At 71.0% G+C, this 48,796-nt stretch carries 43 protein-coding genes, 3 pseudogenes and 1 riboswitch; of the genes and pseudogenes, 19 read left to right on the plus strand and 27 right to left on the minus strand.

Annotation, left to right across the window (positions count from 1 at the left end):
- The 5 genes and pseudogenes from H613_RS31090 to H613_RS32235 all read right to left on the minus strand — a co-directional run.
- The coding region (locus tag H613_RS31090) for an ISAs1 family transposase (protein ID WP_051393471.1) at window positions 1–1,178 on the minus strand (1,178 nt) is incomplete at its 3' end.
- Between the two features lie 36 nt (window positions 1,179–1,214).
- The gene (locus H613_RS0119635) at window positions 1,215–2,123 is read right to left on the minus strand and encodes a TniQ family protein (RefSeq protein ID WP_026925130.1); all 909 of its coding nucleotides are present in this window, start codon (window positions 2,121–2,123) and stop codon (window positions 1,215–1,217) included.
- Window positions 2,120–3,130 (minus strand): TniB family NTP-binding protein, encoded by a 1,011-nt coding sequence (locus tag H613_RS0119640; protein ID WP_026925131.1) that lies wholly within the window; start codon window positions 3,128–3,130, stop codon window positions 2,120–2,122. Before H613_RS0119640 ends, H613_RS0119635 begins: the two co-directional genes overlap by 4 nt.
- Window positions 3,124–5,019 (minus strand): TnsB C-terminal domain-containing protein, encoded by a 1,896-nt coding sequence (locus H613_RS0119645; protein WP_026925132.1) that lies wholly within the window; start codon window positions 5,017–5,019, stop codon window positions 3,124–3,126. Before H613_RS0119645 ends, H613_RS0119640 begins: the two co-directional genes overlap by 7 nt.
- 106 nt (window positions 5,020–5,125) lie before the next feature.
- Window positions 5,126–5,854 (minus strand): annotated as a pseudogene (locus tag H613_RS32235) (TnsA-like heteromeric transposase endonuclease subunit).
- A gap of 274 nt (window positions 5,855–6,128) precedes the next feature.
- On the opposite strand from H613_RS32235, the gene H613_RS27845 reads away from it, so the two are divergent.
- Window positions 6,129–7,190, plus strand: a complete 1,062-nt coding sequence (locus H613_RS27845; RefSeq protein WP_156926148.1) for a coiled-coil domain-containing protein — start codon at window positions 6,129–6,131, stop codon at window positions 7,188–7,190.
- 44 nt (window positions 7,191–7,234) lie between these two features.
- Here the strand turns inward: H613_RS27845 and H613_RS0119660 are convergent, their stop codons facing one another.
- Window positions 7,235–8,863 carry a CotH kinase family protein gene (locus H613_RS0119660; protein ID WP_026925133.1) on the minus strand — a complete coding sequence of 543 codons (1,629 nt, stop codon included), beginning with the start codon at window positions 8,861–8,863 and terminating at the stop codon, window positions 7,235–7,237.
- A gap of 139 nt (window positions 8,864–9,002) precedes the next feature.
- Here H613_RS0119660 and H613_RS27850 point away from each other — a divergent pair, with 139 nt between their 5' ends.
- Window positions 9,003–9,599 (plus strand): DUF4956 domain-containing protein, encoded by a 597-nt coding sequence (locus tag H613_RS27850; RefSeq protein WP_035738681.1) that lies wholly within the window; start codon window positions 9,003–9,005, stop codon window positions 9,597–9,599.
- 8 nt (window positions 9,600–9,607) lie between these two features.
- The gene (locus tag H613_RS27855) at window positions 9,608–10,366 is read left to right on the plus strand and encodes a polyphosphate polymerase domain-containing protein (protein ID WP_211234895.1); all 759 of its coding nucleotides are present in this window, start codon (window positions 9,608–9,610) and stop codon (window positions 10,364–10,366) included.
- On the opposite strand, the gene H613_RS0119675 is transcribed toward H613_RS27855, so the two are convergent.
- Window positions 10,353–11,084, minus strand: a complete 732-nt coding sequence (locus tag H613_RS0119675; RefSeq protein ID WP_035738685.1) for a response regulator transcription factor — start codon at window positions 11,082–11,084, stop codon at window positions 10,353–10,355. The genes H613_RS27855 and H613_RS0119675 overlap by 14 nt on opposite strands.
- Window positions 11,085–11,202: 118 nt before the next feature.
- On the minus strand, window positions 11,203–11,808 hold the full coding sequence (locus H613_RS0119680; RefSeq protein WP_026925135.1) for a helix-turn-helix domain-containing protein: 606 nt from the start codon (window positions 11,806–11,808) through the stop codon (window positions 11,203–11,205).
- 86 nt (window positions 11,809–11,894) lie between these two features.
- Between H613_RS0119680 and H613_RS0119685 the strand changes: the two genes are divergently transcribed.
- Complete coding sequence (locus H613_RS0119685) at window positions 11,895–12,878, plus strand: NAD(P)/FAD-dependent oxidoreductase (RefSeq protein ID WP_035738687.1); 984 nt, start codon at window positions 11,895–11,897, stop codon at window positions 12,876–12,878.
- Between the two features lie 99 nt (window positions 12,879–12,977).
- Here H613_RS0119685 and H613_RS32825 read toward each other — a convergent pair.
- A pseudogene (locus tag H613_RS32825) lies at window positions 12,978–13,190 on the minus strand (putative quinol monooxygenase); the annotation flags it as partial.
- Between the two features lie 70 nt (window positions 13,191–13,260).
- On the opposite strand from H613_RS32825, the gene H613_RS0119690 reads away from it, so the two are divergent.
- Window positions 13,261–14,004: an SAM-dependent methyltransferase gene (locus H613_RS0119690; protein WP_026925137.1), complete on the plus strand. Its 744-nt coding sequence runs from the start codon at window positions 13,261–13,263 to the stop codon at window positions 14,002–14,004.
- A 46-nt stretch (window positions 14,005–14,050) separates the two neighbouring features.
- On the opposite strand, the gene H613_RS0119695 is transcribed toward H613_RS0119690, so the two are convergent.
- Window positions 14,051–14,437: a DnaJ family domain-containing protein gene (locus H613_RS0119695; protein ID WP_026925138.1), complete on the minus strand. Its 387-nt coding sequence runs from the start codon at window positions 14,435–14,437 to the stop codon at window positions 14,051–14,053.
- 120 nt (window positions 14,438–14,557) lie between these two features.
- Here H613_RS0119695 and H613_RS0119700 point away from each other — a divergent pair, with 120 nt between their 5' ends.
- Together H613_RS0119700 and H613_RS0119705 are read left to right on the plus strand one after the other, a co-directional pair.
- Complete coding sequence (locus H613_RS0119700) at window positions 14,558–15,100, plus strand: hypothetical protein (protein ID WP_035738689.1); 543 nt, start codon at window positions 14,558–14,560, stop codon at window positions 15,098–15,100.
- 230 nt (window positions 15,101–15,330) lie between these two features.
- Window positions 15,331–16,029, plus strand: coding sequence for a DUF6319 family protein (locus H613_RS0119705; protein ID WP_035738691.1), 699 nt, complete (start codon window positions 15,331–15,333; stop codon window positions 16,027–16,029).
- 15 nt (window positions 16,030–16,044) lie between these two features.
- Here the strand turns inward: H613_RS0119705 and H613_RS0119710 are convergent, their stop codons facing one another.
- Both H613_RS0119710 and H613_RS0119715 read right to left on the minus strand, forming a co-directional pair.
- Entirely contained in the window at window positions 16,045–16,557 is a 513-nt protein-coding gene (locus tag H613_RS0119710; RefSeq protein ID WP_026925141.1) for a hypothetical protein, read from the minus strand.
- A complete protein-coding gene (locus H613_RS0119715; RefSeq protein ID WP_211234896.1) occupies window positions 16,554–18,992 on the minus strand; it encodes a LuxR C-terminal-related transcriptional regulator in 2,439 nt (812 codons plus the stop codon). Before H613_RS0119715 ends, H613_RS0119710 begins: the two co-directional genes overlap by 4 nt.
- A gap of 177 nt (window positions 18,993–19,169) precedes the next feature.
- Here H613_RS0119715 and H613_RS0119720 point away from each other — a divergent pair, with 177 nt between their 5' ends.
- The 10 genes from H613_RS0119720 (at window position 19,170) to H613_RS0119765 (ending at window position 32,234) form a co-directional block, all read left to right on the plus strand.
- Window positions 19,170–20,660, plus strand: a complete 1,491-nt coding sequence (locus H613_RS0119720; RefSeq protein ID WP_026925143.1) for a dynamin family protein — start codon at window positions 19,170–19,172, stop codon at window positions 20,658–20,660.
- 21 nt (window positions 20,661–20,681) lie between these two features.
- Window positions 20,682–21,248, plus strand: a complete 567-nt coding sequence (locus tag H613_RS0119725; RefSeq protein WP_211234897.1) for a nucleotide exchange factor GrpE — start codon at window positions 20,682–20,684, stop codon at window positions 21,246–21,248.
- On the plus strand, window positions 21,245–23,131 hold the full coding sequence (locus H613_RS0119730) for a dynamin family protein (RefSeq protein ID WP_026925145.1): 1,887 nt from the start codon (window positions 21,245–21,247) through the stop codon (window positions 23,129–23,131). The genes H613_RS0119725 and H613_RS0119730 overlap by 4 nt, the downstream gene beginning before the upstream one ends.
- The gene (locus H613_RS0119735) at window positions 23,124–23,669 is read left to right on the plus strand and encodes a hypothetical protein (protein ID WP_026925146.1); all 546 of its coding nucleotides are present in this window, start codon (window positions 23,124–23,126) and stop codon (window positions 23,667–23,669) included. Before H613_RS0119730 ends, H613_RS0119735 begins: the two co-directional genes overlap by 8 nt.
- A gap of 63 nt (window positions 23,670–23,732) precedes the next feature.
- Window positions 23,733–25,274, plus strand: a complete 1,542-nt coding sequence (locus H613_RS0119740) for a molybdopterin-dependent oxidoreductase (protein WP_026925147.1) — start codon at window positions 23,733–23,735, stop codon at window positions 25,272–25,274.
- Window positions 25,275–25,405: 131 nt separating this feature from the next.
- Window positions 25,406–26,671, plus strand: coding sequence for a J domain-containing protein (locus H613_RS31820; protein WP_026925148.1), 1,266 nt, complete (start codon window positions 25,406–25,408; stop codon window positions 26,669–26,671).
- Window positions 26,672–26,731: 60 nt separating this feature from the next.
- Window positions 26,732–28,111, plus strand: coding sequence for an IucA/IucC family protein (locus H613_RS27865; protein WP_084546789.1), 1,380 nt, complete (start codon window positions 26,732–26,734; stop codon window positions 28,109–28,111).
- Window positions 28,108–29,634 (plus strand): IucA/IucC family protein, encoded by a 1,527-nt coding sequence (locus H613_RS27870; RefSeq protein ID WP_051393596.1) that lies wholly within the window; start codon window positions 28,108–28,110, stop codon window positions 29,632–29,634. The genes H613_RS27865 and H613_RS27870 overlap by 4 nt, the downstream gene beginning before the upstream one ends.
- The gene (locus H613_RS0119760) at window positions 29,604–30,773 is read left to right on the plus strand and encodes a type III PLP-dependent enzyme domain-containing protein (RefSeq protein WP_051393597.1); all 1,170 of its coding nucleotides are present in this window, start codon (window positions 29,604–29,606) and stop codon (window positions 30,771–30,773) included. Before H613_RS27870 ends, H613_RS0119760 begins: the two co-directional genes overlap by 31 nt.
- A gap of 189 nt (window positions 30,774–30,962) precedes the next feature.
- Window positions 30,963–32,234 carry a hypothetical protein gene (locus H613_RS0119765; protein WP_026925150.1) on the plus strand — a complete coding sequence of 424 codons (1,272 nt, stop codon included), beginning with the start codon at window positions 30,963–30,965 and terminating at the stop codon, window positions 32,232–32,234.
- On the opposite strand, the gene H613_RS0119770 is transcribed toward H613_RS0119765, so the two are convergent.
- The 4 genes from H613_RS0119770 to H613_RS0119785 form a co-directional block, all read right to left on the minus strand.
- The gene (locus tag H613_RS0119770) at window positions 32,183–32,947 is read right to left on the minus strand and encodes a MerR family transcriptional regulator (RefSeq protein WP_026925151.1); all 765 of its coding nucleotides are present in this window, start codon (window positions 32,945–32,947) and stop codon (window positions 32,183–32,185) included. The two genes, H613_RS0119765 and H613_RS0119770, sit on opposite strands and share 52 nt — an antisense overlap.
- Before the next feature lie 259 nt (window positions 32,948–33,206).
- A complete protein-coding gene (locus H613_RS0119775) occupies window positions 33,207–33,953 on the minus strand; it encodes a succinate dehydrogenase/fumarate reductase iron-sulfur subunit (protein ID WP_026925152.1) in 747 nt (248 codons plus the stop codon).
- Window positions 33,950–35,884, minus strand: coding sequence for a fumarate reductase/succinate dehydrogenase flavoprotein subunit (locus H613_RS0119780; RefSeq protein WP_026925153.1), 1,935 nt, complete (start codon window positions 35,882–35,884; stop codon window positions 33,950–33,952). Before H613_RS0119780 ends, H613_RS0119775 begins: the two co-directional genes overlap by 4 nt.
- Window positions 35,885–35,900: 16 nt before the next feature.
- Complete coding sequence (locus H613_RS0119785) at window positions 35,901–36,569, minus strand: succinate dehydrogenase/fumarate reductase transmembrane subunit (RefSeq protein WP_026925154.1); 669 nt, start codon at window positions 36,567–36,569, stop codon at window positions 35,901–35,903.
- A 152-nt stretch (window positions 36,570–36,721) separates the two neighbouring features.
- Here H613_RS0119785 and H613_RS0119790 point away from each other — a divergent pair, with 152 nt between their 5' ends.
- Window positions 36,722–37,648 (plus strand): LysR family transcriptional regulator, encoded by a 927-nt coding sequence (locus tag H613_RS0119790; protein WP_026925155.1) that lies wholly within the window; start codon window positions 36,722–36,724, stop codon window positions 37,646–37,648.
- 9 nt (window positions 37,649–37,657) lie between these two features.
- On the opposite strand, the gene H613_RS0119795 is transcribed toward H613_RS0119790, so the two are convergent.
- The gene (locus tag H613_RS0119795) at window positions 37,658–38,026 is read right to left on the minus strand and encodes an ankyrin repeat domain-containing protein (protein ID WP_211234899.1); all 369 of its coding nucleotides are present in this window, start codon (window positions 38,024–38,026) and stop codon (window positions 37,658–37,660) included.
- 244 nt (window positions 38,027–38,270) lie between these two features.
- Here H613_RS0119795 and H613_RS0119800 point away from each other — a divergent pair, with 244 nt between their 5' ends.
- Entirely contained in the window at window positions 38,271–38,525 is a 255-nt protein-coding gene (locus H613_RS0119800) for a hypothetical protein (RefSeq protein WP_026925157.1), read from the plus strand.
- Here the strand turns inward: H613_RS0119800 and H613_RS0119805 are convergent.
- From H613_RS0119805 to H613_RS31515, 10 genes and pseudogenes are all read right to left on the minus strand, one after another.
- Window positions 38,511–39,644: a chorismate-binding protein gene (locus H613_RS0119805; protein ID WP_035738697.1), complete on the minus strand. Its 1,134-nt coding sequence runs from the start codon at window positions 39,642–39,644 to the stop codon at window positions 38,511–38,513. The two genes, H613_RS0119800 and H613_RS0119805, sit on opposite strands and share 15 nt — an antisense overlap.
- Window positions 39,645–39,718: 74 nt before the next feature.
- Window positions 39,719–41,425, minus strand: coding sequence for a vWA domain-containing protein (locus H613_RS32460; RefSeq protein WP_026925159.1), 1,707 nt, complete (start codon window positions 41,423–41,425; stop codon window positions 39,719–39,721).
- A gap of 87 nt (window positions 41,426–41,512) precedes the next feature.
- On the minus strand, window positions 41,513–44,338 hold the full coding sequence (gene gcvP, locus H613_RS0119815) for an aminomethyl-transferring glycine dehydrogenase (RefSeq protein ID WP_035738698.1): 2,826 nt from the start codon (window positions 44,336–44,338) through the stop codon (window positions 41,513–41,515).
- A gap of 88 nt (window positions 44,339–44,426) precedes the next feature.
- Window positions 44,427–44,528: riboswitch (glycine riboswitch) on the minus strand.
- 32 nt (window positions 44,529–44,560) lie between these two features.
- Window positions 44,561–45,103, minus strand: a complete 543-nt coding sequence (locus H613_RS27875; RefSeq protein ID WP_051393602.1) for a MerR family transcriptional regulator — start codon at window positions 45,101–45,103, stop codon at window positions 44,561–44,563.
- Window positions 45,104–45,230: 127 nt separating this feature from the next.
- Complete coding sequence (locus H613_RS0119825; protein ID WP_035738700.1) at window positions 45,231–45,692, minus strand: bifunctional nuclease domain-containing protein; 462 nt, start codon at window positions 45,690–45,692, stop codon at window positions 45,231–45,233.
- A 127-nt stretch (window positions 45,693–45,819) separates the two neighbouring features.
- Entirely contained in the window at window positions 45,820–46,257 is a 438-nt protein-coding gene (locus H613_RS0119830; protein WP_026925162.1) for an FHA domain-containing protein, read from the minus strand.
- A gap of 34 nt (window positions 46,258–46,291) precedes the next feature.
- The gene (gene gcvH, locus H613_RS0119835; RefSeq protein ID WP_026925163.1) at window positions 46,292–46,669 is read right to left on the minus strand and encodes a glycine cleavage system protein GcvH; all 378 of its coding nucleotides are present in this window, start codon (window positions 46,667–46,669) and stop codon (window positions 46,292–46,294) included.
- A gap of 135 nt (window positions 46,670–46,804) precedes the next feature.
- Window positions 46,805–47,461: a CDP-alcohol phosphatidyltransferase family protein gene (locus tag H613_RS27880; protein ID WP_084546791.1), complete on the minus strand. Its 657-nt coding sequence runs from the start codon at window positions 47,459–47,461 to the stop codon at window positions 46,805–46,807.
- 436 nt (window positions 47,462–47,897) lie between these two features.
- The gene (locus tag H613_RS0119845) at window positions 47,898–48,545 is read right to left on the minus strand and encodes a hypothetical protein (RefSeq protein WP_051393599.1); all 648 of its coding nucleotides are present in this window, start codon (window positions 48,543–48,545) and stop codon (window positions 47,898–47,900) included.
- Window positions 48,542–48,796, minus strand: a pseudogene (locus H613_RS31515) (carbohydrate ABC transporter permease); the annotation flags it as partial. The gene H613_RS0119845 and the pseudogene H613_RS31515, both read right to left, overlap by 4 nt.

Genomic DNA, 48,796 nt, shown 5'->3' on the forward strand with positions numbered 1-48,796 from the left:
CCAGGGCGTAAGCAAAGTCGTCTCGGTTGAAAAGTCTGTTCGATGAGTGCGAGGCCGAGGATTTCGAGGGGCAGCGTGTAGGGGTGGTTCGCGATCCGGTCGCGCAACGCGGTGATGCACTGGCCGCCAACGGCTTTCAGGACCGCGATGGCGAGGTTGCGCAGACTCGCGAGGTTCTGCGGCGCGAAGCCCGACCGCAGATTCGAGGCGTCCTCGCCGAAGACCATGTCACGCAGCCAATGCCATGCCTCGATACCCCAGTGGCGGCGCACCGCGGCGGCGAACTCGGCCGGGCGCAACGCCCGGAAGTCACGGCTGGTCAGGTAGTACACCGTCTCGTGGCTGGACTCCCCGGTGCGGCGATCCCGCCGCCACCGGCGCACCCTGGCGACCTGGGCAGCGCCGGGGAAGCCGATCCGGACCGCGCCGCCGACGGCGAGAATCTTGATCGTGCGCGTCTCATCTCGGCCGTGCCCCGAGCCGCGGGCCTCCCAGGCGTTGTCGATCCCGGCCCAGGGCAGCGCATTGATCTGCGCGAACAGTTCGGGTCGATTCCCCTTGCAGCACAGCAGATAATCGAAACCGCGGTCGATGACGACCTGGGCGGTCTCCGCACACCAGTGCAGGGCGTCCGCGCTGATCAGCGCGGTCTCAAGACCAAGGATATCGATCAAGTGGCGGGCGGCGGCGTGCTCGTCGTTGTCCAGGGCCAGGACTTGGCCGAGTGCCCGATCGGCGGAGTCGTGCGCGGCGACCAGCAACGGCTTTATTTTGCCGGGCGCGGCCCCGCGCAGGCGTTTGCCGTCGATGCGGATCTGGTCGTCGGGTGCGAATGCGAGCTGACGGGCCGCGGCGGCCAAGGAAGCGACGCCTTCGGGGACCGCTTCACCAAGCAGGCGCCGGAAGGTGTCATAGCCAGGCGGGTAGAACCGGGTCCCGAACGGGCCGTTGACGTTCCTCGCTCCGGCTGCGGCGAGGACCGCTTGCGGGGCGTCCCTCGCCCACCGCTCGATCGACGCGATCGAGTTCCGGCCCGCGAGCATTGCCGCGCAGGCCAGGGCAATCGTCGCGCCGAACGGGTGACGCACGCCGCGCGCCGATCTCGGGTCCGGAATCTGTGCGACATGCCCAGCGAAATCAGTCCACCAAACATCGAGCGTGAGAGTCTTGTCCCGCAACGGTTTCCTCCTGACGACAGATCTAGTCCATCGTCTTCAACGAGGGAACCGTTGCTTCAGTTGCGGCCCTGGCCAGCGGAAACACGAACCCGAACCGACTTTGCTTACGCCCTGCCAGTGCTCGAAGACGGCCATGTCCTTCGGGAGCGGTCTGCGGATCACGCCGACCCGTTGAAGCTCTTGGAAGAATCGTGTCTTCTGGCCAAGCGTTCCGTTGGAGACGACCGACCGCCAGTACGGGGAGATCATCATGGCGGTTAGGGTGACCACTTCGGGGTAGTAGGCGGCTTCCTGGAAACTGCGGTAGCGTTCGGCGTCCTCATCGAGCTCACGGAACCTGCTGATTCTGCGGTCGTAAGGAAGTTCGACTTCGGATGGCTTTGGACGGAAGCTGAGCGTCTCGGTTTGGAGTGTCTGTTCGGCCAGGTCGACCATCTCCTCAACGGGACCCGGGCCGAATCGGTTGGTCAATCGTCGATGACGGATTTGTGCTTTGACGATGTCCGGGAATTCTGCAACGCTCAGCTGATATCCCGGTCGGCTGAAGTCGTCTCGGACCCAGATCCGGTGTCGAAGGCAGATGGGGTGGTCGACCGGGATCCAGATCCGGACCGTTTGATCAGTAGGGATGATCCCTCTGGAGGCTAGGCAGAAGCGGCAGGGCGGTCCCTGTTCCCAGAAGCGCCGACGGTTGACGAGCCTGAGGGTGAGCGCGGACATGTCGAGCTCGGGCAGCGCGAAATGCAGATGCTGTTCGGGAACGCCGGTCAGGCGCGCGAGTGTCTCGGATTTCGAAGTGCTTTGCTGGATTTCTCTGTAGAAGACCTTCGGGTTGAGGAAGTTGGAGCCGGCGAGGCGGTGCAGATAGGAGTACAGAACCTCGTTCGGGAACGGCCTGACAGGGCGGGGGAGCCGCCTGAACCGTGCGATTGTCGGGACGATCATGTGCGGTGTCGGTTGCCCTCGGCGATGACGTCGATATCGATCTGCTCGAGGATGTCGAGCGTGATCGCCTCGGTTTGCTGCATGATCGCGGCCATCGCCGAGAGGCGGATGAGGTGGGAAAGGCTGCCGATCATGCCGCCAGTTCGCTGGTGGAGGTAGTCAGCAAGCTTGACGAGCGTTCCGTTCTGGTGCTGGTGAAGTCGGAGGGCCTGTTCGAGGGTGGCAATGAGGCTCAGCCATTCGTCGGAGCGCGTGAATGGTCCGGTGTGGAGGAGAGTGCAGCGACCGGCGAGTTGCTTCCCGCGAATGCCGGTGAACAGCCCTGAGCGTTCGACGTCGATGCCGGCGTATACGAACGTTGCTGGGAGGTGCTCGGCGAAGTACTTCAAGTGGTCGGACATGTCCTCGCCCGCGGCGGTGGCGAGGTTGAGATTGTGGATCTCGTCGACGATCACGAGTTCGATGCGAGATTGGATGAGGACCTGGCAGACCGCATCGGAGATGTCGGTGGTGTTGTAGGCGCGTTTGATGCCGGGCAATCCCAGGAAACGGGCGAACTCGGCGGCGAGTTTGCGAGGCGACCCTTTCGGCGGTGTCGTGACGTAGACGACCGGGATGCGGTTCGAGTCGTTGTAGCGTCTCCGAACCGCGAGTTCGTGAACGCGCCCGAGTTCCTTGAGCGCTGTGGACTTGCCTGTGGTCTGCGGCCCTGAGACGATCATGCCTCGCCGGGCGCTGATCTCGCGGCGGTTGAGCATGGTGAGCATCCGGCCGCGGTTGACCGCCTCGCGGACCGACGAGGTGGTGACTATGACCAGCTCTGAGTGGTAGCTGATTCGGGCTTCGTCGTAGTCGAACCGCGTATCGTCGTCGAGCCCTTCCCATTTCTCGCGATCGAGCAGTTCGAAGCTCATCTGTGGCGCATCGACGAAACGCCGCCATCCTTCCAACGTCATGGTGGTGTCGCGCCGGTCGTTGTCGACCGGCGTCTGCGTCTCGGTCACCATCGTTTTAGGGACTCCTTGTAGGGGTCGAAGACGGGCAGGGGCACTACTTCAGCCAGGTACTCGTCGTCACCGTCCTCGTCGGGCTCGGTTGGGGCCGGAGGGTCATGGAGTTGCTCGGAGGCGGAAAGCGGTTTGGGTTCGGGCGCCGTGGCGCGGGTTCGGGCCGCAACCTTGTCCGCGTCCGTCGGTTTCCGGGCCGGACCGATTTCGGCGCGGGTGAGCAGGTCCTCGACGGCTTCGGCGATCGCCGCCTCAGCGGGGCGAGAGATGCCTTGCTCGGCAAGGAGCCGTTTCGCGTGCTCCCAGGCGTGATCGCCGAACGCTACGGGGGAGGTGCCAAGGTGGGTCCAGTCGGCGGCGACCCATCCGCCGTCATGGTGGTTGCGGACCCAGACCTTGGAAACGTCGTAAGGGTCGAAGTGGACTTCCCAGAGACCCTTCTTAGCTTCGACGCCGGAGTGCTGACCGCGGTAGGGGTTGAGCGCGGCCGCGTCGTAGCGGCGGTGGTTGATCTTGACGCCGTATGTGTTGATGACCCGCCATTCGGCCGGGAGCAGCTCAATGTAGTCGTCGGCTCCGAGGTGGACCGGGGCGTAGCCGGCGGTCTCGACCAGGTGGGCGTATTGCTCGTTCGGGCTCATCGCGATGCCGGGCGCGTCCGGGTGGCGCAGCCCATCGTGGGGCCGGTTCTGCCAGAAGGCGACCACCCATTCGTCGAGCAGGTCCTGGAGCTCGCCGATCGACCACCTCGCTTCAGCTTCGACGGTCTTGCCGCGGTGCTCGACGCTGCGGCCGGTGAACCCGGCGATGTGCTGCACGAACAGGGAGTTGAGCGAATCGAAGGACCGCTCAACCCCGCCTTTCTCCCAAGGCGAGCCCTTGTGGGTGGGCTGGACATTGATGCCCATTGCCCGGCAGGCATTGTCGAAAGCGCGCGACCGGTAGATCTTGCCGTGGTCGACCACGATGGTCTCCGGGACGACCACCGGACGGGCGGCGGCGTGCTCGAGCCGCTCGTCGATCGCGGTTAGGCGCGCGTGGGGGAGCACTGAACTACGCATCCGCAACGCGTCCGACCAACCCGGGCGCATCGCCTCGGGAGTGAGGGTGCGGGCCAGCAACAGCGCCGCATCAACCGCTTTCGTCGACGGCCGCAGGACGGACGCGGTGATTGACCGGGTCGCCCAGTCCAACACCCAGGTCAGTTCGACCCGCTCGACCAGGCCGCCGTCGAGCAGGACTAGCACGTCCAGCGGGGTCGAGTCGATCAGCATCCACTCGCCCGGTCGCGTAGCGGTCACCGACCCGAAAGGCCCGTCGGGGCGCTTCGCCAGTGACCTGCGAGTCTGAGCGGACCCGAAGGTGTGCTTGCCCTTCGCGGCCCGTTCGATGAGGCGGTAAAACGTCGCCCGCGAGGGCATCAGCTCCTCCGCGTCCAGGCTCTGCTCGGTCAGGATCTTCACGACCCGGCGCCGCAACCGGTCAGCGGTCCCAGTCGAGCGGTTTTTCTCCTCATCGATGGCCTGGTCGATCGCCTCCAGCACCCGCTGGTCGGTGTAGGCACCGCCGCGGCGGGCCTGCCGCTGGTCGACCAGCCCCCAAACGCCCTCGGTCTCATAGCGGCGGCGCATCCGCTGGAACACGTTCAGGCGGACCTCGTGCCCTGCCGCGACAAGCTCAGCGACTTTCGCGATCTCCCGCTGCCGCAACGACAGCCCGGTCGATTCCTCGCCAGGTTCGATGACGGCCAGGATGTGGTCCTCCCACCATCTGGCTTTCGTGGCCGCCGCTTCGGGCAGCAGATCCAGCGGGCCCTGCGGCGGCAACGGTGCTCGCGATGCGCCGACCAGCTCGAACCCCGGAACTGTCAGCAGTTGCGGCAACGGCATCGACATGCGACGTCCAGCAGCGCCGGCGAGGTGAACCCGGCCGTCGGACACGCCGATCACCGTCCAGACTTCCTCGCCGAGCTTGACTTGCGCGTCGACTCTGATGTCACCCGGCCGCGAGACCGACATCGGCGTTCCTCCAGATCACTCGGCTCGACTGGCCCAGCAGGCCCGTCTCCAGGTCGACCTCAATAGCTCCGGACCAAATCAGATGGAACAGCGTCGGCGCGACCCGAATCCAGTCGCCTACCTCGGCGATCGCGTCGACCACCGAAACCGGCGTCTCCAGCGCTCCGCGAAGTCGCTGAGTGAGAACCGGATCACCGAACCTGGGATGGCGATACCCCGCCAGCCAGCTCAAGTTCGCCTTCACCGTCGCATCGAGCTCGCCCACGCGCGCATACGACCAGCCGACCATCTTGCAGGCCTCCGCGGTCGCGGTGAACTTCAGGACGTCGCGCGATTTGATCCGGTCGTCGGGGCGGACGTCGATGACCTGCGCCTAACCGTCTCCGCGCCGGGCGAAGTAGTCGGGGACATGGCTGGTCTCGTCCCAGACCAGCCGGAACGGCTGCGACGCGAGCCCGACCACCTCGGGGTCAAAGTCGAGTCGCATCACGTGATCGCGTTCGAGCCATGACTCGAAGCCGACATGATGACCGGTACTCGCGAACCACCACAGGCCTGGGAAATGACGCTGACCAGGGAAGTAACCGAACCCGCGCACCGGCTCGGCGTCCTCGAACCGCTCGCTCCAGCAGCGCGTCAAGGGCTCCGTGACTCGATTACCGACAGCATCGCGGTAATCGAGCAGGAAACAGACACCAGTAGCCACAGGCCACTCCGAGGATGGTGAGGAGCAGAACGGACCTCAGCATACGTGCCTCACCTAAATTGAGACAACCCCCGGATACCCCAACTAAAACGAGACTGCCCCCGAACGAATGAGACCGGACAGCGGGCGTCGGATCGGCGGTGCTCCGGCGGGCCCCCAGATGCATAACTTGCGGGAACGTCCCTTCTCGTGAGTTATGTATCGAGAGGAGACACGCTTATTTTTCTATTTTTTATTTATCAAAAACGGAAATTAATAATGGTAGGGTGTGGCCATGACGAAAACAGCTACGTTGTGCAAGCGCTGCGGCAAACCGGTTCCTCAGGTCGGCGGGCGCGGGCGGCCGCGCCTGTACTGCGCCGAGGGCGACTGCGCCACGCAGGCCAAGCGGCAGCGGGAACTGCGTCGCGCCACTCCCGGACTCGAAGGCGCGCTCGCCCGCGCCGAGGAACTCTACGAGCAGATCGAGCAGTCCATGACCGCCGCGCTCGCCCCGCTGGCCGAGGCGCTCAGAGCCGAGACCGACCCGGCCGAAGTCGAGGCCCGCCTCGCCGAGGTCCGCGGCGAGGCCGCCGCAGCGGTCGCCGCCGCCCGCGCTGAGCGCGACGAGGCGACCGGGCGGTCCGAATCGCTCGACGAGGCGCTCGCCGGGGCCAAGGCCGAGGTCGAACGGGTCACCGGCGAGGCTCGGGAGGCCCAGGCGCGGGCCAAGGAGGCGGTCGAGGCCCGGCTCGCCGCGCTCAAGGCCGCCGAGGAGGCCGGTGCCGAGGCGGCCTCGGCACGGTCGGCGGCCGCGGCGGCGGATGCGGAGCGTCAGGGGGCGTTGGACGAGGCCGAGGCCGCTCGGGCTGCGGCGGTCGCGGCGCGTGCCGAACGCGACCGGGCGCTCGATGTGCGGGCCGAAGCCGAGGCCGCCGCGGTGCAGGCGCGCGGTGAGGCCGAAGCGGTCCGGGAGCGGTCCGAGGCGGCCGCGGCCGAGGCGGCCGCTGCGGTCAGGGCCGCCGAGGAGGCGCTGCGCCGGTCCGATGAACGGGCCCAGGCGCTGACCGAGGCGCGCGATGCCGAGCGGGGCCGCGTCGAGACGCTGCTGGCGGAGCTGGCGGTCGCGCGCCGCGACGCGCAGCGGTCGGCCGAAGACGTCGAGACGGCGCGTCAGGCGCTGGCGGGCAAGAGCGGTGAGGTCGAAGCGTTGGCCTCCGATAAGCGGGTGCTGGCCGCGCAACTGGCGGCGGCGGGTACTGAGCGGGCCGAGGCGCTGCGCGGGCTCGATGCGTGGCGGGAGCGGGCGCTGGCCGCCGAGGCGCTGCTGGAGCGGAGCCGGGACGAGGCCGTGTAAAAGGGGCGGGCCCCGCACCGGTTGGGTGGTGCGGGGCCCGCGCTTCAGCCTGCCGTGCAGGTCACCGCGGGTGTGGCGGGTGTGCCGGAGGCGACGAAGCCCCAGGCTTCGATGGTCTGTCCGGCCGCGATGTGGGCGTTCCAGCCGACGTCGGTGGCGCTCACAGTGGATCCGGTGGCGGTCACGTCGGCGTTCCATTGGCTGGTGAGGCGCTGGCCGCCCGGCCAGGTCCAGTCGAGCGTCCAGCCGTCGACGTCGGTGTCGGCGGCGGTGATCGAGATGTTGCCCTGCCAGCCCGAGCCCCACTGGTTGACCACGTCGATCGCGGCGGTGCAGCCGGTGTCGGTCGGCGGCTCCCCCGGGTCGTCCGGGTCATCGGGGTCTCCCGGTGCGGGGGTCCAGTTTCCTCCGGTGCGCGGGGTGAGGTCCTGGGTGAACACCGCCTCGATCTGGGCGAGGTCCTGCTGGAGGTTCGCTTGGTCGATCAGGCCCGACTGGGCCAGTGGCGCGGCGAGTTCGTCGAGGGCGGCCTGGGCGAGGCCGGAGTCGTACAGTTCGGTTTTGAGCTGGTAGAACGTCTGCTCGTAGCGTTCGCGGAATTGCGGTACGGCCAGTGCCCTGGCCACGCACGGGCAGCCCCAGGTGGTGCGTTGGGCGGCTTCGAAGTCGCCTTGCATGGTCATCGGGAGCCGGTCCCCCGCTGTCGGGAAGGTGCCGGGGGGCGGGGGTTCGGGGAAGATGCCGTAGGCGAGGTTGTGGTCCCAGGGGACGATGGTCATCAGGTCGGTGGCGGGGGTCCACCGGAAGTAGCCGTTCTGGCCGGGGCCGTCGATGTCGTCCCAGTTGAGGATGAGGTCTTCGACCGCGAGGTATCTGGCGAAGGCGTCGGTGTCCATGCGGGTGTCGAGTTCGGCGGCGAATTGGGCGTCGGTGGCGTTGTTCATCCAGTCGACGAATTCGAGCAGTGGCTGCCAGTTGTCCTCGTCGCCGCCTTTGGGTTCCCAGGCGCCGTCGTAGGCGTCGGGGTCGTCGCCGAGGTAGGAGAAGTCGACGTCCCATTGCTTCTTGTAGAGGGTGCCGCCGTCTTTGGAGCCGTCGGGGGCAGGGAAGTGCTCGTGGTCGAAGGTCTTGTCGGGTTCTTGGACGATCAGGCGCAGTTGCGGTGTCTCGCCGTTGACGCTGAAGGCGGTCGGGAAGCTGTCGGTGGTCTCCAGGCCGGCTTGTTCGAGCAGTCGCAGGGAGAGCGCTTCGTTGAGTGAGGAGCTGGTGTAGTTGGAGCGGACGGCGAAGCGCTGGTAGCCGTCGTAGTCCTGTTCGACGTATTTGTCGAGGCGGATGAGCCAGGAGAGGTCGGTGGGCGGGGTGTCGGGGGTGATGCCGAACAGGCTGGACTGGCCTTTGAGTTTGACGCCGGCCTGGTGGAAGGTGCGGCCGTCGATGGTGACGTCGGCTTCGAGGTATTGCTTGTCGCCGGTGTCGATGTATGCCTGGACCATGGCGGTGTAGGCGTCGGGGTCGACGGTGAACCGCAGGTCGTGGATGACCGATGAGTCCCATAGGGGGCTGGCCTGCGGGGTGTCGTCGTCTTGGGCGGCGGCGGGGGCCGCTGTGAGTCCTATCGCGAGTGTGAGTGCGGCGGTGATGGCCGCGAGTGTCCGCTTGATCGGTTGCATCGGTGGCGCCTCCAGGCTCGGAAGGGTGTTCCGTTGGGTCGAGTGTGGTCGGTACCGTAGCAACGGGCGCTATGGAAAGCCTATGGAAAGGTGCGGGGTTCATAGGGGGCGCATAGGTTCGGGCCCTATAAATCGGTGCATGGATGTATTCGGATTGACGGGTCTGGTCGCCGATCTGGCGCTCATCAGCGCTCTGGTGTTCGGGGTCTACTACCGGCGCCATCGCCGGCGGGACATGGTGGTCCCCTATGTCGGGTTGAACGTGGGCGTGTACGCGGTGGTGACGGCGCTGCTGGGCGCGGATGTGGGGATGGGGGTGGGCATCGGGCTGTTCGGGGTGCTCTCGATCATCCGGTTGCGTTCGGCGGAGATCAGCCACGGCGATGTGTGCTACTACTTCGGGTCGCTGGCGATCGGGCTGGTGTGCGGGATTCCGCTGGCCTCGCCGTGGGCGGGCCCGGCTCTGGGGCTGCTGGTGGTGGCGGTGATGGCGCTGATCGACCAGCCGTTTCTGCATCGGCGGTACCGGCATGAGCGGGTGGTGCTGGAGCGGGTGTTCCATTCGCGTGCGGAGTTGGAGGCGCGGTTGGCCGAGCTGCTGGACGCGGCGTCGATCGTGCGGGTCGAGGTGGTCGAGACCGATCTGGTGCGCGATGCGCAGACCGTCGAGGTCGCCTACCGGCTCGCGGCCGGTTCGGACCGGGCGGGGCCGCGGGCCTCGGTGCTGGCGCGGTGAGGTCCGGCGTGTTCGGTTCGTTGGCGCCGGTGGGGCTCGATGAGCTGCTGCGGGTGGCCGAGCTGCAGACGAGGGTGGATCGCAAGTACCTGGTCGACCGGGAGGATGTGGCGGCGTTGCTGCGCGATGCGGGTGGTGAGTTGGCGGTGCTGGAGATCGACCGGTGCCGCCGGTTCGACTACGAGTCGGTGTACTTCGATGCGCCGCAGTTGCCGAGTTATCTGGCCACGGCTCGGTCGCGGCGGCGTCGGTTCAAGGTCCGCACGCGCACGTATCTGGATTCGGGGCAGTGCATGCTCGAGATCAAGACGCGTGAGGGTGCGGCGACGGTCAAGCGGCGGTTCGCGTACGCATTGGGCGATCGGCACCGGCTCAGCGCCGAGGGCCGCTCGCGGATCGAGGGTTCGGGTGCGGTGCCGGTGCCGGCGGCGGCGCTGGGGCCGGTGCTGGTGACGCGGTATGTGCGCTCGACGGTGCTGCACCGGCCCACGGGTGCGCGTCTGACGTGCGATACGGAGTTGCGGTTCGAGGATTTCGAGGGCCGGGTGGGTGCGCTCAGTCCGGAGGTGGCGGTGGTGGAGGTGAAGAGTCCGGGGGCGTCGGGGCCGTTGGATCGGCGGTTGTGGGCGGCGGGGTATCGGCCGTGTTCGATGAGCAAGTACGGGACGGGGATGGCCTTTCTCAATCCGGGGCTGCCGGCGAACAAGTGGAATCGGACGCTGCGCCTGCATTTCGGGTGGAAGCCGGGGCGGCTCATTTGGGTTTGAGGACGTAGCCGACGCCGCGGACGGTGTGGATCAGGGGTGATTCGCGGTGGCCTATTTTGCGTCTGAGGTAGGAGATGTAGAGCTCGACGATGCTCGCTCGGCCTTGGAAGTCGTAGTTCCAGACCTGGTGGAGGATCTGGTGCTTGCTCAGGACGCGGCGGGGGTTGCGCATGAGGTAGCGCAGGAGCCGGAATTCGGTGTCGGTGAGGTCGATGGCCACGCCCCTGCGGCTGGCTTCGCGGGCGTCTTCGTCGAGTTCGAGGTCGCCGACGACGAGGCGGGGCGGTGGTGTCTCCTGGGGTGGGGCGGCGCTGCGTCTGAGGAGGCCTTTGAGGCGCAGCATGACCTCTTCGAGGTGGAACGGTTTGGTGACGTGGTCGTCGGCTCCGGCGGCGAGGCATCCGATGCGGGGTCCGGTGCCGTGTGCTTGGGCGAGGACGAGGATCGGGGTGCGGGGGAATTCGGAGCGTATTTGTCCGATCAGGACCATGCCGTCGGCGTCGGGCATGGACAGTTCGGTGATGACCAGGTCGGGGCGCTGCTGCCTGAGGCGGGTCAGCGTGGTCGCGCCGTCGTGGGCCGGTATGGTGCGCCAGCCTTCGAGTCGGCATGCGAGGTTGAGTAGTCCCCGGACGTTGGGGTCGGGGTCGGCTGTGAGGATCCTAGTGAGGGTGGAGTCAGAACCGCTCAGCCGTGGTTTTTCAAGGTTGAACTCCACGTGAACATTTTAAACCCGACATTCCCTATATATCCACGCTTGTCTATGTAAATTTTGGTATGGGACGTTGTTGTGTTCGGGGTGTTCGCGCAGGTGGCCGTGCCCGTTCGTGCCGGGCTCAAGGGGCCGGGTCGCGCCGTTGGGCGGAGCGGGCCTTGACGTGGATCTGCTCCCCTTGCGGGCCGAAGATCCCCAGGAACTCGGCCGGCTCGGGCCCGGGGTTGGCGAAGGCGTGGGGGACGCGGGTGTCGAACTCGACGGCCTCGCCGGGCCCGATGACGAAGTCGTGCGGCCCCAGCGCCAGACGCAGACGCCCCGAGAGCATGTAGAGCCACTCGTAGCCTTCGTGGACGCGCTGGGCGAGCGGCCGGTCGGCGTCGGGGTCGACCGGGCGGATCTGCTTGTACGCCTGGAGGCCGCCGAGGTTGCGCGTGAGCGGCACGAACGTCTGGCCGTGCCGCCGAAACGGGCGCATGTGCACCCGCGGGTCGCCGGTGGCGGGCGCGCCGACCAGGTCGTCGAGCTGCACGCCGTGGGCCTTGGCCAGCGGCAGCAGCAATTCGAGCGTGGGCTTGCGCTGCCCGGCTTCGAGCCGCGAGAGCGTGCTGAGAGAGATCCCGGTGCGCTCGGACAGCTGCGTGAGCGTGGTGCCCCGCTCGCGGCGCAGGTCTTTGAGCCGGGGTCCGACGCCGGTGAGGACGTCGGTGAAGTCGTCGTCTGCCATGCCTCGATTATTGCCGAAACGGCAAGATATTTGCCACTGGTTCGCCTTAGGGTTCACGATCGGTGCATCACCGATGAGGAGGAATCATGCAGCAGATCGATACGGTTCGGGACCGGCATTACGAGGTCGTGGTCGTCGGCGGCGGCGCCGCCGGACTGAGCGGCGCGCTGGTGCTCGCGCGAGCCAGGCGCCGCGTCCTGGTCGTCGACGCCGGACACCCGCGCAACGCCCCCGCCGAGGGCGTCCACGCCTACCTGACGCGCGAGGGCATCGCCCCCGCCGACCTGGTCGAGGCCGGCAGGGCCGAAGTCCGCGGCTTCGGCGGCGCGATCGTCGAAGGGGCCGCATCGCGCCTGGAGCGCGGCGACGGCGTCTTCACCGTGACCTTGGAGGACGGGACGGCGGTGAGTGCCGACCGGCTGCTGGTCGCCACCGGCCTGGTCGACCGTCTGCCGCCGGTGCCGGGCCTGGCCGAGCGGTTCGGCCGCGACGTCCTGCACTGCCCGTACTGCCACGGCTGGGAGGTGCGGGACGAGCCGATCGCGGTGCTGGCGACCAGCCCGATGGCCGTTCACCAGGCGCTGCTGTGGCGCCAGTGGAGCCAGACGGTGACGGTGCTGCGCCACACCGCGCCCGTCTTCGGCTCCGACGACGCCGAGCGGCTGGCCGCGCGCGGCATCACCGTGATCGACGGCGAGGTCGCCGCCCTCCAGATCGAGGACGACCGTCTCGTCGGCGTCGCCTTGGCCGACGGCGCCACGGTGGCCTGCCGGGCCCTGGGGGTCGCCCCCGTGTTCACCGCGACCGCCGCCGTCCTGGACGGGCTGGGGCTCGCGAGCGCCGAGCTGCGCCGCGACGGCCACCTCATCGGCACCTACGTCGAGGCCGATGCGACCGGGGCGACATCGGTGCCGGGCGTGTGGGTGGCCGGGAACGTGGCCAGCCCGATGGCGCAGGTCATCGGCGCCGCCGAATCGGGCGTGCGCGCCGGTGGGGCGATCAACGCCGACCTGGTCGAGGCCGAGACGGCGCGGGCGGTGAGGGCCCGCCGCCAGGCGCTGACCTTGTAATCCGCGGGGGTGCTCCAGGTCGGTGTGCGCGGCGGTGAAGACGCGCACTTCGGCGGGGCGGGCGCGCAGCCGGTCGAGCAGCGCGTCGGCCTCGACATGATGGGGTGCGGCCAGATGGGCCCGGACGCTGCCTGCGTCGGTCCACTGTTCGAGGCACACGAACCGGTCGGGGTCTGCCAGGTCGACCGAGCACGCGTACCGCAGGCATCCCGCGTCCCGCGCAAGGGTCGCGGCCTGCAACTGCCGCAAAGCCTCGGCGAACGCGGTACGGGTCTCGGGCCGGCTGTAGAGGAACGCGTGGACGACGATCATGGCGCCACGCTACGCCCGGGGGCCGTTTCTCGGTTGCCGCCACGGTACGGGGCTCCTAGAGTGCGACCCTGTGACTGCTGTTCCACGGCCGGCTCGATACGGCCACCTCGACTTCAACTCCCCCATCGCGCCCCGGCGCGCCGACCGCCTCGTCGCGAACCTGGCCGCATCGCGCCCGGCGACGATCCTCGACATCGGCTGCGGCTGGGGCGAACTGCTCCTGCGACTGGCCCAGGCCCTGCCTGAAGCGTCGGCCACCGGCATCGACGCCGACACCGAACTGCTCGACCGCGGCCGAGCGAACGCCGCCGAGCGCGGCCTGGAGGGCCGGGTCGCGTTCATCGAGCATCAGGGCCGGGCGTGGACCGAACCGGCCGACCTGGTGGTGTGCATCGGCGCCTCGCACGCCTTCGGCGACTCGGCGGCGGCCCTGACGGAACTGCACCGGCTCGTCAAACCCGGCGGGCGCCTGGTCTTCGGCGAGGAGTTCTGGGAGCAGCTGCCCACCCGGGCGCAACTGGAGCGGCTGTGGCCGGACACGAGCGCCGAGGACATGCTCGAACTGCCTGGCCTGGTCGATGCCGCCATCGCGGCCGGGTTCCGGCCGCTGCGCGTCGAAGCGGTCGAGCAGTCCGAATGGGACGACTTCGAGTCCGGTTTCCTGGCCGACTGGGAGACGTGGCTCCTCGCCCACCCCGGCGCGCCGGGAGCCGACGGGATTCGCGAGCAGGCCGATGAGCATCGCGGCTGGTGGCTGCGCGGGCACCGGCGCCTGCTCGGCTTCGCCTACCTGACGCTCGGCCGCCCGCGCTAGCGGTTCCCGCCCTTGCGGCGAGGCACCGGCGGCAGCCGTTTCGCCTTCAAGCGCGGCGCGAGCGCCAGGCGGCGACGGCCTCGTCGACGTCGACGAGGCCGAAGGCGACCGGGGGCCCCTCGATCGGTCCGATGAGGGCCCTGCGGATGCGGGCGTTGAGGTCGGCGAGGGCCTCGCGCACCTCGGCCTCGGTCGGCAGCGCGTCGAGGGCGGTCGGGAGGTCGTCGACCTCTTTGCGCAGCTTGAGCGCCGGGGGGAGGATCTCGGCGCCGATGTTCTCGCGCGTGGCCCGCTGGTGCAGCCACCAGTCCTCGCCCGCGGGCTTGCCGATGCCGGGGATCGGTTTCCCCGCTCCCGGCAGGTTCTTGAACTCGCCGCGCGCTTCGGCCTCGCGGATGGCCCGCTCGACGCCGCGCATCTGCCGGTCGCTCATGACCGCCTCCTCACCTCTGCCGCAATGGTAGCCGCCGCTCGCGATGTCAGCGTCTGGTCGTAGCGGCGAATACGTTCACGCTTCGATGCGTGTGGGGGCCGGGGCGGCGATGGTGAAGGCATGAGACTTTCACGCCGCACCTACCGTGCCGTCATCATCGTCCACGTGGCCGCCTCGGTCGGCTGGCTGGGGTTGAGCCTGGCGCTGCTGGTCTTGGGCCTGACGGTCCTGACCACCGGCGAGGCCGAGGTCCAGTTCGCCTCGGCCACGGCCATGTCGATCCTCGCCTCCACCATCGCCGTCCCGATCGGCGCGACCGCGCTCGCCTCGGGCCTGGTCTTGACCCTCGGCACGCGCTGGAGCCTGCGCTACCGGTGGGTCCTGGTCAAGCTCATCGCCACCTGCGCCACCTTCACGCTCACGCTGGTGCTGCTGCGTCCCTCGCTCGCGCAGCTGGCCGCCGACGTCGACCCGGGCCGGCTGCTCGCCCTCGACGAGGACGTCGTCATGGGCCCGATCGTGTCCTCGGCGGTCTACATCGGCGCGATCGTCCTGTCGTACGTCAAGCCGTGGGGAGCGGTCGGGAGACCCCGCCGGGCCGAGCGGCAGGCGCCGGCGCGGGGTGCGGCGCGGCGGCCGGTGCCCGCTCGCAGCGGCCGATGATCGGCCCGGCGCGTGCGGCCCCGCTCCTGGGGCAGGGACGGCTCGGTGACGAGGGCGACTGTCATGGCCGCGGCGCCGGGCCCGGCTGGGCCGATGGCCGCATGCGACAGCGCCCTCGCCGACGCTCGTCGTGCGGTCCCAGGGCGGTGTCACAGGCGTGCGATAGGTATTGGAGGATGCACGAAGCCCATAGAGCCTGACCGGCTCGCTCGATGCCGAAGGAGCCCGCGATGTCACTGTCGAGTGCCGACATCACCCATCTGGAGTCGGTGTTGGCGCAAGGGAAGAAACCGAAGGTGATGTTCACCGAATCGGCCGGGCAGGTCGCCGGGAAGTCCGGGAAGGTCGTCGCGCTCGACGAGGCCCGGGACGGCGACTTCGTCCTGGTCGCGTTCGGCTCGGACCAGCTGCCGTTCTCCCCCGCCGAGCTGCGCCTGCCCGAGCGCGGAGAGTCCTCCGCGCGCACCAAGGCGCCCCGGCCGCGCCAGGCGCCGGAAGCGCCCGCGCCGCCGCCGGGCCCGGGCCTGCTGCCCGACGCCCCCGAACCTGCCAAGAAGACCGCCAAGGCCACCGAGAGGAAGACCGTGTCCGACACCGCCGCCGAGACCAAGCCCGAGGCCGCACCGGCCCGCAAGAAGACCACCAGGGCCCGGTCCGCGAAGGACAAGCACCCCGAGCTGACGGTCACGTTGACCTATGAGGACGGCGAGTGGGCCGTCGCGGCCGCCAAGGGCGCGCGCACCCTCGTCAAAGGGGTCGCCGTCAGTCACACCGCGGCGCTGTCGATGTGCGCGGCCGCCGAGTCGGCCGAGGTGACCGAGCTGGTCACCGAGGTCGTCGACCGGATCCGCTCCGAGGCCGCCGAGGAGGCCGCGGCGCTGCGCAAGCGCCTCGAAGAGGCCGAGGCGCGCCTGGCCGAACTCGGATAACACCGTATTGCCGGTTCACCCGCGGGCGTGCTTGATGTAGATCATCACCGCTTCGCGGGTGGTCTTCACCCCCAGGGCCTGGCGGGCCGCGGCGATGCGCCGGTTGGCCGTGCGCAGGGACACGAACTCGGCGTCGGCCGCCGCGGCGATCGTCGACCCGGCGGCGAGCCGGTTGAGCAGCGCCCGCTGCTCGAGGTCGAGGTCGAGGCCGTCGGTCGGTTCGGGTTTGCCGGGCATGAGCCCGAGGGGGCCGACGCGGCGCAGGTCCGCGGCGAGCGCGAGCGCGACCCGGCCGGTCGCGACGGCGACGATGCCCGCACCGCGGGCCGCGGCCAACACCGCCTGGGAGGCGGTGTGCTCGTCGGCGACGGTGCCGTGGGCGACCAGGCGCCGCTCGGCGAGGTCCCAGGCCGGCTCCAGCAGCGCGAAGCCGCGGTGGGCCTTCCATCCGGCGGCGGTGCAGCGGCGCACCAGGGCGTCGGCGTCGGAGCCGGTGGCCACGACGTGCAGCGGGAGGGTCTCGCTCATGCCGCACCGCCGGTGGCGTCGAGGAGGACGGCGGCCTCGGTGCGGGTCTTGGCGCCGAGTTTGCGCATGCCCGAGCGGATGTGGGTCTCGACGGTCTCGGCGGTGATGCCGAGGATCTCGGCGATCCGCCGGGAGGGGTGCCCGGCGGCGACTTGGCGCAGCACTTCGATCTCCCGGTCGGTCAATCCGCCGGTGCCCCGCGCTGAGCGGCGGTCGCGGCGCACGTCGTGGCGGCGCAGCGACCGGCGGGCGCGCCCGGCCAGGACGGTCAGGCCGTGGCGTTCGGCGATGTCCTCGGCCGCTTCGAGGGCGGCGATGGCCGCGGCGGCTTCGCGGGTGTGGGCGGCGAGGGCGAGCAGGCAGCGGACCTGTTCGCGAGCGGCCAGGCCGTCCCAGGCGTCGGCGGCGGCGGTGAAGGCCTCGCCGCGAGCGGAGTCCCAGGCGTGGAGGGTGGCCTCGACCGGTGCGGGCCAGGCGCCGGCGCCGCCTTCGGGGTCGGTGCCGGTGTCGTAGGCGATCCAGCGGCCGGTGATGTGGGCGAGGCCGCCGACCAGGCCGCCGTCGCCGCCGGTGGCTTCGGGGCCGGGCTGGCCGTCGAGCCAGGCCGTCTCGTGTTCGAGCCAGGCGACCAGCGAGGTGAGCGCGGCGGGCGGGTCGGCGAGGCGGGCCAGGCGGGCGCGGGCGGTGCCGAGCGCGCCCGTGTCGGCTTCGGCCAGGGCCAGGGCGGCGACGATGAGGGTGTCGGCCACGGCCGGGAGGGCGTGGTCGGCCAGGGACTGGGCGGTGGCGATGAGATGGTCGAGGCCGGTGCCGGACAGGACCAGGCACCAGGCGGCGGCGGCGAGGAACCGGGTCTGCCAGGAGTAGGCGCCGGTCTCGGCGCAGCGGGCGGCGGCGGCGCGGGCCGCGGTTTCGGCCTCCAGGAGTCGGGCGGCGTCGGCCAGGGCGATCACGCGGCTCCAGGCGCACCAGTTCGCGCAGGCCGTATCGCCCGCTGCGAGCGCGGCGGCCTCGGCCCCGGCGAGCGCTTCGGGGTCGTCGCCGGCGAGCGCGGCGGCGAGCCCGACATGGGCGGGGGCGGTGCCCCACTGCTCGCGCAGGTGCTCGGCGAGCTCGGCCCGGCTCCCGGGCGGGGCGCTGAGCAGCCGCAGCTGGTCGCGTTCGGGCCCGGCGGGGGCGCTTTCGAGTGCGGCGGCCGCGGCGGCGGCCTCGCCGCACGACAGGTGGGCCCAGGCGCGGGCGAGGGCCGCCTCGGGGTCGGCCCCGTCTGCTGCCGCGTCGCCCAGGGCGGTCAGGGCGGCGCGGGGCCGTCCGGCTTCGATGGCGGCGCGGGCCGCCAGGACGCGTCGTTTGGGATCGAGGTCGGCGGCGATGAGGAGTGCTTCGGCTCGGGCCGAGGGCCTGGGGTCGGCCTCGGCGGTGGCGACGGCGGCGGCCAGGGCCTGGTCGTCGAGCCCGGCGGCGCGGGCGTGGCGGGCCGATTCGAGGCCGGTCGTGGCCTCGGCCAGGCGGGTGTGCATGGCCGTGCGGGCGGCGGGGTCGAGGATGCCGGCGGCGACTTCGGCCATCCAGGGGCTGGCCGGGCGCAGGTGCTGGCCTTCGGTGACGGCCAGGCCCGCCTCGAGCAGGAGTTCGGCGCCGTCGCCGAGGAGGCTGGGGTGGGCCGGGCGGCCGAGCAGGCCCAGGGCGGCCAGGGCGGTGCGGCCGGGCCGGGGCAGGTCGGCGATCGCGGCGGCCGCGGCGGCGGCGGGGTCGGCGAGCGCGTCGAAGTCGAGTTCGGCTTCGGCGTCCCCGGCGCGCTTGGCCAGTGCGGTCAGGGCGAGCGGGTTGCGCCCGCCGCGGGCGGCGAGGGCCGCGACGCGGTGGGCCGGCAGGGTCGGGGCGGCGGTGCGGATGAGCGCCTCGGCTTCGGCGTCGGTCAGCTCGGGCACGTCGATGACGGTCGCGGCGGCCATGAGGCGGTCGCGGGCCGGTGCGGGCAGGCGGCTGGGGAGGCGCAGGGCGGCGGCGACGGGGAGGCGTTCGGCCAGGGTCGGGAGGACGGCGATGGTGGCCGCGTCGCACCATTGCAGGTCGTCGATGATCAGGACGCCGCCGCGGGTGCGGGAGTAGACCGCTTCGGCCAGCAGCGGCAGGTCGTCGGCGGGCATGCGGGCGCGGGTGGCGCGTTCCAGCGCGAGGGCGGGGGCGCCGGAGAGCATCGCCAGGCCGCCGCCGGCGTGGACGGGGCGGGCGCTGGCCGCGGCGAGCCGCTCCAGCAGATGGGTGCGCCCGCATCCGGGGGGACCGCAGAAGACGACCAGGCCGGTGCCGGTCAGGGCGGCACCGGCGCGGCGCAGGGCGTCGTCTCGGCTGGCAGGGGGCGCCGCTGCCCCCGTTTCGGCTGGTGGGGGCCGATGGCGCAGTCCGGGGACGGGAGACGACGGGGCTGCCAAGGGGGCTCCTTTACGCTCTGGCACGAATGGGGGAGGCGACGGGGCGCCTGCGGTTTGTATCGTCGTTGTCAGTCGACCGATCGCCGACGCCTCTCATGATATTGCGGAAACTTCGATGCCGCAGACCGGCGTCGGCCACGCGGCATGCGAGACGGACGAAAGGGCGGACGCGTCAGTATGGTGGCAGGGCAACTCACCACGAGTGTGGCGAGCATGTGCGAGGAGCTGTCCGGGAAGGTCAGCGACTCCTCACGTGCCGTCGTCGAGGAGGTGGCCTCCCGTCTGGGGCAGCCGTTGCGAGTCGCCGTCGCCGGGCGTTTGAAGGCCGGGAAGTCGACGCTGGTGAACGCGCTCATCGGCCGCCGCGTCGCCCCGACCGCGGCCGGGGAGTGCACGCGGGTGGTGACCCAGTTCCGCTACGGGCCGGCCGACCGGGTCGACGTGATCGACCGGCGCGGCGGCAAGCACGCGGTGCCGTTGGACGCCGCGGGGATGATTCCGACGACGCTGCCGATCCCGGCCGACGACGCGGCCCTGATCGATGTCCAGTTGTCCTCGGACAGTCTGCGGGATCTGATCGTGGTCGACACGCCCGGTCTGCAGTCGATCAACACCGACATCTCGGATGCGGCCCGCGAGATGCTGTTCGCCGCGCCCATGGCCGACGACGTCGACGACGACTCCCGTGAGGCCGTGGCCGGTGCCGAGGCGATCATCTACGTGTTCACCCAGCAGGTGCGGGCCGACGACGTGGACGCGCTCGAGGCGTTCGCCAAGGCCTCCCAGCAGCTGTCGAGCTCCCCGATGAACTCCCTCGCCCTGTACAACAAGGCCGACAAGCTCGCGCCGGGGCCCGGGCAGGACCCGTGGCCGGTGGCCGGGCCGATCGCCGCCGACCAGGCCGCGATCCTGCGGCGCGCCGTGTGCGACGTGGTGCCGGTGGTGGGGCTGCTGGCCGAGACGGCCGAGGCGGGCCTGCTGACCGCCGCCGACTGCGAGGCCCTGCGCACCCTCGCCGGGCTCGACGAGGAGAAGCGGGCGCTCATGCTCGCCTCGGCGGGGCTGTTCACCTCCACCGAGGGCCCGGTCGGCGAGGACCAGCGGCGCCGCCTGCTCGAGCGCCTGGACTTGTACGGCATCCACTTCGCGATCGCGCATTTGCAGGCCAATCCGCACCTGGCCACCGGTGAGCTGGTGCGGCTGCTGTTCGCCGCCTCGGGGTTCCCGCGGCTGCGCACCACGCTGCACCAGATCTTCGGGGTCCGCGCCGATGTCATCAAGGCCGGGTGGGCGCTCTCGCGCCTGGACGCCGCGGCCGCCTCAGGGCCGCCGGGCGACCGCGACCTGCTGCGGGGCGCGGTCGAGTCGATCGTGGCCCGGCCCGAATACCACCGGCTGCCGCTGTTGGAGGCGGCCGCGTCGGTCACCACCGGGCAGGTCGCCCTGCCCGAGGACATGGAGGCCGAGGTCGCCCGGCTCGCTCTGACCGACGACGCCGGTGTCGTCTTGGGCCTGCCCTCGGCGGCCCGGCCGCAGCTGCGGCGCGCCGCGATCGAGGCCGCCGCGCGCTGGCGGGCGTTCGCCAACGGCGGGGCCACGCCGGCCCAGGCGCGGGTGGCGAACGTGGTGCATCGTGGTTTCCATCTACTGGCCCAACGTCTCGGCTGAGAGAGAACTAAGGAGCATATTGTGACGACTCGACTCGGCGGGCCCCTGGTAGGGGCGTTGGTCGGCCTTGCCGCCGCCGGCCTGGGCGCCGTGTTCATCGCCGACGAACTCACGTGGCGGACCTTCGTCCTGGCCTGCGGGCCGGTCGCCGTCGCCGCCGTCGTCGCCGTCGCCACCGGCCGGTCCCTCACCCCGCCCCCCGCCGCTGCGGCGCCGGTGATGCCGGGCGTCGGTCCGCACTCGGGGCCGATCCCGGCCGCGCAGCTGGCCGAGCCGGCCCGGGCCGCCCAGGCCCTGACCGACCGGAGCACGCTGGTGGAGGCGTGCATCTGGATGCGGGACCGCGCCACCTCCCCGGCCCTGGCCTCCCAGCTCGACCAGACGTTCCAGAAGGTCGGCGTCGCCGCCGTGGACGCGACCGGGCAGCGGTTCGACCCGGCCGTCCACGAGGCCGGCGCCACCGTCGCCGCGCCCGGGCCCGCCGAGGACGGCATCATCGCCCGCACCGAGACCGTCGGCTACGCCGACCGCGGGCGGCTGCTGCGCCACCCGGTCGTCACCGTCTACCGCGGGCAGGTGCGGGCATGACCACCGCCACCGAGGCCAAGCCGAAACCGAAGCCGAACCCGGCCGCGCAGATCCACAAGCTGTGCGCCAAGGCCGCCAAGGCCGGGAACGCCTCGCTGCGGTCGGTCGACGCCAAGGCCGCCGCCGAAGTCGACGAGGTCGCCCGCTGGCAGCCCGACAAGCCCGTGGCCGTCGTCGTCGGTGAGACCAAGCGGGGCAAGTCGTCGCTGGTGAACGCGCTGCTCGGGACGCCGGGCCTGTCGCCGGTGGACGCCGCGGTCGCCACCACCGCCTACCTCGAGTTCTCCCACGCCGAGCAGGCCTCGGTGCGCGCCTGGCAGCCCGGAGCGGCCGACCCGATGCTTCTGGGCGTGGGCGACCTGCGGAACTGGGCGACGCGCCTGGGCACGATGCCGCCGGGGATGGTCCCGCCGCGGCGGATGCTCGTGGGGCACCCCGCGCCGCTGCTCAAGCACCTGTCCATCGTCGACACGCCGGGGACGGGCGGGCTCGACCCCGACCACGCCCAGATCGCGCTCGAAGCGGTCTCCCGGGCGACGTGTCTCATCATGGTCACCGACGCCTCGTCCCCGATGGCCAAGACCGAGCTGGACTTCCTCTCCGAGGCCTCCCGGCGCGTCAACTTCGTGGTGTTCGTGTTGACCAAGACCGACACCTATCCGGGGTGGCGGACCGTGCTGGAGGAGAACCGGGCCCTGATCGAGGCGCACGCGCCCCGGTTCCGCCACGCCCCGCACTTCCCGGTCTCGGCCATGCTCGCCCAGCACGCCCTGGCCTCCCAGGGCCCCACCCGCCAGGCTCTGGCCAAGGAGTCGGGCATCGGCAAGCTCCAGCGGGCGCTGGTGCGCGTGGCCACGGCCGGGAAGGCCCTGGTGGCGGCCAACGTCGTGCGGGCCGTGCGCACCGAGTTCGCGCGCCTGGCCACCTCGGCGCAGGCCGACATGAAGGCCTACGACCCCGACCCCGCCTCGGCCAATCGCCTCAAAGAGGAGAAGAAGCAGGTCCTGGCGACCCGCCGCGGGGAGACGAAGAAGGCGAACCTGGCGCTGCGCGTGGAGACCCAGCGGGCCAAGATCGAAGTGCAGGGCCGTCTGCGGGCCCACCTCCAGCAGTTGGAGGAGGCGCTGATCGACGAGGTCGAGAAGGCCAACAAGAACGCGCTCGAATCGCTCCCCCAGCGGGTCGACATCGCCTTGCAGGGCATCGCCGCGCGCTTGTCCGGTGAGCTGCACCAGCGGTTCGTGCTGCTGGCCGAACGGGTGCTGCGGCAGGTGTTCAACGACGACGAGCTGCGCCAGGCGACCAGTTCGATCTCCGCCGGGCTCCGCGCGGCCGCCTCGGGGCGGGCCAGGAGAGACGCCAACAACGACGGGGCGCTGCTCATGGCCTCCTCGGCGGGTGTGGCGATGATGGCCGGGCGGGCGGTCTCGATGGGGGCCGGCGCGGTCGGCCTCGGCGCTTTGACCGGGATCGGCGCGGTCGCCCTGTCGGCCTCGGGCATCGGCGTGGGGCTCGCCGCGGCGGCGTTCCTGCTGTACCGGCGGAAGATCCAGGGCAACCGCCAGGCCGCGAAGCAGTGGATCCAGCGCGTGGTCGCCGAGGCGCGGGCGAATCTCAACGAGGAGATCGGGTTCCGCTTCACCGAGGTCGAGTTCGTGTTCAACTCCACGCTCGACGACGCTTTGGAGCGTCGCGGCGCGGAGTACGACGCGCGGATCTCGGCGGCCGAGTCGGCCGCGAAGGCCGACCAGGCGGCCCGCGCGAAGAAGAAGGACGCCCTCAAGCAACGTCGCGATTCGATGGCGCAGAAGGTGAAGCAGCTTGACGAGGTGCTGGCGAAGGCCCGCACGCTCGTGCCAGGCGAGGAGGATGGCGATGGATGAGTTCGACGAGTTCGCCGACGGCGGCGGCGAGGGCGGGCCCGACGACGGGTTCGACAGTGCCGTCAACGACGATGCCATGGGCGATGACGACCCTATGGGCGATGCGGCCATGGACGGCGACGACGGCCCCTCCTCCCCCTTCGACGACTTCGAGGACGCCCCGGTCGGCGGCGGGGACGACCTCGACGCGTTCGACTTCGACGACGCCTCGGATGGCCTGGAGGACGGGATCGACGACGCGTTCGACGTCGACGACGACTTCGACGACGAACCTGCCGAGGCCGACGCGGACGAGACCGCCTACGCGGCGACGCACGAGGACACGCTCGTCGCCGAGGCCGACAACCCGGCCGCGTTCCCGCCCGAATTGGACCTGGACGTGCCCGAACCGGTCGACGGCTACCCGTGGGTCGACCTCGATTCGCTCGGCGAGACCGAGACCGAACCGTGGGTCAACACCGTCGAATCCTCCGACTTCGCCGCCGCCGACCTCGACGACGTCGCCTCCGAGGCGCTCTCGCGGTTCTGGGAGCGGTGAATGTAAGCAAAGCGTAAGCGCCTGCACCGCCGCGTCGGCACCGGCCGCGTGGAAGATGGAAGGGTGACAGACCACACCGCCTCCACCAGCCCGGACCGTACTGCCGAGGCGCCCGCCGGACCGGCCGCCGCCTGGGCGGCCGCCGGTGTCATCGCGGCCGTGACCGGCTTGATCGCCGGACACCTCGCCGCCGCCCTGTTCTTGCCCCGGGCCGCCCCGCTGTCGGCGATCAGCGACGTCGTCATCGCCTTCTCCCCGCCCGAGGTCACCGAGTGGGGCATCGAGACGTTCGGCACCGCCGACAAGCCGCTGCTGCAGACCGGCATCGCCTTCGCCCTCGCCCTCGCCGGCGCCGTCGCCGGACTCGCCTGGCGCCGCGCCCCGATCGCCGGGGCCCTCATCGCCGCCGTCCTCGCGGCCGCGGGCGCCGCCGCGGCAATCACGCGGCCCGAACTGGGCGCCGCCGCGGCCCTCCCCTCGATCATCGCCGGAGCGTGGGCCGCGGCCTGCCTGCACTGGTGGGCCACCCGCGGCGCGGCGCGCGACGCGAGCGGGCGGCGCCGGTTCCTCGCGGCGGTCGCCGGGATCGGCGCGGCCGCGTTCGCCGCCACGCTGCTGGCCCGCCGGTTCGGCCCCGGCTCGGTCGAAGCCGACCGCGACGCCTTCACCGTCCCCGAACCCGACCTGCCCGCCACCGACCCCGGGCCCGGCGCCGACCTCGACGTCGCGGGCCTGGCGCCCTGGCGCACCCCCAATGGCGACTTCTACCGCATCGACACCGCCATCACCTCCCCGGCCGTCGACGTCGAGTCCTGGGAGCTGCGCGTCCACGGCATGGTCGGGCAGGTCCGCACCTACACCTTCGACGACCTGCTCGGCCGCGAACTGATCGAACGCGACATCACCTTGTGCTGCGTCTCCAACCCCGTCGGCGGCTCCCTGGTCGGCAACGCCCGCTGGATCGGCGTCTCCCTGGCCGACCTGCTCGCCGAATCCGACCCCGACCCCGCGGCCGACCAGCTCGTCTCCCGCTCGGCCGACGGCTGGACCGCCGGCACCCCCGCCTCGATGGTCTTCGACGGCCGCGACGCGCTCATCGCCGTCGGCATGAACGGCGCGCCGCTGCCGGTCGACCACGGCTGGCCCGCCCGCATGGTCGTGCCCGGCCTGTACGGGTACGTCTCGGCCACCAAGTGGCTGGTCGACCTCGAACTGACCACGTTCGACGCCTACGACCCGTACTGGATCGAACGCGACTGGGCTTTGCCGGCGCCGGTCCACACCGCCTCGCGCATCGATACCCCTGGGTCGAAGGCCGACGCGGGGACGGTGACCGTGGCGGGGGTCGCCTGGGCGCAGCACCGCGGCATCAGCGCCGTCGAGCTCAAAGTCGACGACGGCCCGTGGACCGCATGCGAGCTGTCCGATGTCGCCACCGACGACACGTGGCGGCAGTGGCGATACGACTGGGACGCCGAATCGGGCGACCACACCTTGACCGTCCGCGCCACCGACGGCGACGGCAGGGTGCAGACCGACGAGGTCGCGCCGCCCAAACCGTCGGGGGCGACCGGCCTCCACAATGTCAAGATCACCGTAGCGTGAATTTCTTGGACCTGGCGGCACCAAAAAAGGCGGACCGGCGGTAGATTGGCTCCATTACCGTCGACTCGGCGCGGCCAGGCCCCTCACTTCCGCGTCGACCCATCCCCGTACGACCGACCGGGAGCCGTGTGGTGAACGAACCAGACCACTACCGCATCCTCGGGGTGAGCCCGGAGGCCCCGCGTGGCGAGATCCAGGCCGCCTACCGGCGCCGCCTGAGGGAGACCCACCCCGACCGCGGCGGCGACGAGGGCGCCTTCCACCAGGTCCAGGCGGCCTGGGAGACGCTCTCGCATCCGGGGCTGCGCCGCGAGTACGACCTGCTGCGGTTCGGGCGCCGCGCCGCCAAGCGGTACGGGCGGGCCGCGGCCCGGCCCTCGCACCGCAAGGTCCGCGGCTGGACCGTCAGGCCCGACACGGCTCATACCGCCTCGGCCGATCGGGGTCCCGGTGCGCTCGTGGCCGTCCCCTGGCATGCGCGGCTGCAACGCCGCCGCACCACCACTAAACCTTCACTGTGGACAGAAATGGCGGGACTGGGGGCCCTGTTCGCGCTGTGGGTCGTCGCCGGGTTCGCCTTCTGCGCCGCCGCGCTCGACACCGGTGCGCCGCTGCCGATCCGGGCCCTGGCGATCCCCATCGCCCTGGGGTGGGCGATCGCCGTCCTCACCCATGTCGCGCGCGCTCGCCGCACCGCCCCCCACGCCCCGCCGCCGGTGCCCAAGACCCGCATCGCCCTCGCCGTCCTGTTCGGCGCCGCCGCGGTCTGGTCGGCCGGGCCCGGCTCCTGGCTGGGCTGGTGGCTGGCGGTGTTCGCGCTGTGCGGCGCGGCCCTGATCTGGCCGGTGCGGCGCGTGCGCTGGGCGGGGGCCTTGCGCCGTTCGGTCGGCGCGGCCCTGCGCGAGTTCAACGCGTTCGGCCCGGCCGGCACCCGCCCCAAGGCCGACCGGCCCACCGGACGGCTGCTGCGCGAAGTGCTGACGAACCTGCCCGCCGCTCGATTGTTCGTGTCGCTGCCGGCCACCGAGTCGGTGCGCGTGCCGCACGCGATCGTGTGCGGCGACCGGCTCGCGCTGCTGTGCGCCCCGGTCGGGCGCGAGGTCGGCGACGCCGACGCCGACAACCTCGCCGCCGCCGTCGAGCGGATCGGGGCCGAACTGCCCGGCGCCCACGTCCACGGCTGGGTGCTGTGGCCGACCCTCCCCGAACAGGGCCCGACCACACTCGACGGCGGCGTGGACGATGCCGCCGTCGCCACTGCCGCGGCCGACATCGGCCTGTGGCTGGCCGACGGCGGCGGCCACTACGACCTGCCGGTGCTCCAGTCGCTGCGCCTGCGGCTGGCCGCCGTCCCCGCGCAGCGCTCGGCCTCGCGCGCCCCCGCCGTGCGCGCGTGACCGAACGCACGGGCCACTGTGGGCCCGAAGTGAGCACTGAAATGAGTACTGTGTGCCTGGATGAGTACAGTGCAAGGCGATATGAACGCCATCCGCCGCGCTGACGCGATCGTCGCCGACCGCTTGCGCCTGGCCGCCGCACGCGAACACCTCCCGGCCCCCGACCGCGCTGCTTCGGCCGCTGAGGCGGCCGCGGCGGTCAGCGCCGGATCGGCCCACGCGGCCCGCTTCGCCTCCGAGATCGATGCGGCCGTGACTGGGACCGCGCTCGCCCTCGACGCCGCCGAGGCGCACCCGGCCGAGGTGTGGGCGCACGCCCGGGCCGCGCACGCCGACCCGACCGTGTGGTTCGAGCAGGCCGTCGTCCTCGGCCACCCCGTCCACCCGCTGGCCCGCTCCCGCGGGGTCCTCGACGCATCGCAGATCCGGGCGTTCGCGCCCGAGCACCGGCCCCGCATCGCCTTGGGCCTGTACCGCGTCGACGGCCTGCGCGCGGGTCCCGACTGGCCGGTGCGCGATGAGGTCGGCCCGCTGCTGCCGCTCCACCCTTGGCAGGCCGAACGCCACCGCCTCGGCTCGCCCGCAGCCTCGTGGGACGGTGCGGCGCCGTTGACGAGCCTGCGCACGATCGCGACCGGCCGGTGGCACGTCAAATGCGCCGTCGACCTCCAGCTGACCTCCGCGGTCCGCCACGTCTCGCCCGCTGCGGTCCACAACGGACCAATATTGTCGGCGCGGCTCGCCGCCCCCGCCGCCCGCTGCGGCATCACCCTCCTGCCCGAGACCGCCGCCGCCGTCCACGGGCCGGACGGCCCCCGCAGCGACCTGGCCGCGATCCTCCGCCCCGCCCCCCACACCCTCGCCGGCGACCGGATCGCGCCGGTGGCGGCCCTGGCCGAGCCGTGCCCGGCCACCGGCCGCCCCATCGCCGCCGCCATCGCAGGAGGTGAGCTCGACCGCTGGTGGGCTGCCCTGGTCGACGTCGTCTGCGCGCCGCTGCGGCTGTTCGCGGCCACCGGCGCCGCCTTGGAGGCCCACGGCCAGAACACCCTCGTCGCCTTCGACACCGCGGGGCGCCCGGCCCGTCTGGTCTACCGCGACCTCGGCGGCGTCCGCGTCCCCGACCCGGGCCGTGTCCTGCATGGCGCGATCGGCTGCGACGACGAGGCCGAACGCGCCCGCAAACTCATCGCCGCCCTCTTCCCCACCACCCTGACCGCCCTCGTCGAGGCCCTCGCCGACTGGACCGGCACCGATCCCGGCCGGTGGTGGAAGACCGTCGCCGCCGCATCCCGCGACGTCGCCGCCGCATCGCCCGCGCTCGCCGCCGCCTTGTTCGCGCCCACGTGGCCGATCAAGGCCACCACCGCGATGCGCCTGGCCGACGACCCGCTCACCGACATCTGGGCCCGCGTCGGCAATCCGCTGGCGGACGCGTGAACCTCACCGCGAAGATCCTCGCCGCCGCATGGAGAGAGAACCTCGCCGATCTGCGGACCCGCCCCTCGCCCTTCCCGTTCACCGCCCGCGAAGGCGCGTTCAATCAGCTCACCGTCACCGACACCCCGGACATCGGACCGGCCGAGGCCCTGGAGGCGATCCTCGGCGAAAGCGCCCCGGGCCACTTGGCCGCCGAGCTCGCCTCCGCCGAGGCCGGGCACGCCATCGCCGCCGTCCGCGGCGAGCGGCGCCGCCACCATCTTGCGGCCCTCGCCGCCCGCACCGGCGCCGCCTCACTGGCCCGGCTCCTCGCCTCGTGCGAACGCGACGCCGATGCCACCGCCCGCCTCCTGGAGACCCTCGCTACCGACGGCCACCAGCTCCACCCGTGCGCCCGCACCCGCCTCGGCTGGCAGGCCGCGGATTTCACCCGGTTCGACGTCGAGACGCCCCGCCCGGTCGGTGTGCGGCTCCTGGCCGACCCGACCGGGCTCCTGGCCCGCTCGGGCACCGACTTCCGCGACCACGCGATGCTCACCGGCCTCGACCTGCCCGACCCGGTCGTCCCGGTCCACCCCTGGCAGCTCGAACACCGGATCCTCCCGGCCCACCGTCGCCTGTTCGACACCGGCCGCCTGCGCCTGCTCGATACCGTCGTCCCGGCCTGGCCGACCGCCGCCGTCCGCACCCTCTGCGGAGCGAAGCGCCCCGGCCACCTCAAACTCGCGCTCGGCATCCACATCACCTCCACCAGGCGCGACATCTCACCGGCGACCGCGCAGCTCGCGCCCGCCCTCACCGCCGCACTCGCCCGCCTCATCGAAGGCGACAAGACGCACGCGATCGCCGCCGACCGGTCCGGGGCCTGGCTGCCCGGCTCGCGCGACCTCACCGCGATCGCCCGCGCCCCCTTGGGCGAGGCCGCCCCGCCGGGGACGGTCGTGGTCCCCGCCTCGGCGCTGTGCACGACCTCCCCGGTCACCGGCCTCGCCCTCGCCGCCGAGTACGCCCACTGGGCCGGCGGCGCCGAGGACTGGATCCGCTCCTATGCGGCCCTGGTGGTCCCGCCCGTGCTGCGCCTGGCCGCCCACGCCGGGATCGGCCTCGAAGCACACCTGCAGAACAGCCTGATCGCCTTCGACGGGCCTGTGCCGGTCCGGCTCATCACCCGCGACCTGGGCGGCGTGCGCCTGCACCGCCCCGACCTGCCCTTCGACCTCGACCTGCCCGACGGCAGCCCCGTCGCCGCCTCCGGCCGGGCGGCCGTGCGCGCGAAAGTGGCCTATACGCTGTTCCAGAACCAGCTGGCCGCGATCGTCACCGTCCTGGCCCGCGACTGCGGGCTGGACGAGCACCGGTTCTGGGCCGACCTGGCCGACCTCGTCGCCGGACTCGACCTGCCCGAGGCCGACCGCGACGCCTACCTGGCCGAACGGATGCCGACCAAGGCGCTGCTGACGATGCGGCTCCATCCCGGAACGGAGGCCGAGACATGGGTGGACAACCCCCTGCACCGCAGCTGAGCGGCGTGGCCGACTTCGCCCGCCACCTGCCCTCCCCGGCGTGCGCCTGGATCTACTCGCCCGCCCGCCTGACCGACCGGCTCGATCGCCTCCGCGCCGCCCTGGAGGGCCACACGATCCTGTACGCCATGAAGGCCTGCGCCAACCCGGCGGTCCTGGCCGCCGCCGTCGAGCGCGCCGACGGCATCGAGTGCGCCTCGGCCGGGGAGATCGCCCAGGCCCTCGACGCCGGGGCGAGTCGCCTGGCATTCTCCGGCCCGGCCAAGACCGGCCGCGACTTCGCCCGCGCCGCCGAGACCGAGGCGGACCTGTGCGTCCACGTCGAGACGCTCCACGAGCTCGACGGCCTGGCCGAGGCCGGATACGCCGGGCCGGTCGCGCTGCGCGTCAACCGCGGCCGCCCCCTGCCCGGCAGCCACCGCATGACCGGGACGGCGACCCCGTTCGGCATCGACCCCGGCGAGGTGGCGGCCGCGGCCGCCCATGCGGCCGGTCTGGGCCTGGACGTGACCGGCTTCCACCTCCACGCCGTCTCCAACTGCCTGGACGCCCTCGCCTACGCCGACCACGTCACCGGATCGGTCGCCTGGGCGCGCCGCACCGCCGAGGCGACCGGCATCGACCTGCGCTATGTGAACGTCGGCGGCGGCCTGGGCGCCGACCCGCGGGGCGAGACGATCGACCTCGATGCGCTCGCGGACGGCTTGGCCGGGCTGGACACCGGCGGTGTCGAGCTCGTGTTCGAGCCCGGCCGGTACCTCGCGGCCGCCGCCGGCTGGTACCTCGCCGAGGTCGTCGACCTCAAGACGGTCGCCGGGCAGGCCTTCGCGCTGGTTCGCGGCGGGATCCACCATTTCCGCCTCCCGGCCGCCTGGGGCTACTCCCACCCGTTCACCGTCGTCCCCACCGGCCACTGGGACCATCCTTGGCCCCGCACCCGCTTCGACGACGTCGAGATCCGCGTGTGCGGCGAGCTGTGCACGCCCCGCGACGTCCTCAACGCCGCTCAGCGGGTCGATTCGATCGCGGTGGGCGACCGGCTCCTGTTCGGCAACGCCGGCGCCTACGGCTGGGAGATCTCCCACGACCGGTTCCTCGACCACCAAAGGCCCCTGCAGGTCGTCATCGACGGCGCCTGAGCGGCGCCCGCACCCGGGTCTACCATGAGATACCGGCGCCGAGCGGTGCGCCGCACCCGGATTGCCACGGTATTGCCCACTGCGGCTCACCATTCCGGGCGCACTACGGCGGGTCGGGTGGCGCACATCACGTGCCACATGACAATCTAAGAGCCTCTGAGATCCCCCTTCTCCTTTTGAGGAGCAGTCATGCCCAACAAGCGTCACGCCCGTAAGACGCACCGGGACGCGGCGCGGCTGGCCTCGGCGGGCAACCACCGGACCGCCCTGACCGGCTACCACCGCGCCGCCGCCGAATACCGCGCCCATCTCAAGACCCACGGCGGCGACGACGCCGCCCGAGGGGAACTGGCCGAGCTCCTCGAGCACATCGCCGACGCCGAGCACGCCCTGGGCGACCACGCCCGCGGCGCCGCGGCCCTGACCGAACGCCTCGTCCACTTGAGAGAGCTCGACCGGCCCCGCACGTTGATCGCCGTCGCCGAGCTCGACCTGGCCGAGGCGCACCTGCGGGCCGGGCACCTGCTGAGCGCCGCCGTGCGCGGCGACGACGCCGTCCGCTCCTATGACCGGCGCGATGCGGCCGATCCGGCCTCCTCCGAGTTCGGGCACCTGGCCGCCGCCCTGGCCCGCAACGCCCGCATCCTCCACCGCACCGCCGACCCCGACCTCGCCGTCGGCGCCGCCGACCAGGCCGCCCGCATGATCCTGGCGATGCCCGACGAGATCGAGGACACCGCCCGCCTGGACTACCTGCGCGACGTGCTGGGGCTGGCGGTCGAGCTGCACACCGCCGCGGGCCGGGCCGCCTATGCCCGTTCGGCCGCTTCGCTGCTGGCCAAGCACTTCCCCGACGCCGGGCCCGCTGCCGCGGTGGGCGGGCCGCCGTTGACGCTGCGGGCCGCTTTGACCGCGGCGGGCCGACTCGGCGCCTTCGCCGATGCGAACCTGATCGACCGGCTGTGCCCCGACCCGGTCGCGCACGACGCCCCGCCGGCGGTCTCGGCGCGATGCGACCCCGGCCTGGCCCCCGTCGCGCTCCACGCCGTCGCCGTGGCCGTGGACGACCTGCGCTCCTCGCATCCGGCGCTGGCGTGGCGGATGGCCACCGAGATCCACTATCTGCTCTCGGCGGCCGACCGGGAGGGCGAGCGGAACCTGCGGCTGAACTTCCGCGACCACGGCCCGGTGTGGCTGGGGATGCTCATGGCCTTGACCGACGCGGTCGCCCGCCGCCCGAACCTCGCCGCCGACCTGGCCGGGGTCTTGGCCGAGCTGCTGGAGCGGCTGCGCTCGCGCCATGCGGCCGACGGGGTGCTGGTGGCCGCGGCGATGAAGTTCATCGAGGTCTACGGGCCGCGCCGTTTACTGCGCCGCGGCGGGCCGCGATGCGCGGCCCGCCGGTGTCGCTATGCGGTCAGGTGCTCCTCGGCCCAGGCGTGCATGGCGTCCCGCAGGTAGAGCGCCAGGCCCGCGGCGACGGCCTCGTAGGTCTCGTTGAAGCGTGGGTCGTCGGTGTAGAGCGTCCCGAGCTCCTTGTACGCCTCGGCGGTCGGCAGGCGCCCCCACAGCCGCTCCATGAGCCGGTAGTGGTCGGCGATGACGGCCGCGACGTCGCCGTCGCCGACGCCTCGGCCTTGGGCGAGGAGGGCGGCCAGGCGGCGGTTGAGCGAGTCGAACTCGGCCGGGATCGCCGCGCGTTCCTCGCGGGTCATCTCCCGCATGATGGTGTAGGCCTGCTCGACGGCCGCTTGGCCCCAGCGGCGGCGCGCTTCGGCGTCGTATTCGGATTGGCGGTGGGCGTCGAGTCCTTCGAACCAGGTTTCGGGTGCCATGGGTTGGCCTCCTTCGAGTTGTCGGATGGTGGCATCGACGCTGGAGGCGAGGCGGTCGAGGCGTCGGCGTTCCTCGGCGAGCCAGTCGGCGTGGCGGCGCAGGGCCTCGGTGGTGTCCAGGCCGCCGTCGAGGATGTCGCCGATGGTGCCCAGGGCGAGCCCGAGGCGCCGCAGCAGCAGGATCTGCTGGAGGCGCAGCAGTTCGTCCTGGCCGTAGTGGCGCAGGCCCCCGTGGCCGACCTCGGCGGGTTCGAGCAGTCCGATCGCGTCGTAGTGGCGCAGGGTGCGGGCCGAGACTCCGGCCAGTTTCGACACCTCGGCGGTCGACCAGGTTCGCATCGGCTTCCTTTCTCGTCGATGTGCCTTCGACGCTAGAAGCTGACGCTACGTCAACCGCAAGGATGCATCCGAGAGACGCGCATCACCGTGGAAGGCCGCTACCGGGCCGGTGCTGCCTCGTTGTTCATGGTGGATGTTCCCCACGCAGGTGGGGTGAGCCGACGGCGCGGCCTGACCTGACGAGTGCTCCCCGTTCACGCGGGGCAGGAAGCGCGTGTGGCCCCCGGCGAGACGCCGGGGGCCACATGTGTGTCCTTGCTTAGGCGGCGCGGGCGGCGGCCTTGCGGAAGTCCCGGTTCAACTGGCCGATGACGTCCAGGCCGATCTCCTTGGGGCAGGCGGCGGCGCATTCGCCGGTGTTGGTGCAGCCGCCGAATCCGGCCGCGTCGTGTTCGGCGACCATGCCGAGCACGCGAGTGTGCCGCTCGGGCTGGCCCTGCGGCATGAGTCCCAGGTGCGCGACTTTGGCGGCCATGAACAGCATGCCTGAGCCGTTTGGGCAGGCCGCGACGCACGCGCCGCAGCCGATGCACGCCGCGGCGGCGAACGCGGCGTCGGCGTCGGCCTTGGGGACCGGCACCGAGTGCGCGTCCGGGGCGGTGCCGGTCGGTGCGGAGATGTACCCGCCGGCGGCGATGATCCGGTCGAACGCCGACCGGTCGACCACGAGGTCCTTGACGACCGGGAACGCCCCGGCGCGCCACGGCTCGATGTCGATGGTGTCGCCGTCTTTGTATTTGCGCATGTGGAGCTGGCAGGTCGTGGTGGCGGCCTGCGGGCCGTGCGGCTGTCCGTCGATGACCAGCGAGCAGGCCCCGCAGATTCCTTCGCGGCAGTCGTGGTCGAACGCCACGGGGTCCTCGCCGTCGGCGATGAGCCGCTCGTTGAGCACATCGAGCATCTCCAGGAACGAGGCGTCCTCCGAGACGCCGTCGATCACATAGGACACCATCTTGCCCTTGGCGTCGGCGCCCGGCTGGCGCCAGATTCGCAGGCGTAGTTTCACTTGTAGCTCCGTTGGGTGGGCTTGACGTATTCGAATTCGAGTGCTTCGCGGTGCAGCACGGGCTCCTCGCCGGCGAACTCCCACGCCGCGACGTACGAGAAGTGCTCGTCGTCGCGCTTGGCCTCGCCGTCCTCGGTCTGGGACTCGGCGCGGAAGTGCCCGCCGCACGATTCGGTGCGGTGCAGCGCGTCGATGCACATCAGCTCGCCGAGCTCGAAGAAGTCGGCCACGCGCCCGGCCTTCTCGAGCTGCTGGTTGAGCTCGGCCCCGGTGGCGGGGACCTTGACGCGCTTGTAGAACTCGGCCTTGAGGTCGCGGATGAGCCCGATGGCCTTGCGCAGGCCCTCGTCGGTGCGCTCCATCCCGCAGTACTCCCACATGATGCCGCCCAGTTCGCGGTGGAAGGAGTCGACCGAGCGGTCGCCGTCGTTGCCCAGGAAGAACGCGATGCGGTCGTTCACCGCCGCCTTCGCCGCCGCGACCGCCTCATGGTCGTCGTCGACGGCCGCGAACGGGCCGTCGGCGAGGTAGTCGGAGATCGTGTTGGGCAGCACGAAGTACCCGTCGGACAGGCCCTGCATGAGCGCCGAGGCGCCGAGCCGGTTCGCGCCGTGGTCGGAGAAGTTCGCCTCCCCGGCCACGAACAGGCCCGGGATGTTCGACTGGAGGTCGTAGTCGACCCACAGCCCGCCCATGGTGTAGTGCACGGCCGGGTAGATCCGCATCGGCCGCTCGTACGGGTTCTCCCCGGTGATCCTTTCGTACATTTGAAACAAATTGCCGTATTTGGCTTCGACGGCGTCCTTGCCGAGGCGGCCGATCGCGTCGGCGAAGTCGAGGTAGACCCCCAGCCCGCCCGGGCCGACGCCGCGGCCCTCGTCGCACACGGCCTTCGCGGCCCGGGAGGCGATGTCGCGGGGCACGAGGTTCCCGAACGCCGGGTAGCGCCGCTCCAGGTAGTAGTCGCGCTCGTCTTCGGGGATGTCGGCCGGGGCGCGGTCGTCGCCGCGTTCTTTCGGCACCCACACGCGACCGTCGTTGCGCAGCGACTCGGACATGAGCGTCAGCTTCGACTGGTGGTCGCCGGACTGCGGGATGCACGTGGGGTGGATCTGCGTGTAGCACGGGTTGGCGAAGTAGGCGCCCTGCCGGTGCGCCCGCCAGGAGGCGGTGACGTTGCAGCCCTTGGCGTTGGTCGACAGGAAGAACACGTTCCCGTACCCGCCGGTCGCCAGCACGACCGCGTCGGCGATCTCGGTGGTGACCTCGCCGGTCACCAGGTCGCGGACGATGATGCCCCGGGCCCGGCCGTCGACCACGACCAACTCGAGCATCTCGTGGCGGGTGTGGAGCTCGACCGTGCCGGCCGCGACCTGGCGCTCCAGCGCCTGGTAGGCGCCGAGCAGCAGCTGCTGCCCGGTCTGGCCGCGGGCGTAGAACGTCCGCGAGACCTGCGCGCCGCCGAAGGACCGGTTGTCGAGCAGGCCGCCGTATTCGCGCGCGAACGGCACGCCCTGGGCGACGCACTGGTCGATGATCTCGGTGGAGATCTCGGCCAGGCGGTGCACGTTCGACTCGCGGGAGCGGAAGTCGCCGCCTTTGACGGTGTCGTAGAACAGCCGGTAGACGCTGTCGCCGTCGTTGCGGTAGTTCTTCGCGGCGTTGATCCCGCCCTGGGCGGCGATGGAGTGGGCCCGCCTGGGGGAGTCCTGGAAGCAGTAGTTCGACACCCGGTAGCCCAACTCGCCGAGCGTGGCGGCCGCCGACGCCCCGGCCAGGCCGGTGCCGACGACGATGACGCGCAGTTTGCGCCGGTTGGAGGGGTTGACCAGTCGGCCGGTGAAGCGGCGCCGCTCCCAGCGTTCGTTGATGGGCCCGGTGGGGGCCTTGGTGTCGGCGACGGGGTCGCCGTCGGTGTAGTACTCGCTCATATCAGCGGTGCTCATGTCAGCTCACCAATCCGAAGGAGACGGCCAGGGGCACGATCGCGAACCCGGCCACGATGATGACGGCCACGGCCAGGGCCACGGCCTGCCAGCGGCGGCGCCACGCCAGGCCGGGTCCGGCGATGGTCTGCACGGCCGACCAGATGCCGTGGCGCAGGTGGAATCCGAGGGCGGCCAGGGCCAGGAGGTAGAACACCGTGACCGGCCAGCGCTCGGGCGCGAAGGTGGCGACGACGGCGCCGTAGGCGTCGGGGGCCTCTTTGACCGGGTTGACGGTCCTGAAGGTCAGGTCGAGCAGGTGCCAGATGACGAACAGGACGATCACGGCCGCGCCCCAGCGCATCGTGGCCGCGGCGTGAGGCGATTCGCCCTTGGCCGGTTTGCGCGAGACGTAGCGGACCGGGCGGGCGTGGAGGGCGCGGTGGGTCAGGGCGATCGAGGAGGCGATGTGGACGCCGATCGCGGCGATCAAGCCGATGCGCAGCACCCACAGCAGGCTCTCGCGCGGCAGCAGCGGCTCACCGAACGTGCGCAGGCCTTCGGCGTAGTCGTTCATCGACTCCCGGCCCTCGAAGATGTGGAGGTTGCCGGCCATGTGGGCGATGAGGAACAGGACCATGAGGATCCCGGAGACGGCCATGACGATCTTCAGGCCGATCGAGGAGCGCAGGCGGGGGGCGCGGGGCGGCCGGGGTGGGGCTCCTGGGCCGGGCGGGGCGGTACGCGATCTGAGTTCGGTAGACACGGCGCAACGCTAGACGCGATGCATCTCACGAGTCCAATTCATGGTCGCAGGCGTTTCCATGCCGATACGTTATGGTCATGCGCCTGCAGCAGCTCAAAGCGTTCCTCGCCGTGGCACAAACCCGTCATTTCACCCAAGCGGCCGAAAACCTGGGTGTGACACAACCGTCATTGAGCAAGCAGATCCAAGCGCTCGAACACGAACTGGGCGCCCCGGTGTTCACCCGATCGCGCGGCCGCATCGAACTGACCGACATCGGCCGCACCCTCACCGGCCACGCCCGCCGCATCACCGCCGCACACGAGGCCGCCCACGCCGACATCGACGACGTCCTCGCCGTCCGCAAAGGACGCCTCCGCCTCGGCGCCACCCCGAGCCTGTGCTCCTGGCTCATCGCCCCGCTCCTGGTCCGCTACCACGAGACCCACCCCGCCGTCACCGTCGCCCTCACCGAAGACGGCTCCGGACCCCTGACCGAACGCCTCGCCGCCGGCGACCTCGACCTCGCCTTCACCATCGGCACCACCCCCGCCGAACCCGGCCTGGCCGTCCAGCCGCTGCTGTCCGAAGCGCTCGTCGTCGCCTCCGCCGCCACCCAGCCCCCGCTCACCCACCAGGCCTACATCGGACTCCCCCAACTGCGCGAACAGCCGTTCGTCCTCCCCGCACACGGCTACGATCTGCGCAACCTCACCGTCACCACCTGCGAGGCCGCCGGCTTCACCCCCATCGTCGCCGTCGACGGCGGCGCCACCGACGCCGTCGCCGGCCTCGTCGAAGCCGGACTCGGCATCGCCCTGCTGCCGGCCATGATCGCCGCCGCCTCACCGGGCCTGCGAGCCACCCCCCTCGCACCGCCGGGCGCCAGCCGCACCATCGCCCTGACCGCCCGCACCGAGACCCCGCCCACCAAAGCCGCAGGGGCCTTCGCCGACTGCCTCCAAGCCCACCTGACCGACCTCCACGCCTGGGGCCGCCTGCCCGAAGGCATGCGCACCGTCTGACACCCCCTCTCACACACCGAGGTCGCGATCGAACATCGCCGCGATCTGCCGCGCCGACGGCGTGCCCGCATCAGGATCGGCCCCCGCCCCCAACAGCACCGCCACCACCGCCCCGTAATCCTTGAACACCGCCCCGGCCAGCGGCGACTGATCGCGGTCATTGCGCCGCTCCACATCGGCGCCCTTGCCGATCAAGGCCCGCACCGTATCGGCATGCCCGTGATAGGCCGCCAGCATCAGCAGCGAATCACCCGACCCGTTCACCAGATCCACCGGCAATCCAGTGTCGACGAACACCAGCAGCCGCGCCGTCTCGCCCTGCCGGGCCAGGTCGAACGCCGCATCGACGATCTGCCGGAAATCCTCATCATCGCTCACAACCGACAGCTTGACACACGCCCCGCGGCCCCCGCGAGGGATCGCACTACTGATGCTTACCCGACACTTCACCGTCCAGAACCGGCCTGTACTGGGAATTCACCCCTAAGGCCAGAGAAGCGGGTATTGACATCATCACCGCTTCGCCGCAAAGATTGACATCTGGCGCAACGCGACGGGACGCTGACACCCTCACCGCCGCAGCGCCGCAACGGTGGGAGCGAACAATGGTGAGGACTCGCGCATGAACGAGCCGAATATCTTGGGGCAGTTCCAACTGGAACACCGCACCATTCAAGTCAGCGGCGACGGACACGCCGGAGGCACGGTCTGGCTCGAACGGGTCCATCCCGATCCGCCCATGGCGCTCGGCTGCGTCGTCGAACTCGACACGCCCACACCCCGACTGCGCCTGTACCGCGCCGAATGGTCCGACGACCTGCGCGAGGAGGCCAAAGAACGCACCGTCGCCCTCTGGCTGGCCTCACGCGCCGACTAGCGCACCGACCACACCGGCAGCCTTCGCCTCGGCCTCGGCCACCTCGGCGGCCAGGGCCGAACGCCACGTGATGCCGCCCCCCGCCCACACATGGACCGACGCGGCATCGAACGCGACGGTGCGGATGGTCAACCCCAGCCGCAGCCGAGCGCCCGAGGCGAAACCGAACGCGCCCATCGCCGGGCCCCGCCCGACCGGCTCCAAGCCGCCGACGAGATCGAGCACCGCCGCCTTCGGCGTGCCGGTGACCGACCCCGGCGGGCACATCGCCCGCAGCACCTCGGCCAGACCGACCCCGGGGGCGAGCCGGCACGAGACCGCCGATTCGGCCTGCCACAGATCGGCCCAGCGCCGGACCGTGAACAACCCGTCCACACGCACACTCCCGGGCACCGCCACCCGGGCCAGATCGTTGCGTTCGAGATCGACGATCATCACATGCTCGGCGCGTTCCTTCACCGACGCCAGCAGCGCCGCCCGCCCCGCCGCCGTCGCCGCCGCGGTGCCTTTGACCGGGAACGTCGAGACGGCCTCGCCGTCGATGTCGAGGAAGCACTCGGGCGAGCCCGAAGCCACCAGCCAGCCGTCCCCGGCCATGACCCCGCCCCAGGCCGCGCCCGCGATCCGCGCCACCGCCGCACCCGCCGCACCCGCATCGCCCGACCACGGCGCCTGCCGGTGCCCCACCACGCACGCCTGGTACACCTCGCCGCGCCCGATCGCCTCCTGGACCGCGGCCACCGCCTTGGCATGATCGGCCCGCGACCACGAACGGCGCCACGCCCCGACCGTGAACGGCCCCATCGCCGCCGCAGGCGCGGCCGGTCCGTGGGCGTAGGCGACGAGCGCGACATCGGGGACCGCCGGCACCGGCGTCGGCGCGCCGGTCGCCGAAGCGGCCATGACCGCCCCGGCCGCCGCCGAGATCAGCACCCCCACCCCGCACACCGACCCCACCGCGCCAGTGTGCGGCCCGCTGTGGCGGGTACAGAACTCGGCCACGACCGCGGCCGGGTCACCGCCCTCGCCGACCCGCCATTCGCATCGGTCGACCTCGACCAGGCGGCCCCGGCACGCCTCGGGCACCCCAGGCGGGGCGGGACGCACGGCAGCGAACATCGACACCGCACCAGTGTGAGCCGCACTCACCCCGGCTTACGCGTCAGGCCCCCGCCAGTGGGTCCCCTCACGCGCTAACCCGACGATCCACCCCGCAACTGCTCCAGCACCCCACCAGAGGCCGGAGCCTCGACATAGGCCCCCTGCGTCGCCTCCGCGATCGCCGCCAAATTCTCCACGCTGGCCGAACCGAACCCGACCGTGTACACCGACACCGGCACCGCCTGCCCCGCCGCCGCCTCCGCCAGCGCCTCCTGCGTCTGCTCGATCGTCGGCGCACTCACCGAATCGGTCCCATCGTTGGTCAACACCACGACCACGTTCGAGGCGCCCTCGACCGCATGCTCGCCCATGTAGTCATAGGCCGCCGCCACCGTGTCGAACAACGGCGAACCGCCCCCGTACAGGCCCCGCTCATCCATGCCGTACAGACCGTTCGTCAGCGCCTCGCGCTGCTCGGAGGACATCTCGGCGCTCTCGGTCACCGCCCGCCAAGGCGCCTGGTCCTCCCCCGCGCCCACACCGAACTCCCACAGCCCCGCACGCGAAGTCGACCCCAGCTCATCGACCAGCGCCAACGCCAGACGGATCTCCGCCAACGCCGCCGAGACCGTCTCGCCCTCGTATTCGACCGTCTCCGACCCGCCGACCTCGGACCGGTCCACCACGATCAGCAGATGCACGTCCCGCCGCATCTCCTGCCACTGCCGCACCGCATCGCGCACCGTCTCACCGCTGATCGCGCCCTCCGCCTCAGCTTCCGGGCCCGGCGCCAGCCCCGCATCCGCCAGCGCCGCCGAGGCCGCACCGCCCCGCAAGAAGTCACCGAACATGCCCGCGATCGCCGCATCACTGCCCGAGACCCACCCCGCCCCCAGCACCATGTACGCATACGTCGCGTTCAGCGCCGCGCCGCTGGGCGTGATCGGCACCATCTGGTAATCCAGCCCCGAACTCGCGTTGAAGTCCTCCACCTGGTAGTCCAGGGCCGTGAACACGTTCGCGAACGACGCCGGATCGTCCGACTCCAGATACTCCGAGAACAGCGCCTCGGCGCTCTCCCCGACCCGACCGGCGTCCAGCGCGTCGCTGTAGCGGCCCATCGCCGCCGCATCGACCCCGCCCGAGCCGTCGCCGACCGCGTTCAACATCGACTGCAGCCCCTCGGTCGACGTCCGCGGATTGGCCGCCGCGATCGTCACCTCACCCGACTCCGAAGCCGACAGCACCTCGCTCCACGACGGCGGCTGCCCGCCGATCCAACCCAGATCCTCGGCCACCGGCTCGGGCACCGCCAGCACCGTCTTCGACTGCCCCAGCACCACCGGATCGGACGGGAAGTAATCCGCGGTGACCTCCGTCCCGGTCACCCACTGCGGCCACACCGCCGAATCCGGCACCCACGCGATCGGCCGCGGACCCAGCGACACCGTGTCCCACTCGCCAGTGAACCCGCGCGAGGCGTCCACCGCTGCCACCTCGTGGATCTCCACCCCGACGCAGTTCCCGTCGACCTCCGGATCCTGCGTCTCCCACTCCCGCGCCAGATCCTCCATCGTCGAGAACACGTTCGGCGCCACCGCCACCGGCACCCGGTACGTCCCATCGCCACCGCACCCGGCCCGCAGCAGCGTCACGAACCCCGCCGTCAACGCCGACGCCACCAGCACCGACACCAACGTGAACAGAATCCACGGCGCCACCGGCAGCTTCGAGCCGCCCTTCTTGCGCCGCCGACCCGTGCGGTGGGACTTCACAGCCCGCGTGTGCCCGAAAACCATCAGCTACTCTCCTGGGGGGAACCGTCGGCAGCCAGTGTAGAACCCGCCCGACCGGCCACCGGCGACCCCGTCGCCGCCCACCGGCCCCTACGCGCCCCCGTACGCCTCGATCGGCGGGCACGTGCACGCCAGGTTCCGGTCCCCCCACGCGTTGTCGACCCGCCCCACCGGCGGCCAGTACTTCGACACCGAAGTGCCGACCGGCCAGGCCGCCTCACTACGCGAATACGCCCGGTCCCATGCGTCGACCGTCACTGCCGCGGCCGTGTGCGGCGCCGACCGCAACGCCGAATCCTCCACCGCCACCGCACCGGCCTCGACCGCGTCGATCTCGGCCCGGATCGCGATCATCGCCTCACAGAACCGGTCCAGCTCCGCCAGATCCTCCGACTCCGTCGGCTCCACCATCAACGTCCCCGCCACCGGGAACGACATCGTCGGCGCATGGAACCCGTAGTCGATCAGCCGCTTCGCCACATCCTCGACCGTGACCCCGGTCCGCTTGGCCAACTCCCGCAGATCCAGCACGCACTCGTGCGCCACCAGACCATGCTCACCGGTGTACAGCACCGGAAACACCCCGCGCAGCCGCGCGGCCACATAGTTCGCCGCCAGCACCGCCGACGCCGTCGCCGCGGCCACCCCATCGGGGCCCATCATCCGCAGATACATCCACGGAATCGGCAGAATCCCCGCACTGCCCCACCGCGCCTGCGACACCGGACCCACCCGGCCCGGCACCTCGGCCATCGGATCCGACGGCAGATACGCCGCCAAATGCTCGGCCACCGCCACCGGACCCACCCCGGGCCCACCGCCGCCGTGCGGAATGCAGAACGTCTTGTGCAGATTCAGATGCGACACATCCGCCCCGAAATGGCCCGGCTTCGCCCACCCCAGCAGCGCGTTCAGGTTCGCGCCGTCAACGTACACCTGACCGCCCGCGTCATGGACCTTCCCGCACACCTCCACGATCCCCGGCTCGAACACCCCGTGCGTCGACGGATACGTCACCATCAACGCCGCCAGATCCGCCGCGTGCTCGGCGACCTTCGCGTCCAAATCACCGAGGTCCACGTTCCCAGCCCCATCGCAGGCCACCACGACCACGCGCATCCCCGCCAGCACCGCCGACGCCGCATTCGTCCCATGCGCCGACGCCGGAATCAGGCACACGTCCCGGCCACCCTCACCCCGGTCGGCCTGCCACGCCCGGATCGCCAGCAACCCCGCCAGCTCCCCCTGCGAACCCGCGTTCGGCTGCACACTCACCGCCGCATACCCGCACACCGCCGCCAACCAGCCCTCCAACTGCTCCACCAGCAGGCGCCAACCGGCCGTCTGCTCGGCCGGCGCGAGCGGATGCACCTCGGCGAACTCCGGCCACGACACCGGCTCCATCTCCGAGGCCGCATTCAACTTCATCGTGCACGACCCCAACGGGATCATCCCCCGGTCGAGCCCGTAATCGACATCGGCCAGACGCTTGAGATACCGCATCATCGCCGTCTCGGAATGGTGAGAGGAGAACACCGGATGCGACAAGAACGCGCTCGACCGCCGCAGACCCTCCGGCACCGCCACCGGCGCCGCACCGACCAAGTCGACACCGAACGCCTCGCACACCACCCGCAGCTCCGCCTCCGTCGTCGTCTCATCGCAGGCCACCGCCACCCGGCCCGCATCGACCAAGCGCACATTCACCCCGCGAGCCGCGGCCGAAGCCACCACCGCATCGGCCCGGCCCGGCACCTCGGCCACGACCGTGTCGAAGAACGCCCCATGCACCACCGGCACACCCGCCGCCCGCAACGACGCCGCCAGACGCGATGCCCGGCCCGCCACCTCCTCGGCGATCCCCCGCAGCCCCTCAGGGCCATGCCACACCGCATACGAGGCCGCGATCACCGCCGGCAGCACCTGCGCCGTACAGATATTGCTCGTCGCCCGCTCGCGCCGAATGTGCTGCTCCCGCGCCTGCAACGCCAACCGCAGCGCCGGAGCACCATCGGCGTCCCGCGAGACCCCCACCAGACGGCCCGGCAACTGCCGCTTCAGATCATCGGCCACGGCCATATAGCCCGCGTGCGGACCACCGAACCCCACCGGCATCCCCAGCCGCTGCGCCGAACCCACCGCCAGGTCCGCACCGAACTCCCCCGGCGGCACCAGCAGCGCCAACGCCAACAGATCGGCCGCCACCGCCACCCGGGCACCGGCCTCATGCGCCGCCTTCACCACACCGGCCAGATCCAGCACCTCGCCATCGGCGCCCGGATACTGCAACAGCACCCCGAAGGCGCCCTCCGGCAACGCCGACGCACCCGTCGCGAAGTCGGCCACCGCCAACTCGATCCCCACCGGCTCGGCCCGCGTCCGCAACACCGCAAGCGTCTGCGGCAGCACCCGCACATCCACCGCGAACACCGCACCCGAGCCCCGCGGCGCCGCCCGACGCGCCAGCAGCATCGCCTCGGCGGCCGCACTCGCCTCGTCCAGCAGACTCGCCCCCGCCACCGGCAGCGCCGTCAGATCCCCGACCATCGTCTGGAAATTCAGCAGCGCCTCCAGCCGCCCCTGACTGATCTCCGCCTGATACGGCGTGTACGCCGTGTACCACGACGGGTTCTCCAGCACATTGCGCCGAATCACCGCCGGCATGTGCGTCCCGTAATAGCCCAGACCGATCATCGACCGCATCGGCCGGTTCCGCGCCGCCACCGCCTTGAGCTCCGCCTGCGCCGCCGCCTCCGAGACCGCCCGAGGCAACCCCAGCGGCCCCTCCGAGCGGATCAACTCCGGCATGCAGGCGTCCATCAACGCCTCAAGACTGGGAAACCCCACCGCCTTGAGCATCGCATCGCGATCCGCATCGCTCGTACCGATGTGGCGATCAGAGAAAGAACGGTCCATCACGGGGGTCCTCCGGTGACAGTCGACGACAGTTGCGCACCCCCGTCTGTCACCAACCGCTGAACCACAGCACCGGTTCCAGAGCGGCCAATCCCGAACAGTCCTGGTACCTGAGAGTTTGAAGCGAGGGACTTGCCCCTTCGGTGCCGTGGCAGCCAAAGTGGCCCACGATCTCTCCTGCCCGGTTTTCCGGCTCTGCGCACATCGTATGCCAAAAGCCGACTACCGTCGACTCGGCACCTCACCGGCCCCCTCGGCCTGACGCCGCCCGTGCAACTGCTCCGGCGCCCGCACCGGCGCCTCCGACCCCGGCAACGTCGCAAGACGACCCATCACCTCGGTCACCGTCGACCGCACCGCGATCCCGAACACCCCGTGCCCGCCCCGCAGCAGCTCGATCACCTCACCGGCCGACCGGCACTCGTACACCCTCGACCCGTCCGACATCAACGTGATCTCCGCCAGATCCTTCACACCCCGGCGCCGCAGCGCCTCCACCGCCATGCGGATGTTCTGCAACGACACCCCCGCATCCAACAACCGCTTGATCACCTTCAACACGATGATGTCGCGAAACGAGTACAACCGGTTCGACCCCGAACCCGACGCCCGCCGCACACTCGGCTCCACCAACCCCGTCCGAGCCCAGTAATCCAACTGCCGATACGTGATGCCCACGACCCGACACGCCGCCGTACCGCGCCAACCGCGAATCTGCGCAGGCGAAACCTGACCGCGCCCCACCGCGTCACTGTGGGCATCCATCGCATCCTCCGCACCATGAGGGTCCTGGAAGGTGAGAGTAACGCCCGAACCAAGCACAATGGGCAGAACCAGAATATTGCTCGCCAGGTCGCGGCCCCCGCACACGGGCCACTCGGAAAAACCGCACTCAGCCGAAATCGTCGGGACTGACCTCTTCGAGGAACTCGCGGAACTTCTCCACCTCGTCCTCCTGCGTGTCCGGCAGGACCACCCCCGCCTCATCCAGCACCGCATCCGCACACCAGATCGGCGCCTCCGCACGCAACGCCAGAGCGATCGCATCGGACGACCGCGACGACACCCGCGTCTGCCCGTCCAACACCAGCTCCGCGAAATACACCGTCTCACGAAGCTCCGTGATCTCAACAGCCGTCAGCGACACCTCCAGCGCCTCCAGCACATCACGCATCAGATCATGCGTCAACGGCCGCGACAACTGCACCTCCTGCTGCTGGTACGCGATCGCCGCCGCCTCCACCGTCCCGATCCAAATCGGCAGATACCGATTCCCATCGGTCTCCTTGAGCAGAACCACCGGCTGGTTGCTCGGCAGTTCCACGCGGACCCCGACTACGGTCATCATCCGCACCGGTACGCCTCCAACGAGTGCCATCGTCGCTGATGCCGGACCCGCCACGGGTTGCACCCCGAGGCGGGTCCCTTGTCTCCCAGCCTACTCGCAAATCACGGTGAAATGATGCGAGCGGACACCGCGCCTAAGCCGCGGCCGGCTTCGGACCGCTGATGAACACCAGCCGGAACTTCCCGATCTGCACCTCGTCACCGTTGCCCAGCGCCGCCGTCTCCACCCGCTCACGGTTCACATACGTCCCGTTCAAGCTGCCGACGTCGCGGACCGTGAAACCCCCGGCGTCCCGATGGAACTCGGCGTGCCGCCGCGAGACGGTCACATCGTCGAGGAAGATGTCCGAATCGGGATGACGGCCGGACGTCGTCACCTCCGTATTCAACAGGAACCGGGCACCGGCATTCGGCCCACGGCGAACGACCAGCAACGCGGTCCCGGCCGGCAGCGAGTCCGCCAGCCGCGCGGAGTTCAACTCCGCGTCCACCTCGCCGCTCTCCTGCAACGCGGAGAGGTTCATCGTGGCCGTCACATCCGGCGGAGGGAACTCATCATTCGAACGCGTCATGGATTGCCACCTTCTACAAGTCTGGACCCTCTGGTCACTCAGTAAGCTTCGCATACGCTCCCGCGTCCAGCAAAGCAGCGAGCGAGCCGGAATCCTCGACTTCGATGTCGAACATCCAGCCCGCCTGATAGGGGTCGCCGTTCACCAATTCCGGGGATTCCGACAATTCGTCATTGCATGCCTGAATCTTACCGGTCACCGGAGCGTACACGTCAGAGACGCTCTTGGTCGACTCGACTTCGCCGATCACGTCCCCCTCCCGCACCTCGGAACCCGGCTCCGGAAGCTGGATGAACACGACATCACCCAGCGCGTTCTGCGCGAAATCCGTGATGCCCACGCGCACGACGTCACCATCGCGCCGCTCGACCCACTCATGCTCCGCGGTATAACGCAACTGCTCCGGAATCACCTCGAGCTCCCCTCTGACAATCCCGCCACGCGAACCGCACAGCCCGCGAGCGCTCGCCATGGACGGCGACAGGTAAGACGCAATGACCGTATCGCCCAGCCCCACCGCGCCGACATCGGGGCCGCGATGGCGTGATCATGACGATGCGGCACAGCGAACATGCATCCTCCCGCGCCGCCCGAAGCGTATTAACACCGCCACATGCGTGCGCGCATGCCGACCGCGGATCAGACCCGCCGCCTGCCGCAGGTACACCAGTGCCGCCAACCAGTACAACCCCAGACCCCACCACGCCAGCGCCCACCCCAGCGGCGCGGCCCACACCTCGGCGTTGGCCACCTGACCGGCCACCACCAGCACCGGAAAGGACATGAACACCACGCTCGTGGCCGACTTGCCGAGGAAATGCACCTGCGGCGGGGCGAAGCCGTGCCAGCGCAGCGCCACCACCAGCGACACCATGACCGCCTCGCGCACCAGCACCGCGAGCGTGAACAACCACGGCAGCAGGCTCACATACGTCAGCGCCAGCAGCGCGGTGAGGATGTACAGCCGGTCCACGAACGGGTCGAGGAGCCGCCCGAGCTTGGAGACCTGGTTGAGCCGGCGGGCCAGCTGCCCGTCCACCCAGTCGGTGCCCCCGCCCACGGCCAGGACGAGCGCGGCCTGCCAGTAGTACTCCGTGGCCAGCAGCAGATAGCAGAACAGCGGGATCCCCACCAAACGTACGGCCGTGACCAGGTTCGGCCACGTCCAAACCCCCCAGCCGGTGGGCGCTGCTGACTTGCTCAAGGCTGTCCTCTCGGGGCTCCGCGGAGCCGTAGGTCTCCCCTCGCTCGGCGGCGGGCGCGAGCCGTGCGGATCACGGGTGTTCGGTGGGTGTAGGCCGATTCTAGCCCCAGGGGTACGACACTGTATCCCCGAAATAGCGCGCAGTTGTTGTGCTGCTGACGGGCGGAGCCCGGCGATACCGGGCCTGTGAAGTGCGGATCGCCCGGTTCTGCGCGATGCCGAAAAGCATCGGTGTCGATATATATCTTATATAAAGAGTGATAGGAAACAACCCGGGCCGCATGCGGCCCGGGTTGTCACTTTCGCAATGCTAATCATCGGTGGACGGGGGCGGATCGGTCATGGGGTCTCTCCGATGATCCGCAGCTTCCGGTCATCGGTCACCGTCGCTCGAAGGAACACCCGTCCCGCCCGAGCACGACGCCCTTCTCGTCCCCTAGGAGGGTCCCGCCGCGGTGCCGTGGCGGCGCCGGTGCACCGCCAGCGCCGCACCGATCAGGCAGCCGCTCATCGGCACGAAGAGGATCCACAGCGCCCACGTGCACGCGACGAGGACCAGCAGTCCGCCCAGGAGGATGCCGGTGCCGCCGACGTCCCCTCTGGCGTCCCGCATCGCCCCGGCGAACAGGTCCTTCCACGACGCGCCCGCCTCCCACGCGGCCGAGGCCCGCAGCAGCACCGTCGCCGCGAGCCCCGCCACGATCATGACCAGCAGCGCCACCACCGACCTGCCGGGAACGCCCTCGATCGTCAGCACGGCCAGGTCGGCGGTGAGGAACAACGCCGCGCCGATCGACGCCAGACCGACCAGCCAGCCGCCGTGCCAGGCCTCCCTGACGTCCCGGAGGAAGTCGAGCAGGGAGGCCGGCGTGCCGTCGAGGTGCCCCGCCAGATGGCGCGCCGAGGCGGCCAGCGCCGCCGGTACGGTCACCACCGGCAGCGCCACCACCACGAACCACACGCCGGTCAGCAGGCACTCGGCGAACAGGGCGAACGCCTGCCCACCGCCCCTCGTGCGGGAGGCGCGACGCCTCGGCCGTTCCCGTGCCATGCGGTCCTCCTCGGCGATTCGGTGCGTGGTCATCCTTTGATGCCGGAGGCGGCGATGCCTTTGATGAGGAATTTCTGGAACACGAGGAAGAACAGGACGACGGGGATGAGGGTGAGCAGGCTCATGGCCATCATGCCGCCGTAGTTGGAGACGCCCTCGGTGTTCTCATACGACTGCAGCAGGCGTGGGAGGGGGAACTTCTCGATCTCGTGCAAATAGATGAGGGGCCCGAGGAAGTCGTTCCATGACCAGATGAAGGTGAAGATCGAGGAGGTCACGATCGC

The organism is Glycomyces arizonensis DSM 44726, assembly GCF_000482705.1.
Taxonomy (GTDB): domain Bacteria; phylum Actinomycetota; class Actinomycetes; order Mycobacteriales; family Micromonosporaceae; genus Glycomyces; species Glycomyces arizonensis.

Excerpts from the sequence above, each read along its gene's own strand:
- H613_RS0119635 (WP_026925130.1), bottom strand. The coding sequence starts at position 2,123 with ATGATCGTCCCGACAATCGCACGGTTCAGGCGGCTCCCCCGCCCTGTC.
- H613_RS0119640 (WP_026925131.1), bottom strand. The coding sequence starts at position 3,130 with ATGGTGACCGAGACGCAGACGCCGGTCGACAACGACCGGCGCGACACC.
- H613_RS0119645 (WP_026925132.1), bottom strand. The coding sequence starts at position 5,019 with ATGCCGTTGCCGCAACTGCTGACAGTTCCGGGGTTCGAGCTGGTCGGC.
- H613_RS27845 (WP_156926148.1), top strand. The coding sequence starts at position 6,129 with ATGACGAAAACAGCTACGTTGTGCAAGCGCTGCGGCAAACCGGTTCCT.
- H613_RS0119660 (WP_026925133.1), bottom strand. The coding sequence starts at position 8,863 with ATGCAACCGATCAAGCGGACACTCGCGGCCATCACCGCCGCACTCACA.
- H613_RS27850 (WP_035738681.1), top strand. The coding sequence starts at position 9,003 with ATGGATGTATTCGGATTGACGGGTCTGGTCGCCGATCTGGCGCTCATC.
- H613_RS0119680 (WP_026925135.1), bottom strand. The coding sequence starts at position 11,808 with ATGGCAGACGACGACTTCACCGACGTCCTCACCGGCGTCGGACCCCGG.
- H613_RS0119685 (WP_035738687.1), top strand. The coding sequence starts at position 11,895 with ATGCAGCAGATCGATACGGTTCGGGACCGGCATTACGAGGTCGTGGTC.
- H613_RS0119695 (WP_026925138.1), bottom strand. The coding sequence starts at position 14,437 with ATGAGCGACCGGCAGATGCGCGGCGTCGAGCGGGCCATCCGCGAGGCC.
- H613_RS0119700 (WP_035738689.1), top strand. The coding sequence starts at position 14,558 with ATGAGACTTTCACGCCGCACCTACCGTGCCGTCATCATCGTCCACGTG.
- H613_RS0119705 (WP_035738691.1), top strand. The coding sequence starts at position 15,331 with ATGTCACTGTCGAGTGCCGACATCACCCATCTGGAGTCGGTGTTGGCG.
- H613_RS0119710 (WP_026925141.1), bottom strand. The coding sequence starts at position 16,557 with ATGAGCGAGACCCTCCCGCTGCACGTCGTGGCCACCGGCTCCGACGCC.
- H613_RS0119720 (WP_026925143.1), top strand. The coding sequence starts at position 19,170 with ATGGTGGCAGGGCAACTCACCACGAGTGTGGCGAGCATGTGCGAGGAG.
- H613_RS0119730 (WP_026925145.1), top strand. The coding sequence starts at position 21,245 with ATGACCACCGCCACCGAGGCCAAGCCGAAACCGAAGCCGAACCCGGCC.
- H613_RS0119735 (WP_026925146.1), top strand. The coding sequence starts at position 23,124 with ATGGATGAGTTCGACGAGTTCGCCGACGGCGGCGGCGAGGGCGGGCCC.
- H613_RS27865 (WP_084546789.1), top strand. The coding sequence starts at position 26,732 with ATGAGTACAGTGCAAGGCGATATGAACGCCATCCGCCGCGCTGACGCG.
- H613_RS0119760 (WP_051393597.1), top strand. The coding sequence starts at position 29,604 with ATGGGTGGACAACCCCCTGCACCGCAGCTGAGCGGCGTGGCCGACTTC.
- H613_RS0119765 (WP_026925150.1), top strand. The coding sequence starts at position 30,963 with ATGCCCAACAAGCGTCACGCCCGTAAGACGCACCGGGACGCGGCGCGG.
- H613_RS0119770 (WP_026925151.1), bottom strand. The coding sequence starts at position 32,947 with ATGCGAACCTGGTCGACCGCCGAGGTGTCGAAACTGGCCGGAGTCTCG.
- H613_RS0119780 (WP_026925153.1), bottom strand. The coding sequence starts at position 35,884 with ATGAGCGAGTACTACACCGACGGCGACCCCGTCGCCGACACCAAGGCC.
- H613_RS0119790 (WP_026925155.1), top strand. The coding sequence starts at position 36,722 with ATGCGCCTGCAGCAGCTCAAAGCGTTCCTCGCCGTGGCACAAACCCGT.
- H613_RS0119800 (WP_026925157.1), top strand. The coding sequence starts at position 38,271 with ATGAACGAGCCGAATATCTTGGGGCAGTTCCAACTGGAACACCGCACC.
- H613_RS0119805 (WP_035738697.1), bottom strand. The coding sequence starts at position 39,644 with ATGTTCGCTGCCGTGCGTCCCGCCCCGCCTGGGGTGCCCGAGGCGTGC.
- H613_RS32460 (WP_026925159.1), bottom strand. The coding sequence starts at position 41,425 with ATGGTTTTCGGGCACACGCGGGCTGTGAAGTCCCACCGCACGGGTCGG.
- gcvP (WP_035738698.1), bottom strand. The coding sequence starts at position 44,338 with ATGGACCGTTCTTTCTCTGATCGCCACATCGGTACGAGCGATGCGGAT.
- H613_RS27875 (WP_051393602.1), bottom strand. The coding sequence starts at position 45,103 with ATGGATGCCCACAGTGACGCGGTGGGGCGCGGTCAGGTTTCGCCTGCG.
- H613_RS0119830 (WP_026925162.1), bottom strand. The coding sequence starts at position 46,257 with ATGACGCGTTCGAATGATGAGTTCCCTCCGCCGGATGTGACGGCCACG.
- H613_RS0119845 (WP_051393599.1), bottom strand. The coding sequence starts at position 48,545 with ATGACCACGCACCGAATCGCCGAGGAGGACCGCATGGCACGGGAACGG.